We start from the raw sequence: 57,671 nt of genomic DNA, 5'->3' as shown, positions 1-57,671 counted from the left end.
CCGACATACGTATAGTCAACCTTAGTCTTTTAGGCACCGACTGGTATGTGCGCCAGATGAAAAAGAAAGTGAATGAAGCTGAGGCGCTTCCTATCACGATGAGCGACGATAAATTTGTTCAGGGTGTGCGAGATGTGATTTATTATTATGATTATAAAATTGAGGGTCCTGTAGAGCTAAAAAACGTTTTTGACGTAATTACATCAGACGACGAAAGTGATAAGGTAACGCTTCAGGATGGAAGCAGGGAAAATATTCTGCCGACTAAAAACCTTAAACTTACAATTAATCCGGCCGATGTTCTTGCTACTAAGACAGTAAGTCCTGCAATGAAAGACAGTATCGCTCCGGTAATGGAGTGGTCATATAACCAGAACTACGTTACCAAGGCTGAACTTGCCATGTTCGACATCCTTGCTCATAACAACTGGAAACGACCAATTTACTTTGCAGTTACTGTTCCATCGGAAAACTACATCGGCCTGCAGAAGTACCTATATAATGAAGGTTTTGCTTATCGCCTGGTTCCTTTGAAACCCGCTCAGGTAGATTCCACCCAACAAGCACCTGACCTGATCAATAGTACAGCAATGTATAATAACGTGGTTAATAAATTCAAGTGGGGTAATATGAAGCAGGCTTCTTACTTGGATCCTGAATCGACCCGTATGATAGCTACGGTGATTAAGACCTTCAACTCGTTGGCTGAAAAACTCTTAAAGGAAGGCAAAACTGAAGAGGCACGTAAAACTTTGAAAAAAGCTCTTGAAGTGATCCCTGAGAAGAACTACTTATTCTACTACGTTCTTCACAAATACTATACGGCAGACCTCTTGTATAAAGTAAATGAAACTGCAGAAGCAAACAAGCTTATCGAAAACACTGCGAACTTTATAGAGGCTGAACTTAATTACCTGGGTGATATTTCATCAAACAAACCAAACCTGGCATCCAACGATGTTCAGCTGGGAATCTCTGTGTTGAATGAAATGCTAAAGACAACAGAAGCTAATAAACAAACGGCACTTAATAATAAGCTTAAGAGTAAATTCACTGCATTAGAGTCTCGCTTTATGTCCTCAGGATTCTAGTCTCCAAATAGAGTATAAAAAAACCCGAAAGCGTTAAGCTTCCGGGTTTTTTTATACTCTACTTAGGTTATTCCACTACAACGCCCATCGCACAAAATTTATCTATCCGTTCAGTGATTCTAAGTTCAGCATCTTTGGTGTTTAATACAGCAAGGTCCTCAAGTATTTTAGACTTTATAGTATCGGCCATCTGCTGCGGATCTAAATGAGCTCCGCCCAAAGGTTCGGGGATGATACCGTCGACCAGGCCATTCTTGTACATATCTTCAGACGTAAGCTTAAGTACTTCCGCTGCTTTTTCCTTGTAATCCCAGCTACGCCATAAAATTGAAGAACAAGACTCCGGAGATATCACCGAATACCAGGTATGTTCAAGCATATATACCCTGTCTCCAATGCCAATTCCTAATGCTCCGCCCGAAGCCCCCTCTCCTACTACGAAACATAAGATAGGAACTTTAAGTACCGACATTTCAAGCAAGTTTCTTGCAATAGCTTCGCCCTGTCCGCGTTCTTCTGCCTCTAAACCGGGAAAAGCGCCAGGCGTATCAATAAAGGTAATTACCGGTTTATTAAATTTTTCGGCCAGTCGCATCAGGCGTAAAGCCTTCCGGTAACCTTCAGGATTAGCCATTCCGAAATTACGGTATTGGCGCATTTTGGTATTTGTGCCCTTCTGATGACCAATCACCATAACTGTCTCACCGTTAATTGACGCAAAACCACCAACAATAGCTTTATCATCTTTCACAGTACGGTCACCATGAAGTTCAATAAAATCTTCACAGATCATATCTATGTACTGTAGCGTATAAGGCCGTTCGGGATGCCTGGATATCTGTACTTGCTGCCAACCGGTAAGGTTAGTATAAATATGCTTTTTTGAAGCATCGAGCTTTTCTTCAAGTTCCGCAAGTGTAGCAGACATGTCCACTTTTGTTTTTTCAGCTACTTGCTTAACTTTTTCTATCTGTTGCTGTAAATCAGCAATTGGCTTCTCAAAATCAAAGGATGTGTTCATTCGCAAATTGATAACAAAAGACGGCTAAGGTAGCAATTATAATGCTTTTAATGAAACCAGCTATGTTTCTGCCGGGGTGTTTCGTTTAATAGATTTTAGCTGAAGCTGCAATACGATAGCTTATGCAGACCTTTTTTCCACTACTTCCTTGAAAATAGCAGGCGAAATTGGCTTAGAATAAAAGCCTTTAACAGCAGTATATTCTTTGGAACGTTGCATATCATTAGGGTCAATAGAAGAGGTGACAATAAAAACCGGGATATCCTTAGAAACCATGGCTCTCAGATTGTCAAACATATCAAGAAATTCCCAGCCATTTACTCCCGGCATATTCAGATCAAGTAGTATAAGATCAGGCAGAGCTTCTGAGGAGTAATAGGCATCCATCAGATCAATCAGTGCGGTTCTGGGATCTGTATAACACTTATAGTCATCAAAAAACTCGTAGTGCTGCATGAGCGCTTTAGCTAAGTGATGGTGCGTGGGATCGTCGTCTATTAAAATAACTCTTGCCATAGGCCAACTGGTTGTCCAAATATAAAAATATTCAAAGATGTTTAAACATTTAATATCAGATTTTCATAAATTAAGCCTGATACCCGCTGCTCTCGATTAAAAGCAATAACAGCTAATTTGAAATTTTGTTACAATAATCTATTTACACTTTTTAATTTATCACGTTGAAATTCTTATGAACTGTAGTAAATTGCAGCGCTATGTTCAGAAATAAGATCGAAAACCGGGAGTCAGGAATTTTGCTTTATGGTATCACCCCTCCAAAATCGCAGAATTCAGAGGAAAAAATCGATACAATAACGCAGAAAACAATTAGCCGGATCGAAAAACTTAATATAGATGGCCTTGTGGTGTATGACCTGCAGGATGAAAGTTCTCGAAATCCTAATGAGCGCCCATTCCCTTTTTACCAAACTATCGACGCCTTCACTTATTCCAATGTTAATTTAAAGAGCTTAACTGTTGAAAAAATTGTTTATTGCTCCGTAGGAAAACTTTCAGAACAGCAACTGTTATTGCTCTTGAAAAATAATCCGGGCGAAAACTCCACCGTTTTTGTTGGTGTCCCTTCTAAAGAGCATCCCATCCAATTACCATTATACAGGGCATACGAAATCTGGCGGCAGGCAAATTTAAATAACTACCTGGGAGCAGTAGCCATTCCGGAAAGGCATTGTCTTAAAAAGAATGAACATCTCAAATTAGTACATAAAATGGAAAGCGGCTGCAGGTTTTTCATTACTCAATGTGTTTACAACATTGAATACGTCAAAAATCTAATCTCTGATGTATACTTTCATAGCCAAAAACATAATACACCGGTCCCAACATTAATATTTACCATTACTCCTTGTGGTTCACTTAAAACCTTGAAGTTTCTGGATTGGCTTGGAATACATGTACCTGACTGGCTGACAAATGAACTAGCAAACTCCCAGGATATCCTTAAAAAATCTGTAGACCTGTGCATCAAGATTGCCAGAGAGATCATCGATTTTTGCCAGGAGAAAAACATTCCTTTTGGCTTGAACATCGAAAGTGTCTCTATCCGCAAGGAAGAGATCGAAGCATCGGAAGCCTTATTGAGAGCTGTAACAGAGATTTTAGAAACTAAAGGGATAAGAAACACCTTAACGGAAGCTTGAAAAAAATTCTATGAAGTCAGAACTAGAAAAGATGCTTGCAGGGGAATTATATAATGCAAACGACCCTGAACTAGTACAAATGCGCTTAAAAGCGCGCAGCCTGTTTGCGAAATACAATCAGACTTTAGCTGAAAATACGCTTGAACGAAAACTGATCCTTAAACAACTGTTTGCTGAAACAGGTGAACAAATAGATATTCAAACACCTTTCTATTGCGACTACGGAAGCAATATCTATGCTGGTGAAAATCTTTTTATAAACTTCAATTGTACGATACTTGATTGTGCAAAGGTTACTTTGGGTAAAAATGTATTTCTGGCGCCTAATGTTCAACTATATGCTGCACATCCTTCTTTGGGTAACCGAACCAGTAAGTTGCGGCTGAAGTTGATTTGCTGTCATCTCCCTCGCCCGATTCGGGGTGGACAAAAGAAAGAGTTCCGTCGATGTCAATGACGGCCTGAACACTGCATGAATAAGGGAGTTTACAATCCTTACCTTCAAACCTGGACATACAAGCTGTCACGCCAAGAAATGCAGCAAGCTCTCCTCCTGCCGAGAAACCAAGCACCGCGATTTTAGCAGTATCAACATTAAATTTTTGCGCATTGGCCCGTATCCACTTCAGTGCAGACTTAAGGTCATGAACCGCTGCAGGATAAAGAGCCTCGGTGGATAAACGATACTCAACCGTGTAGCTTGCATACCCAGCTGCAGCCAATCGTTGCGCCAGGGGAATATGCTGTCGGCGGTCACCAGAGCGCCATCCTCCCCCATGAACGATCAGTATTGCCGGGGTTTTTGACTTTCTTTTCTGAACAGGCAGAAAAGCATCAATCTGTAGTTCGCGGCCGGCAATTGTGCAATAAACCTGATTGCGAATTTCCTTTATAGATTTTGAGGCTTGTTCTTTCACCAAACTTATACTTGGGTACTGCTTAAGAGTTTTTAGATACGCCGAGGACGAGGTAAAAGAAGTGTCGCGTCTACCAGTTAGCCCCAGGGTACTCTGTGCATTGGTTTGTTGCAAGCAACACAGAAGCAGTGCTGGCAGAAAGAATGTTTTCATGGAGCTACGGTTAGTTGAACTATCTAAAAAACTTAATCGAATGTCTGGTCATGACAAACACAGGAACAAACAATGCTATCCAGGACAAATAATGCCATACTCCGGTTCCCATGATTGCCAGCAAAAGGCCAGCAATGGTTATCACGGCCAAAAATACCGGCATGCCCCATAGTTTAAGAAAATGGCTAGATTTGGTTTTCATTTTCAGTAACAGCTGAAAGGGTGAGTGATTCCGAGTTTTTTAAAAGTCTTGCCAGCTGTTCTGCTTTCGCCTTGCGGCGTGCGAACCAGAGGTATAGTCCTGAGATCAGCACTATAATGGTGGCAATATCAAATATGGCCCAGATGATCTTCATTGGGAGACCACCATAATCGCCGAAATGAAATGGCTGCGAGATGAAAATTGTGTTCAGGTACCAGGGCAAGTCTCTCATATCGGTAAATTCGCCGGTCTTAGCATCTATCAAAGCAGGTTTAATGATCCGTGAAGTCAAAGGTGTTGTCCCAATCATATAAACCGCATAATGGTGCTTGCTGGAATAAAGCGTTCCCGGATAAGCCACAAAAGACACATCCATACCCGGTGCTGCCTGCCGGGCTTTATCCAGAGCTGCATCGAGCGAGCTGAGTTTACCTTCCAGAGGCGGTTTTTCTTTATATGAGGCGACCATCTCAGCTAGTTGTCCGGCCCTCCAGGCGTCCAATGCGGGGTCGGCCAGTGTATTAATTACTCCTGTAATTCCTACAACAAAAGCCCATGCCAGGGTGACGATACCCAGCACGTTATGAAGGTCGAGCCATTTTAAACGCGCCGACTTTTCTGTCCGGATCATCCCGAAATCAAAGCGCTTCATGATGGGGCCATAAAGTGCTACCCCCGAAACAATGGCTATCAAAAATAAGAAGCCCATAAAACCGAGAAAAAGCTTCCCAGGAATACCAGCAAGCATCTCCACATGCAGATAGTACATGATCAGCATGAAGTCCATTTCGTTCGCTGGTGCGTCCAGGACCTTAGCCGTCCGCTCATCCATAGTGAGATAATGATCGGCTTCAATAGGAGCTTCAGATGAATCAGCCAAAGTGACAAACATCTGGCCCGGATGATCCTTTTGATCCCAGAATAAATACTTTGCTTCCTTGCCGGGAATATGCCTCATTGCGGCTTCCAGTACTTGGTCCTTCGAATATCTTGATTCGCCCTGAATGGCAGTGGCCTCCACTTCTTTCCCCAGCATGTGATCAATTTCCTCGTAGAAGATCAAAGGCAGCCCGGTTACGCAAAGCATTAGCAAGAATAACGTGCAAACCAAACTTGTCCATTTATGGACATTGAACCAGGTTCTTATCGCTGAGGCTTTCATAGTGGCAATATCAGAAATTAAAATTTAAGCTAACTTGTAAGATATGTTGTCTTTAAGCTGGCTATTATAAAACTTAGCCTCAAAAGTATTTAAAATAATTCTAAACAAGCAAAAATTAAAATCATCCAACTACCGCCTGACAGGACAGTCATAAATAACAGCAAGAACCGGGTTCTTTAAATAAGCTGGCTCCGCTACCTTTGTATATACATTAGCAAATGGACTCGCAAAAAGAAATAGATTATATCAGGATAGCCAAGGCAATCGAGTTTTTCAGGTTAAACTATAAAATGCAACCTTCATTGGAAGAAGCCGCAGCACACGTACACTTAAGTCCTTTTCACTTTCAACGCATGTTTAAAGAATGGGCAGGTGTAAGTCCTAAACAATTTCTGCAATACATCAGTGCGGACAGAGCTAAATCCATTTTGAAAGATAAACGAGCAACGCTGTTTGATACTTCCTATGAAATTGGGCTGTCAAGTACCAGCCGGCTGCATGACCTCTTTATAAAAGTGGAGGGCATGACTCCGGGCGAATATAAAAATGGCGGCCAGAACTTACAGATAAACTACAGCGTTGCTGAAAGTCCTTTTAACTCGATCCTGATTGCAAGTACTGGAATTGGAATATGCCATGCGGCATTTATAGACAAGGGTGTAGACGATGCCCTATTAAAATTGCAAGCGCGGTTTCCCAACGCCCGCTATCGTGAGGCTCCAGACAGTATGCAACAGGATGCGCTAAAGCTATTCGATCGGGATTGGTCAAACTTAAACGACATCAAACTTCACTTAAAAGCTACTCCATTTCAGATTAAGGTATGGGAAGCCCTGTTAAAGGTGCCCCAAGGCGATCTGACTACGTATTCAAAACTTGCTGGCTTCACCGATAGTCCCCTGGCTTGCAGGGCGGTCGGCACTGCTGTAGGAAGTAATCCGGTAGCTTACCTCATCCCCTGCCACCGGGTTATCAGATCTAACGGAGAATCAGGACAATACCATTGGGGTAGTGAGCGTAAAATTTTAATGATTGGTTGGGAAGCTTCGGTAATTGATAGTGATTTACATAACGATAATTAAGCGAGATGGATCTATTTAGCATTGAACAAGCCGTAAACTTTTTGCCTTACGACGGTGAAGCTGTTTACTATGGTAAGATATTTGAACCTACCCTGGCCCGGACTTATTTAGACCGCTTGCTCAGCGACATTGAATGGAAACACGATGAGGCTGTTATATTTGGCAAACGGATAGTAACTAAACGGAAAGTTGCCTGGTACGGTAATGCAGAGTATAGCTATACTTATTCGAACACCACGAAGCAGGCCTTAGGCTGGACTGATGAGCTTCTGCAACTTAAGGCTCGGGTGGAAAAAGTATCGGGTTTGACATTTAACTCGTGCCTGTTAAACTTATACCATAACGGTGAGGAAGGAATGTCATGGCACAGCGATGATGAAAAAACCTTAGGCCGAGATACTAATATTGCATCTCTAAGCTTAGGCGCCGAACGCAAGTTCTCATTTAAACACAAGGTTAGTAAGGAGAACCGGTCAATAGTTTTAGAACATGGTAGTCTGCTGCTTATGAAAGGAACAACCCAGACTCATTGGCTTCATTCGCTTCCAAAATCGAAAAAAGTGACCTCCCCAAGGGTTAATTTAACGTTCAGAACTATTATCGGTGATTAGCTATTGCCGGTCGAAGTGCTAAAAACAGGGCAACGTTTTAACACCTTGCGATCGTTTGCAGCCAGTGCAACGTTTGCAAAGAAGACTGAGCCTGCATTGCGGCACTAGTGCATCTCCATCAGATAAGTCGCCCCGGCATCGATCAATAAACTCTTACCCGCCGCGTCAGGTTTCTCAGGGTAAGCTGCCCAATTCTTAGCCAGTTTCCGTTAAGTTCAACAGAACTGCCGAAATTTGCACCACCCCTGGCCGGCACAATACTTTGGCTAATTGCTTGATGTTAAGTATATGCGCTCTCAAGATAAGAGTAGGTATAAAAAGAAGGGCAAGCGACCGTTCTACCGTGCTTGCCCATTTTGGCTCCTGAGGCTGGGCTCGAACCAGCGACCCTCTGATTAACAGTCAGATGCTCTAACCGGCTGAGCTACTCAGGACTGTCGACCAATTTAAGCTACCAATTTACTCAAAAGGCTGCTTTGTTTTGGGATTGCAATAGTCGGAAATATAATTTAAAATTCCAATACCTTTTTTCGTTTTACCTGCATCATCTTCAGTATCAGTATGTATCTTTAAACGTGGTCTGTTATCGATAAACCGTTAAACTTTTCGTTCCATCTACTTGCCTTTAGCTCCTGAGGCCGGGCTCGAACCAGCGACCATCTGATTACAGCCAGATGCTCTAACCAGCTGAGCTACTCAGGACTGTCGACCAATTCACTACCGCGAACTCCTAAAAAAATTAAAGCCCCTTGCCCTATAAAAGCAAGAGGCTTTCTTAAAATTTATTAATGAAGAATTACCTTACTCTGGTGAATTGTTTCATTCTTCTTAGTATCCACAAATTTGAGAACGAACACCCCTTGCCGGATAGGTTAATAGAAACCGGACTACTAGCAGTGATCTCGAACTTTCCAGGCATTACATTTCCGTTAAATCAAACATATATCTTAATGGTGTTATTTATTGTAAAAAATCTCCAATCTCTATATCATTTTGCGGATCAAGTGGAAAAGTTGGGGGCGGCTAAGCGTATTAGTGCCAAACTTTTTAAAACGGTCGTCATGCCGATCCTGAATCAAGTTCAGGATTCGGCAACACTTGGACTATAAAGGACATGCTTAAGCAAGAGGTCCTGAAACAAGTTCAGGATGACGAAGGAAAGAACATCCCTCAACTTTTCCGCTTGATCCCATTTTGCCATCAGCTTGATCAATCATTCTCCCCGGCTACGGAAATCCTGTAAAATAAAAACCCCCACGGGCTTGTGGGGGTTTGCTCCTGAGGCTGGGCTCGAACCAGCGACCCTCTGATTAACAGTCAGATGCTCTAACCGGCTGAGCTACTCAGGAATCTTTTTCCGGTCCCAATAGCTCTATTGCTTGTTTTTCGCTTAAGAATATTGCTATGTTTTGGGACTGCAATATTCGGGATTTAAATTTATTTCTGCAATATTTGTATAAACTTTTTTGAAAAATTATGAGCTTAGTGATTATAGGTACCGTGGCATTCGATGCCATCGAGACTCCGTTTGGAAAAACAGATAAAATAGTTGGCGGAGCAGCTACTTATGCTAGCCTTGCTGCATCTTACTTTTACCATAAAACAAAAATAGTCGGGGTGGTTGGCGACGATTTTCATACAGAAGATATAGAAGACTTTAAAACGCGCGGAATAGACGTTGAAGGACTTCAAATCAAACAGGGTGAAAAGTCTTTTTTCTGGGCAGGCAAATACCATAATGATATGAACAGCAGGGATACACTTGTAACAGAGCTAAATGTTCTTGCAGATTTCGATCCCGTTATCCCGGAATCATATCAGGATTGTGAGTATCTTCTGTTAGGAAACCTCACTCCCAAAATTCAACAAACTACAATTAACCGTCTAAGGAAGCGGCCAAAGCTCGTAGTACTTGACACCATGAACTTCTGGATGGACGTCGCGCTTGAAGATTTACTCGAGACTTTAAAGCTTGTTGATGTGCTTACAATCAATGATGCAGAAGCACGTCAACTATCCGGTGAGTTTTCACTGGTCAAAGCGGCTAAAAAGATCCTTGGAATGGGACCAAAATATCTGATTATTAAGAAAGGGGAACATGGAGCCCTGCTATTTAGCGAGGATAAGATATTTTCGGCACCTGCACTTCCTTTGGCAGAAGTATTCGACCCAACCGGAGCGGGCGACACCTTTGCGGGAGGCTTTATCGGCTTTCTGGCAAAAGTAGGCACTATAAACTTCAACAATATGAAGAACGCCGTGATCTATGGCTCGGCACTGGCATCGTTCTGCGTGGAAAAATTCGGCACAGAGAAGATAAAAGACTTAACCGATCAGGAAGTTGAAGCCCGGATTAGAGAGTTTGTAAGTCTAAGCAGCTTTGTTATCGAATAATCTAAAACAGGTTAGCAGTTTGACAAACAGCAGGCTGCTAACCTACCTAATCATCCCAGTATACCAATAACTTTGAACCGTTCAAATACGGAGCTGGAATGCGGAGCATCCTTTAATTCCAGGGTAAGATCCTGTCCTGCCCAATGTTCATAATGTTTGCCGTTCTTCCACAGACGACTGTCAGTAACATCGTAAATAACGCCCTTGAATGCTATCCATATCTGTGGCTTGTCCTGGCCATTACGTAACGCTAATTGAGACTTCGTATAAACCGGAACATCTTTCATTTAACACTAGCCTTTTTGAAGTATTCGAACAGTAGAACATTCAGTATTAACATAGACAAAGAATAAAAGTGATCTTCAAAAGGGATAGTACCTACCCGGAAACCACAGTTTTCAAGATCGTTATAAAGCACCACGGGAATAGATGTTAAGAGACCATTGACAATGTAAAAAGGCAATAACGACACCAGGAAGGCCAGGTAGAACCGTCCTAAAAATACTGGTCTTTTTAGGATCAGGTAAACGCAGATCACGAACAGCAGCATGAATGTTATCACAGTATAAACCCGCTGATAATAGATCAACAGCATCACCATTGATAGCTGCGCCAAAGCATAACTTATATGCAGGCTTATCCTTCCTAAATAGTCGATCTTGATGTAATAGTTAAGGCAGGCGTAAATAAACAAACATGCGAAAGGGACGGTAATGAAAAAAAGGATCTCTTCAAGAGGGAGTTCAAAGAAATAAACGCCGATGATATACCTTGGATTAAACGACCAGACATCATAAACGGTAAAGACATAATCCCATATTAAAAACATGGCTCCGCTTATCAACAACCCGGGAAAGATATACTTCCAGCTTTTGAAGAAGTTCACCTTTTTATCAAAGGAGAGAATAACAGGGAACAATACTGTTAAGAAATTGATCAGCAAATAGGTGTACCGGCTTTCCATATCAGGCTTTGCTTAATATTGCGATCTCGGCTGCTGTACACCTTTTCGATTCTATCATAAAAGAAACAATATTGGAAAGCAGCGTTTTATCAACCAAACTGGTTTGCTTTCTTTGTATCAATTCAACGATCTTTTTTCTGTCTTCTTCAAGGTGTTTACTAAAACCTAAAAAGCCGGGAATATAATGTTCCAGGCTAAATCTCAGGAAGCGAATCTCCAGATTGTCCCTGCTTTTGCTAACTGCAGTTTCCAGGTTTTTCATTCCTTTCTTTAAATAAGCTATTTTGTTATAAGGATTCCAGGCATGTTTGGCTTTTACGGCCTCAGTTGCGCCGTAATATGCTAAAAGCAAAGGTTCAGACAGGTCGCTTTTCTTCAGTTTTTCATAAAGCTCAACAGCTGCATTTTCACTATTTACGGCCTCATAGTAATCTAAACGAACTTGTTTGATGTCGTAATTGTTCGATAAGAATGGCACAAGTAAAAGCAATAAAAAATTAAAGCAGGACATGGCGTGAAATTAATGTTTCAAAACCAAAAAAACTGAATGTGTTCATTATTGTTTACTGCTGCAACAAAAACTTGGTTCTTTATGCGGCCTGTGGGGTACAAGAATTGACCTAAGCAAAAAAAGCTTGTACGGTTCTTATTTATTAATTCCCTTTGTACATTACAACTTATCACTTAGTAAATGATTAAACGAAAGATAGCTATAATAGGCGCTGGCTTTGGAGGAATGGCGGCGGCATCTATACTGGCTAAAGAAGGACATGAAGTGACGGTCTATGAAAAAAATGATCAGCCTGGAGGACGAGCACGTGTCTGGGAGAAAGACGGATTTCGCTTCGATATGGGCCCTAGCTGGTATTGGATGCCCGATGTGTTTGAAAATTTCTATAAATTATTTGGCAAAACTTCATCCGATTTTTATGAGCTGGTTCGTCTTGATCCTTCATACAGGGTTTACTGGGGAAAGGAGGAATATACAGACATCCCTGCTTCAATTTCTGGCCTGAAACTCTTATTTGAAGAACTTGAACCTGGCTCAGGGGGCAGATTAGATGAATTTCTGAAGCAGGCTAAGTACAAATATGATAAAGGTATGGGCAAATATGTGTTTAAGCCTTCCCTCTCTGTTTCTGAATATCTTGACCTGGGCTTACTGGCTGAGAGTTTTAAAATTCAAATGTTTAGCTCTATTGGTAAACACATCCGGAAATATTTTTCTCACCCTAAGCTGATCAAGATCCTGGAATTTCCGGTCTTGTTCCTCGGAGGTACAGCAAAAAACACTCCGGCGCTTTACAGCATGATGAATTATGCGGACCTGGTACTTGGAACCTGGTATCCAAAAGGCGGAATGAATCAGATCGTCCAGGCTATGAGCGCTATCGCAGAGCAGCAAGGAGTACGCTTTCACTTTGGGCACGAAGTGAAACGCATTGTAGTTAAGGACAAACTGGCCAAAGGCCTGGAAACCAATAAAGGGTATTTTGAGGCTGACCTGATCATATCCAATGCCGATTATGAACATACTGATCAAGTACTGACCGATAGAGACTCCCAGAATTACACACCAAAATATTGGAACAGCAGGACACTCTCGCCCTCATCCTTGTTATTTTATATTGGGATCAACAAAACTATCCCTGGAATAAAGCATCATAACTTATTCTTTGACGAAGATTTCGACCAACACGCTGAAGAGATTTATCAGAATCCCCAGTGGCCATCAAAGCCTTTGTTTTATGTTTCATGCACTTCGCAAACCGACAACACAGTAGCCCCTGAGGGGTCTGAAAATTTGTTCTTTCTTGTCCCGGTCGCTCCAGGCCTGGAAGACTCTGACGATGTTCGGGAAAAGTACTTTAATCTGTTAATGATACGATTTAATAGTATTATAGGCGTAGACATCCGCGACTCTGTGGTCGTTAAAAGGAGTTATGCCATTAAAGATTTCGTCAGCGACTATCATTCTTATAAAGGAAATGCCTATGGACTCGCTAATACCTTGCTCCAAACAGCTTTTTTGAAACCCAGAATTCGCTCTAAAAAAATACACAATCTTCTCTTTACGGGCCAGCTTACGGTTCCCGGCCCAGGAGTTCCTCCTGCTATTATATCGGGGCAGGTAACTGCTAATGAAGCACTTAAAATACTCAACAACTGAGTCACATCAGGCCCAGAGAACATCCAGCCGCAAATTCCGTTATATATTAATGGCAAACTTTAAAGACTTAATCAACGCAGACAAACCTGTTTTAGTAGATTTTTCAGCGGAATGGTGCGGCCCCTGTAAAATGATGGCGCCTATTTTAACGCAGTTAAAAAGCATGCTTGGAGACAAGGCAACTATTCTTAAAGTGGATGTCGATAAAAATCCCGCAGCAGCAAGTGCCTATAATGTGCAGGGCGTCCCTACCCTTATACTTTTTAAAAATGGCCAAACCAAATGGAGGCAGTCGGGCGTTATACAGGCAGCTCAATTGAAAGAATTAATCGAACAGCATCTTTAATTGCTCAATTTTTACCTTTTTAAAACAGACGTTATTCATAATCCTTATACGTTTGTACCAAGTCAATAACACCTAATTATTGATATTATGGAAACTGTTGCAATAAAAAATAAAGGTCAGGCGCGACTGTTTAAAAACTCGGTCCTCGAAAGCTTAAGTAAGACCAGACCCTGGATGATCTATTCGATCTACATCCCCCTAAGTGCATTCATGGTGTATTACAGTTACTCCCAGCTAGGCTTTTCGATATCAGCCATTTTTATCTTATTTGTTTCCGGCCTGATCAGTTGGTCTCTTTTTGAATACATTGCCCATCGCTACCTGTTTCATTACCATGCCAGCAGCGACCTGGGACAGCGCATTGTTTATATTTTTCACGGAAACCATCATGAATACCCGCGCGACAAAATGCGGCTATTTATGCCTCCTATACCGAGCATCATTTTCGCGGGTATGCTCTTATCTATTATATGGGTATTATTTTACCTGTTTAATGGTACAGGAAAGGATGCTCTAGTCTTTTTCCCAGGCTTTATCATTGGCTACCTTGCCTATGTGTCAATGCACTATGCTATCCATGCCTTTACACCTCCTAAATATTTAAAAGCTCTCTGGCGCAATCATCACCTGCATCATTACAAATACCCTGAAAAAGGATTCGGAGTAAGCTCTACTCTTTGGGATGTGATATTTGGTACCTTACCCGAAAGAAGGGCCTCGCCGGAGACAAATGGAACTAACAGGGAAACGTGATAACTAAGTTATCTATCTAGTTAAACAAATATCGAATATCCTCCAATGTGAGATTTTTAACAAAGTCTGTTTCGGCTCCGATCAGCTCCTCAGACAGTGCTTTTTTTCGTTCCTGTAAGTGAATGATCTTTTCTTCGATAGTATCTCTGCAGGCCATTTTGTAAGCAAAAACATTTTTAGTCTGTCCGATACGGTGCGTACGGTCAATAGCCTGCTGCTGAACAGCTGTGTTCCACCAGGGATCAAACAAGAATACATAATCAGCAGCTGTAAGTGTCAGTCCGGCATTGCCTGCCATAAGGCTGATCAGAAACACATTAGTGGTATCGTCTTCCTGCTGAAAGGCCTGCACCATCTCCATTCGTCTTTGTGCTGGCGTTTGTCCGTCGAAATGGTAAAAGGAGATGCCATTACGTTCCATTTCACCGGCCAGCAGATCGAGCATCTTAGTGAACTGGGAGAAAACAAGCACCTTATGATCTTTAAGATTGTTTGTCAGTTCATCGATCAGTACTTCCGTTTTTACAGAATCTTCGCAGATCCGTTCTTCAGCAGGAAGAAGCAACGGCGAATTACAAGCCTGCCTTAGCCTCGTTATACCCTGAATGATGGAAAGCTTACTATTACTTAAACCTTCGCGTTCAATCTCCAAAAAAATGGAGCTTTTGATACTCTCCCTTATAGAGTCATATTGTTCCATCTGGATGGCTCCCATATCACACCAGAGTGTCAGCTCAGTCTTTTCAGGCAGGTCGGAAGCCACCTGTTCTTTGGTTCGCCGCAGGATGAAAGGGGCGGTCAGCTTTTGAAGAGCCTTTGTTTTTACAGGATCCAGATCGCGGTCTATCGGGTCGGAATATTGATTTTTAAAGAAATCGTGACTACCGAACATACCGGGCAATAAGAAATTTAGCTGTGAATACAGATCGAACGTGTTATTCATAACCGGGGTACCACTCAGTGCCACACGTGTTTGTACACGCAGCCTGCATACAGCCTGTGTAACCTGTGCCTGGGGGTTCTTAATGTTATGACTCTCATCTAATACCACCACGCCAAAGCGAAGCTGGGCCAACCGGTCAATATCAGAGCGGATAGTTCCGTAAGTTGTGATAACTATATTTACATCATTTTGATCTATAAAGTTAGCTCTCCGGCCTGCGCCATGATAGATGTATACTTTTAACGTAGGAGCAAACTTTTGAAATTCCTGCTGCCAGTTATAGATCAAAGAAGAGGGGCAGATCACTAAATGCTTCTTTCCGGGTTTGGTTTCGACTCTGTTTGCCAGAAAGCAGATGGTTTGAAGTGTTTTACCCAAGCCCATATCGTCAGCAAGGCAGGCTCCCGCACCTGCATTCGCTAACAGAACCATCCATTCGTATCCTTTCTGCTGATACGGCCTCAGAGCGGGCACCTCAACTGCAGCCGGAAGCGGCAAAAAGCTCTCTGAACTTTGCCATTGCTCCCATTGTTGCCACCAATCTTTATTGAAAGCAGGTTTAAGCAGGCCTTCGCTGTTGCCTGTTTCATGCTGGCTGATAGCCATCCAACGCTCAAGATACACCTCATTGTCTTTGACCCGGCCATGTTTGATGATCGTAGCATATTTTTCCAACCATATTTCATCAAGGATAGCAATCTTATCATCGTTCAGCAGCAAATGGTGCTGTCCGCCCAGCAGGATTCTCTGAAGTTTATTAAGCGGAACCTCTTCATTACCAAAACGCACGCTTAGCTGTATCCTGATCTCGCTTTCCTGCTCTTCTTTTATCAGGAATTCTGTTTCCGGTTTAAATTCTGAATAGCGGAAATGCTGCAGTAAATCCATTCCCGCCACGCGCACATCCTGATTAATTAGTTGGTGATATGCTTTCAGGAACCATTGCTTCTTTCTCGCCTCGTCGAATGTCAGATAGAAATAACCGTTACGTTGCTTTTCAAAGGATGGGTGCAAATTTTTAAGAAGCTCGATAAATTTTTCTTCCTCTTCACGGTTTCGCTTAATGCTGTACGATTTCCCGGCACGAACCAGCTCCTGCACTTCTTTAAATGTCCCCTCAATCAAAATCCCTTCGTACACCCATTGTGGTGTAAGCATCAGGAACGATCCGCTTAACTCTGAAACCATCAACTGGCTTTGTGGAACTGAGTCGATAACATTTTTATTCAGAAGTCCGTTGCGGTTTACCTGGTAACTTTGCTCCAACGGCAAAAGGATATGTTTCTTAAATTCTTCTTCATCTGCTCCGAACCGGGTACTGTCTGCAGATTCCAGCCATTCCAGATTCCGGAAATCTTTATAGCCCAACAGATAGTATTCGTTGTTTTGCTCAAGAAAAAAATGATACCGGTTAAAATCATCCAGCCCGGATATTTTACCCTCAAGGCCAATCTTAACTCCGATCTGCAAGTTTGTACCTGATTTCAATACTTCAAAATATAGCCGGGGCTTTGAAGTATTTATTGCACAAGGGGCTGTCCTAAACCGGCCTGAGGTATCTTTGATCTTGTGATAACATTTAAGCGATGCCAGAAAAGGTAACAGGGAGGCACATGCTTCGTGTATCTTTCTCGGAAAAGCATTTTTCAGGTAGGTGTCGAATTCGACACCAGAGCGCTGCCTGGAATGAATGAAGTGTAACTGCTCAATAATACCCTGATTTCCAGCACCAGAAAATGATTTCAGCACATTCTTCGCTTCTTTAGGGGCATCGGCAAAATGCTTTTTTATCTCCTGAACGGTTAATTCGCTGGTGGTATAAGAAACCTGTTTCCCGGCTTTTTCAATTACTAAAGACTGCAGAAGAAGACCACTGTTTAAAAGTTGCTGAGGGCTAAGTAAGATCATAATAAAACCAGAGGGTAAAGTTAATTGAACACTAAATATGCAACCTAGGAGTGAATAGGTTCTTTCATAGATCTATACCGGTAGCTTTTCATTCCATGGAATTACCTGTATACCATTGCTTCTTTTTTGCATTTCTTTTCCCGCATAAATAACAATTCCCCCTTCAAAGCCAGTTATTTTCTTCCAAAATTTGAAATTTTTAAAATAGTCGGGTGTTATAGTTTTACCCGCCTTTATTTCTATGGGATAAAGTTCCGTGCCCTTGTCAATTACGATATCCATTTCGTTACCTGCATTATCCCGCCAAAAATAAAGGTTCAATGCTTCATTCCTGTTGTATCTTGATTTGATCAAATCGGTAATGACATAGTTTTCAAACAGGCTTCCTTTCAGTGGATGCGTTAACAGTTGCTCTGAATTGTTAATACCTAATAGAGAGCAAGCTAATCCTGTATCATTGAAGTACAGTTTGGGCATTTTTACAATTCGTTTGCTGAAATTATTGTAATGCGGCTTTAATAAATGAACGATAAAACTACTTTCCAGCACGCTCATCCATGATGAGATCGTTTTACTGTCTACCCCTGTTTCCACTGCCAGGCTGCTCAGATTGAGCAACTGCCCGATCCGTCCGGCACATAACTTTACAAACCTTTCGAAAGAATTTAAGTCGCTGATATTCTTGATCTGTCGTACATCGCGCTCCACATAGGTTCGAATATAATTGGGAAGCCATTTGTTTGGTGGTATATCATTGTCGTATATCGGAGGATAGCCCCCCTTAAATAAGACTTCTTCTACAGTTTGAGGCGATCTGGCAGCTTTCCCGATCTCTTCTGTGGCGAACGGAAGAAGAAATAAATATCCAATCCTGCCAGCCAGGCTTTGTGAGATATTTTCCTGCAACAAGAAATTATTTGATCCCGTTAATATAAACTTGCCTTTTTCTGTGCTTTCGTCGAGAATCTGTTGAAGATATGAGAATAGTTGAGGCACGCGCTGAGCTTCATCAAAAATGGCACCTTCTTGATACTGCTCCAGGAAGCCTCGCGGATCATCTGTAGCAAACAATCTCAAATCAGGATTCTCCAGAGATACATATTTTTTATCAGGAAAGACAGCTCTTGCTAAGGTGGTTTTTCCTGATTGGCGCGGCCCGATGATTGCAACAGTTTTGAATTGCCGCGCGAGAAGTTTTAATTCCGCTGTAGCGGTACGTTCTATCATATTCAAAGATACGTATTTCTTACAATTTAGGATTCAGATTCCGAAATTGTAAGAAATACAGAGGCCCAGGTCATTTAATATTGCAAGTATAAATTATTCTTCCTTACTTTGTAGTTCAAAGTCCTTTTACATGAAAGAAGACGATATCTATTCCGAGCTAAGTTCCATCAGAAATTTAATGGAGCGCTCTACCAAGTTTATATCATTAAGCGGGTTATCTGGGATAATGGCGGGTATTTATGCGCTGATAGGAGCCTTTATCGGTTATAAACTGGTTTATACAGAGAACAGCGGACTCTTATTCAGGGATTATTATGTGAACGATCCCACGATATGGTGGCCCTTGTTTCTGGTGGCGACAGTGGTACTTGTCTTGTCCCTGGCAACAGGCGTTTGGTTAACTGTACGACAGGCACGGAAAAAGGGTGAAAACTTTTGGAACCCTGTAAGCAGGCGTTTACTGATCAATCTGGCATTTCCCCTGATCACCGGAGGTTTGTATATTATTATCTTAATTTCCAGAGGTTATTTTGGAATGATAGCTTCCTCATGCCTTCTGTTTTACGGACTTGCATTGGTTGCAGGAAGCCATTATACGTTCTCCGACGTTAAGTGGCTTGGTTTCTGCGAAATCATCCTTGGTTTACTGGCAGCTTTAATTCCAGGCTATGGCCTTGTTTTTTGGATCATCGGTTTTGGTTTACTGCATATTTTGTACGGTTCCATCATGCATTTTAAATACAATCAGTGAAGATATCCTTAGAACAGTTTGATAAAGCTTTTGAAAACCGGATACGCCTGCAGATAATGAGCGTGCTGGTTGCAAACGACAGCTATGATTTCAATTCACTGAAAGACCTGCTGAATGTGACTGATGGAAATCTGGCTTCTCATCTTAAAGCTCTGGAAAAAGAGCAATACATTACCGTGAACAAAAGTTTTATCGGCCGCAAACCTAATACCCAATATATTGCCTCGAAGCTGGGGCGCGAAGCCTTTAAAAAACATCTTGAGGCACTGGAAAACTTAATTAAACAACAGAAACATTAATATTTTTTTATTCAAATACTTTGAAAAACAAAGTACTTTAATATCATTATCATGGAAATAAAATTTGAACACCACACAACAGAGAATGGGCCCGACAAACCAGGGACTGCAGTTTTAATTAAATTAGTATTAATTGGAATACTTACTTTACTCCTCCTTATCCCATCTAGCTGGCTTCAGGATCTGATCCTTGAACGGCAGGGCAGACAAGATGAAGTTATCGCAGAGATCTCAGACAAATGGGCCGGAAGCCAGCTAGTAGAAGGCCCGGTTATGGTGCTGCCTTATAAAACCCTGGTAAGCCAGAAGGACGCCACCGGAAAGATCTCCTACAAGGAAGGCCTCACCAATATTTACCTTCTACCCGAAAACCTGGACATCTCAAGTAAGGCAGATCCTCAATTATTGAAAAGAGGCATATTTGATGCCGTTGTCTATAATACCCGGATAAAAGTTGCCGGAAACTTCGGCCGTCTTGAACTAAAAAAATCAGGGATCAACCCTGAACTTATTCAGTGGGACAAAGTCAAGCTAGCCATCGGCCTAAGCGATTTGAAAGGCTTGAAGAACAATCCATCAATTAAGCTCGGCGATTCAGTGTACAATGTGGAACCTGATTTTAGCTCCCTTAATCTGTTCAGCAATAACTTAATTATTCTGCCGGACCTTAGCGCTTTAAAACATACAGCACTCCACTTTAGTTTTGATTTGGATTTGAGGGGAAGCAGTGAACTTAATTTTCTGCATTTGGGCAAGAGTACTACAGTAAAGATCGAGGGAGGATGGGGCAACCCTAGTTTTACCGGGCGTTACCTCCCAGAAAACCGGAAAATCACGCCTGACGGGTTTACAGCGCTGTGGAAAATGCCCTATTTCAACCGGCCATTCCCGCAGCAATGGACCGATCAAAATACCGTGTTAAGTAAGCCGGGGAAAGAGGGATCTTTTGGAGTTAAATTTATATTGCCTGTAGATCAGTATCAGAAGACTATGAGATCTGCAAAGTATTCCATACTGATCATTTTGCTGACATTTATATCACTCTTTTTTACTGAGCTGCTTCATAAGAAAAAAGTCCATTTACTGCAGTATGTACTTATCGGTGCAGCCATGATTATCTATTATGCCTTGCTCCTGTCCTTTTCAGAGCGGGTCGGATTTAGCCTGGCGTATCTGATCGCTTCCGTAGCAACAGTGCTTCTTATCGGCTCGTTTATAACTGCCCTGCTCAGAAGCAAAAAACCAGCAATCATCTTTTCAGGTATACTCAGTATTTTTTATGGGTTCATATTCGTCATCATCCAATTACAAGATCTGGCTTTACTTTTTGGAAGTGTGGGCCTGTTCATAACGGTAGCGGTAATGATGTATCTGTCGGCCAAAATTGACTGGGTCAAAAAATAGTTTTTCAACAAGCAGCATAAGCTGCCTGAAGATTAAATGGCAGCACTTAACCTATACGAAATCTTGCCAACTTGTGCCTCTTCTCTAATCAAGTCCGGGTTAGCTCCGGTAAAACACTGTATATATGATCACTTTTAAAATAACTTATTTTATTCTCTTCATCACACTATTCATTATCGAGATCATTATTACTGCCTTTGTTCACGATGATATTGTGAGGCCCTATATTGGAGATCTGCTGGTTGTAATCTTTTTGTATTGCGGCGTCAGAAGCTTCTTTAATTCGGCGATAACCAGAACAGCTCTGTCCGTCCTCGCTTTCTCCTACCTGGTAGAAACGCTGCAGTACCTCAATATTGTTCAGCATCTGGGACTGGCACATTCTACAATCGCCAATACTATCATAGGTAATTATTTCACCTGGATTGATATTCTGGCATATACATTGGGAATTCTGATTGTGCTGGTGGTCGAAAAGCAAAGGCCTGCGGCTCACAGGAGAAAAGCGATCATAAACAGTTAAGCTCTATGACTTTTTTTGTAGAAAAAGATTCGATTATACGCAGGATCTGGGGCAAAGGAGATACCATCCTTTTCATTTTCGCCGGTGCCTCGGCTGAGTTTGCCTTTAACAAAGCGGTCGACTGGCTTTATTTTACGGGTCGACTGCCCGGTGATCCGTTGGGAAGGCTCTTTTCTACAGTATCCTATGCGAGGCAAATTATATTTTCGGATTACAACGGTGCATTAGCCGCTATTGATAAAATCACGGCGATCCATAAATCGGTAGAAGCATCGAGGGCCGACCGGATCCCAGACTGGGCATACCGGGATGTATTGTTTATGCTAATCGACTACTCCATACGGTCGTTTGAGGTACTGGAAAGGGAACTCACAAAAAAGGAAAAAGCCGAGATCTTCGAGGTATTTAAGCGTGTTGGCCTTCGAATGAATATTCCCGGTTTGCCGGCAGATCATACCGCATGGCAAATTGCCCGGAGAAAACACCTTCAGCAAGACCTGGTCGCGGGCAAATTAACGACCGATTTGTACAAGCAATACCGTAAACATCTTGGCTTTTCAAGGTACGAGCTATTGAAACAAGCACAGGCCATGGTAATTCCTGAAACAGTACAGCAACTCTTAATGCTGAAAAAAGCGGGTTTACTGAGGCCCTTATTAAGAATATACAAAATATCGGGGAAGCTCAAACTTCAGGGATTTATCAGGAACATGATCCTCCCTCAGGAGTACAAGCAACAGATCAGCGATCTGGACATAGACTAAACTTTTCGCTAACAGAAAAAGCCACCCTTACTAGTGGCTTTTTCTGTTATAAACCCAGTCAATGCGACCGCTATATGTTATTTTAACCTGAAACCAATTGACTGGCGGATATCCGCTGAAGATGCACCAACCAAAGCCCTGAAATCTCCCGGCTCGGCAACCCAATCATGTTTAGCGGCATCAAAGAAACTTAGGGCAGTTTTATCGATAGTAAACTTAACCGTCTTCGTTTCGCCTGCTTTTAAGCTAACTTTCTCAAAAGCTTTCAGCTCCTTTACAGGACGAGGCACTGACGATTTCACATCATTGATATATAACTGCACAATCTCCTGCCCCTCGCGTTTTCCTGTATTTTTCACTTCAACAGAAAACGTGATCTTGCCATCTTCAGCCAGATCTTTTTTATTGGCGATTACTTTGCCGTATTCAAAGCTTGTATAGCTTAAGCCATGACCAAAACTGAATAAAGGTTTGGTGCCGTGCTTATCGGCCCAACGATACCCTACAAAGATACCCTCGTTGTAGGTCTGCTCGCCATTTCCAGGATAAACACCTAACTTATGCGCACCATTATCATCAAGCTTAGCCGGGAAGGTAAAGGGTAATTTTCCTGATGGGTTCACATCGCCGACTAAAACCGAGGCCAGGGCATTTCCAGCTTCTGTACCAAGGTACCAGCCTTGAACAATGGATGGCACTTCATTTACCCATGGCATGGCCACTGCATTTCCTGAGATCATCACAACAGCCAGGTTCTTATTTGCTTTAGCCAGGGCACTGATTAGTTTGTCCTGGCTGTAAGGCAATCCAAGAGACTTGCGGTCGTTTCCTTCGCTGTCCTGTCCATCATTTTTGTTTAAGCCACCAACAAACACAACGAAATCTGCAGTCTTTGCTAAATCAACTGCTTCTTTGATCAACTGATCAGCGGAACGATTGTCTGCAAGATTCTGGCCTGTGCTCAATCCGTCCTGCGCTTTTGACTTCTCCCCAACATAACCTCTTGCAAAAACGACCTCCGCCTCTTTGCCTATACGATTTTTAATACCGTCCAGTGGAGAGATCTCGTATTTTGCTTTTAAAGAAGAACTTCCACCGCCAACAGTCATCACCTTAATAGCGTTTTCACCGATTACAGCAATCTTCTTTGCTTTTGAAAAGTTAATTGGGAGTGTGTTGTTGTTGTTTTTTAATAACACTATCCCTTCCTCTGCAATCTTACGACCAGCCGAAGCATGTTCTGCCGTCCCAAACGACCCATAAGGCCGCTTAGTGTTCATGTTGGTACGGAAAACCAATCGAAGGATATTTCGCACTTTTTTATTTAGTTCTTCTTCTTTGACTTCGCCAGATCTTAACAATTTAAGGAAAGGATTAGCCAGATAATAATTGTCGTAAGCGTTAGAGGCACCCATAGTAAGACCATCTGTCCATGAACCAAATTCCATATCCAAACCATGATAAATAGCTTGTTTGGTATCATTTACACCACCCCAGTCGGATACAACCACCCCGTCGAATTTCCATTCCCCGCGAAGGATATCGTTTAACAAAAACTGGTTCTGGCAGGCCCATTGTCCTTTGTACCTATTGTACGCTCCCATAATTGCCCAGGCCTTACCTTCCTGAACTGCCGCTTTAAACGCAGGCAGGTAGATCTCGTAAAGAGTCCGGTCATCCACCGTAACATTAACTTTATGACGGTCTATTTCCTGGTTATTTAAAGCAAAATGCTTCACGCAGGCAGCAACTCCATTCGCCTGAACTCCTTGAATATAGGGAACAACCATTCTTGAAGCAAGAAAAGGATCTTCGCCCATGTATTCAAAATTACGCCCATTAAGAGGAGTGCGGTAAATGTTCACACCCGGCCCCAGAAGTACGTTTTTATTACGGTAGCGGGCTTCCTCGCCGATCACCTTTCCGTAAAGTGCTGACATGTCTTTGTTCCATGAAGCCGCCAGGCACGTTAAGGCAGGAAATGCAATACAGGAGTCGTTCGTCCAGCCAGCCTGGTCCCATTTATCCCAAAAAACTTCGGCACGGATTCCGTGAGGTCCGTCGGTCATCCAATTCTCGGGAATGCCTAAGCGGGGAACACCAGGCGAACTGAATTTTGACTGAGCATGAACCATCGCAACCTTTTCCTCGAGCGTCATTCGGGATAAAGCATCCTCAATACGTTGTTCTATGGGTTTTGCTTCGTTTAAATATATGGGCAGGTTCTCCTGTGCTGTCGATTTAGCACCTAGGCTCCCCATCAGCAACAGGATTAGAAATGATTTAACTGATCTAAACATAATATATCATTAACAGAGTGTGTGTTTGCGGCTTAATTTATTTTTTCGTGACAGTCAATACAGCCTTATCATTCCCGGCGCTTAAGTCCACCGTGAATACATAAGTTGCACCAGCTTCCAGGGTCTTTCCAGCAACTATTCCCAGATTTCCTGGATCCCTGCCACTGCTGCCTCCACTACCAACAAAAATGACATCACTTGTTGTACTCAGTTCGGTGTTCTTGTACTCACCCCCCCATCCTTTCTGATGGAAAAACTTAAAGTTAATATTATCCGTTCTAATTGATGTACCAGCCACGGTAGTAATCTGATATTTTTTATTGCCGACCGGTGCCATGCATAGCGCATTATCCGTATTCCAGCCTACCTGGTTTGTGGCGATGGATGGCTTACCAATACCTTCTCCGATAATCCAGAGGGCACCGGTTCCATCAGCTTGTAAAGTGGCCAGATTTGTTCCGTTCATTGCTTCTACAATGAAATATTTGAGGATAAAGTTGGCAGTTATACGGTACTTTCCGCTTATTGGCAGGAACGTAAGTTTACCACTTGCATCTTTGCTGAAGTAATCCGGATCAATATACCAGCTGCTAAGGTCTTCGATGCCATCAATGGTAACTTCCTGCCCTTGGGTTAGTGTTACATCTGCTTTAAACCGGTTATCATCGATCCGGTCCATCAGCATGCCGTTTACTTTATAAACGATAAAAGGTGATGCATGATAATTGAAAGTATTGAAAGTGATGGAATACGAACCTGCTGCCGGATTCGAAAAGGGAATATCGTTCATCGAGCCAAGAGCGATTGCATTGTCCTCCCAACCAAATGTCAACTCATTTCCGGAAGCCCCGACTTTGGGAGCCTTGATATAACCATTAACAGCTGAAGGAAATACTTCTGTAACCGCATATTCGTACATATTAACACGGTCCATTCGATGTTCCCCGGTTGAGGTAACTAGTGTCAGATATGGAAAATCAGGCCTGGTCAATGGCAGATCAATTTCCTTTTCAGTGATTGTCAGATTGGTGTTCTGAAGAATGAGCTTCAATGTAGCCGTACCATTAGGTACATTAACGTAAAATGGAACATAGATCTTACCGGTATATTCGCCGTTAGTCTTAGTACGGATTACTGTCTCCGAAACCATATCATCGCTATAATAAAGCCGCGCTTTCAAGGTAGAGAGCGGAACTTCCGCATCAGAAACATCAATCTTAAACTCCAGACTGTCACCAAAATGCGCAGCCGTAAATTCTGTTTTTTGTGTTATAACAGGATTTCCCGGATTAGTGGCTTCATCTTTTTTGCAGGAATTGAAAAGCATCATTCCCACTGCAATAAACAGGATACTTAAAAATATTCTCATAATACTATTCTTATTATTTCCAACGATATGAAACCACGGATTTTGATGGCACAGCATAACTGAAATACTTTGTTCCGTCGCTTAATGTTATTTTCTTAATTTCATTTGATTCGTTCAGCAAAACCAGGGCATAAGTGCCATCGGTATTTTTAAATCCGGAATAGGTAACACCTTCTGCAGAATATCCGCTTGCGCCGATACGGACAGCACCAGGTTTAACCACAGATGATAAATGGCCGATTATGTAATAGTGTGAGTTTTTCTTGATCGTCTTGTAATCGGATTTATTTATATCTACAGCACCATAACAAGTCTGACACCCCCCGGCCCTGTTAGGTCCGCGCTCGGTATCGAGCATCAGGTTCCACACGATCACTGCCCTGCTCCAGTTGTTCACTGTTCCCAATCCTACTTCTCTCATATCATCCATTAAACGGACAGCCAGATTTTGGCCATCATTCCATGTACCAATGGAGGTCTCTGTGAAGATCAGTTCCTTGTCGGGACGCTTAGACTGAATATCTAGAAGTTCAGCTCTATTTCCACCGTAATTATGAAAAGCAGCACCTGCTACATATCCTGCTGCAACGGCATCCTCATAGATCTTTGCAGGATAATCGTTTTGTGAAGCGATGTTATCATAGTCATAGTTATGGTCGAAGAGGTAGATCTTTGTATCGAGTCCCGCTCCTCTCAGTTTTGGCCCCAAGGCTGTTTTCACAAAAGCAAGCTGCTCTTCCCAGCTCATATAAAGCGATGCTGAATTCCCCCTGTTTAATGGCTCGTTTTGTGGCGTAATGGCTGAAACATTGATTCCGTTTGTAGCCATCGCCTGGATCCATTTCACAAAATATGTTCCATAATTCTGGTAATGAGCCGGATTAAGCTGACCGCTGGTCCATGAGTTAAACGGCTGCAGGTCGGTCAGGTTATTGACTTTCATCCAGCGGGGACAAGTCCATGGTGAACCTATAATTTTGAGGTTAGGATTGATAGCAAGTATTTCCTTTAAAACCGGAATAACATAATGAACCTCTTCGTTCTGCAGCCCGAAATTCTCAATACCCGGGGTATCCCAGCAAGTATATTCACTCAGCGAAAAGTCAGAACACCCAATGGCTATACGAACATAGCTTTGACCCATTCCTTCAGTTTCAGAAAAAGTTTCCTTAAGGAACTTCGTTCTGTCAGCCTGTGTCATTTTTAGCAAGTTATAACAGGCAGACCCTGTTATTGCCGATCCGAAACCGTCCATTGACTGATAGGTTTGGGCCGGGTTTAATGTTATGGTATTAGGCGACATGTTGGATTTATCGCTGAAATCAACAAAGGTTTTTGTGAAGTCCTGTGACCGCGTATTTGTGGTCACATATATAGTCACATCGCCGCTGGTAGGAACCTCTGGATCAACCGGTTGCGCTGTGTCACTATTTTTTTTATCAGTCCCACATGCGGTGACTATCGAACCCAAAAGGGTTAAGGCCAGCGCAATGCTTTTCAATTTGCTCATATATTTTTTCATGTTCATTTTATTAATAACCCGGATTCTGAATGATCTTAGGATTTTGGTCGATTACAGCTTGTGGGATTGGCAGGCGATAAGATGTTTGATTAAAACGGTAAGCCAGGGGTTTTCTGCCTGAATCTTTTGCATAAACCGCGTTCATTACTTCTTCCACTTTATTTAATCGAACCAGGTCGAACCAGCGCTGACCTTCAAAAGCCAACTCCAAACGGCGCTCCTTCAACAATGCATTTACCATAGCATCCTTGCTACTGCGTACGGAATTGGATAACTTTCCAAGACTGGCACGCTCACGAATCCTGTCAATAATGTCAGCAGCAGCGCCAAGATCCGGATTACTCCTCATAATGAGAGCTTCGGCTTTTAATAGTAGAACATCTGCATATCTGAACTTGATGATACTGTTAAATGCAGAGCGGGTTTTGTACATGAAGGGATAATTGTTAGCCGGATAATAATTGCTCCATGTAGTTTCGTAATATACAACCGATTCGGCAAAACGCTCCTGGTCTCCTTCGTCCTGGAAAGCTTTGATCAGGTTTCGCGAGGGAGTGACCCATTTCGCCCAGGTGAAACTATTGTTATAGTTTGTCAGATCGCGACCAAGCATCCAGGTTACCCAATTGCCGTTTCCGGAAAAGAATTGCGCTTCAAGGATCGATTCCTTTGTGTTTCTCATCTTAGCATCTGTTCCTCCTGCATTCATCCCAAACAGATCGCTGAAATCTTGGACAAGATCGAAACCATCAGCGGCAAGCTGATCTGCGTACTGAATAACTTTTGCATAGTCTCTTATCGGTTTTTCTGCATACACTTTAGCGAGTAAAGCACGGGCAACAGATTTGGTGAAAAGCGTTTTATTCGTCGCATCATTATCCGGTGCAGATACGAGGGCCTCTGTCAGGTCTTTCTCGATTTGCCTGTAAGCTTCCTCTTCAGTATTTTGAGCAGGGAAATAATCCCCGTAAACCTCGCCAATTGTTCCAGAAGTTATATTACGGCCTTCCCGTGTGATTACAGGAATTGATCCCCACAAACGAACCATATCAAAAAGAACCATAGCTCTGAAGATCTTTCCCTGCGATTTGATTTGTTCTCTTTCAGCAGTACTGAAGGTATTATCTACCACTGAATCCACATTATTGATCAGCCGGTTTGCTCGCGCTACATCCTCCATATACCTGTCCCAGTCCCTCGCAATAACAGAATTCGAACCTTCAATTGAATTTGTTTCAAAAGGAACAACCTCGGCGCCTGTCGTCCCGGCATAAGCATTGTCAGAATGTGACTCTGCAATTAGTAGCAAATCGAGATACCAATGCTCCTGGCGGTCCCTCATTTGATTGTAAAGTGTTGTCAAATGGCTTTGAGCCGCTGCCTTATCTTTGAAAACAATCTGTACACCATCCTCAGTCACTCCCTCTGTTACATCAGAATAGGTATCTAAAGGATCTTTGACTAAGGAGCATGAAGCACAGATCAGAAGTGAGCTGTATAATAAGCCTTGATATATATATTTAAGTGTCATTATGGTTGCTTTTAAAATTGAACATTTAGACCAAGTACAAATGATTTACTCTGTGGGTAAGTACCCCAATCTATCCCCTGTACAGCACCATTATTTCCCCACTGATTAACCTCCGGATCCATTCCTGAATAGTTAGTCCATGTTAATAAATTGCTTGCAGAGAAATATGGCTGCACACGGCTTATTTTTAATTTTCTTAAAAGGTCTCCAGTAACATTGTAAGACAACGATACATTCTTCACGCGCAAATAACTACCGTCTTCAATAAAGTACGTGGAGTTTCTTAATACAAAACCAGCCTTGGGCACTTCTTTTATTTGCCCCGGAACCCTCCATCTGTCCAGTACCCTTACCGATTGATTCTTACCGTCGTACATGCCTTCTGTCTCAATTCTTGAAGCATTGAAAATATCGTTGCCGTAAGACCCTTGCAGGAATACGCTTAAATTAAAATTCTTGTACGAGAAGGAGTTGGTTAGTCCAAAAATAAAATCAGCATTCGGATCTCCAATATAAGTTCTGTCAGTGGAAGAGATTTTTGAATCTCCATTCAGGTCCCTGTACATCAGTTCGCCTGTTTCAGGATCAACCCCATCACTGATATAACCGAAAAATCCTCCTAAAGAGCGGCCAGGTTGGTTACGGACAACCGCTTCGTCACTGAAGTTGCTGGTTACAGCATCAGTATAGATCTGTTGTAATTGAAGACTTTCAAGTTTATTTTTGTTAAAGGAAATATTGAAATCAGTGTTCCAGGCAAATGGGCCATCGAAATTTCGGGTATTCACCAAAACTTCAAAACCTCTATTAGACATTTCTCCCTCATTTCTTGCAATGGTGTTCGCTGCTGCAGCTCCTGATGGCAATGACACATTCATCAACATATCTTTAGTTTTCTTGTAATAATAATCGAGATTAACAGTCACTCGATCTTTGAACGCAGTAAAATCTAAGCCCAGGTTTGTTTGAGTTGTGGTCTCCCAGGTAAGATCGGGAGTACGTAAGTTTGCCTGACTAATTGTTGGAACGGCTTTTTCATTTCCAGTCTGAAACCACTCAACGCGGCGAACATTATAACGTTGCAGATACGCATAATCTCCGATTCCTGACTGATTTCCAGTTTGACCCCATCCCCCGCGAATCTTTAAATCATTCAGCCAGTCTATTCCGTCCATGAACTCCTCCGAGGACAACCTCCATGCTGCAGAAAACGATGGAAAATAACCCCAGCGGTGATCCGGATGAAGCTTAGAGGACCCATCAGAACGAATATTGGCGGTTAAAAGGTATTTGCTATCATAATTGTAGGCTACCCGGCCGAAGTAAGACATGATTGCCCATTGAGACCGGCCTGTGCCTGTGTTATCCCAGGCTATTCTGTTGGCTACATTAAGCGTCTGTATCAAATCGTTCCTAAAATGCGAAGCATTGATATAACTATTCGAATAATCTGAGTTGGTGTAGGATGTTCCCGCCATTGCTTCTATTCCATGTTTATTGAATGTCTTATTATAATTCAATACATTGTCGAATGTCAACACCGTGTTCATGTTCCGGTTGTCAGAAGCTTCACCAAACTGGTTCCGGCCCCAGCTAGTTGAAAGTGGATCAAGGAAAGTGGTATTCAGGGCATTCCTCCTGTCCATTGCTAACGAGGTTTTAAAGGTCAATTCAGGAATAAAAGTGAATAATGCATTTCCCGAAGCGATGAGCCGGTTTTCCCTGTCTTTATTATTTCTGCTTCGCGCCATGTTTTCAAGCGGGCTTACAATATTGGCTCCGTAGAAATTATTATAATACTGGTTATCCGCATTCCGTACAGGTGCGAAGGTCGGTGTGTTTATCACTGCCAAAACAACGCCACCTTGATCGGATCCCAGGCCTGTTGATACGCCATTACTTGAATTATCAGAATAATTGACATTGGCACCTATAGTTAGCCACTTCCGTACTTTATTATCGATGTTAGCTCGGAAACTATACCGTTTAAAGAATGAACTAGTTAATATACCCGTTTCGCCCAAATACCCTGCGGAAAGATAATACCTAAGTTTTTCTGTACCATCAGATATAGATAACTGGTAATTCTGTAATTCCCCCGTTTTATAAGTTTCATCAGCCCAGTTGGTTTGATCAGTCAATCCGGCAGGAAGATTGATAAGGCCAATCTCATTTTGCAAATCCCTGTATTGCGCCGTATTTAGCACATCAATTTCATTCGTGACTTTGTTTTGTGTGAACTGAGCATTGAATGAAATCTTCGGATCGCCATTTTTTCCTGTCTTGGTTGTGATCAAAACTACGCCGTTTGCGGCGCGCGAACCATAAATTGCCGCTGAAGAGGCATCCTTCAGAACCTGCATGCTCTCAATATCTGTCGGCGCCAGGAATCTGATATTATCAACCGGCACCCCATCTACCACATACAAAGGGTCATTGCTACCGTTAAACGAAGTTGTACCTCGCACACGGATAGACATTTCAGCACCAGGGGCTCCGTTAGGTTGTATCACTGAAACCCCCGCGGCCCGGCCTTGTATCGCCTGCGCAGCAGACACAATCGGACGCTGTTCCAGGTCTTTCGTAGAAACAGTGGAAATGGCAGTGGTAACGTCCTTCCGTTTTACGGAACCGTAACCAATAACCACAACGTCTTCCAATACGTTGTTGGAAGCCTTTAATTTGATGTCAACCTTGACGGAATTTGCCGGAACTTCAAGAGCATCGTAGCCGATGTAAGAAACAACCAGCACTGAACCCGGTGGTACGTCTGCAATGGTGTAACGACCATCAACACCTGTCGAAGTTCCGGTTCTCGTCCCTTTCACGACAACGGAAACTCCGATTAAAGTCTCGCCCGTGGCTGCATCAGTGACAGTACCCTGCACCCGGAAGTTCTGGGCAAAAGCAGGCGCAGAAATGCCACATGCAAAAAAAATAAAAAACTGTAAAAGTCTTTTTGTAAATAAAGGCCTCATAATCTTTGATCTTGTGGTTATTTAAATAATCGGTATTTGAAAGTGCAATGAATAGTTAGCATTGCATTTTATTGGCTGATCAAATGTAAACACATATAATCCCCTTTACTTTCGATGCATTAAAAAAAGTACTTAAATAAAAACATAACATATTCATTTACAATCTATTGCAAATAAATATAAGCTCAAAAAAGTACTGGTTTGGGAAGAAATTAATAGCTTAATCGTGCTTTAGGGTGCCGATCTCTTTCACCATTTCTTCAAAATCATCGCGGGATATTGCCTTATTCCTAACCTTGGTCCGGTAGTTATAAACTGTTCTTAGTGAATACCTCAGGAAGCTAGCTATTTTAACACTGTCTGTAATACCCAGACGAATGAGGGCGAAGATCCTTAACTCGGTATTCAGCAACTCTCCCTGCTTCGGATAGATATGTTCCTCCTGTACAAGGAGAACATTAAACTCCCGCACAAAAGTGGGATAAAGATTCAGGAAAATCGTATCGAAGTTTTTATACAATTCGCCCAACTCTGTTTCCACAATACCTGTTGATTTCAAAGTCTTAAATAAATCATCAAGCTGGTTATTCGCAGCTTTCTTATGTAAAGATTTACGGTAGTTTTCCAGCTTGTCAATATAGGTAGAGCACAGATCGAAAAAATGGGCGATATATTCTTCCTTAATATGATTTGATTCAAAGAGGTTATCATTCGCCTGTTGTAATTCGTTATTTAACTTGCTCAGCTTTTCGTTGGTCTGAAATAGCTCCTGGCGAATCTTTGAAACCCGTTTCATCTGCTTGTAAATGTAAATTATACCGGCAATCAGAAATACAGAAAGGATGCTTATCAGAATAAGATACATACGAAACTCCATCTTCTGGTTTCTTTCCTTTTCCTGAAATGAGGCATTGATAATAGGATAGAAAGTAGATCCCTCAACAGTCCGGTATCTGACGTTACAAAACAGCGCATCGTTTATGGCAGCTTCAATAAAACGGAAAGCCTGGTCGATATCCCCTTCTTTATAAAAGGTAAGCGCCAGGCTTTGAAGGGAGGCGTTATCCTTAATAGAATTTTCCACGTCGGTTATAGCCGAGATTGCGTAATACTTCTTCTGCAATTCTTTATTCCCTTCATCCATATACATCCGGCCCAATAAATAAGCAATCTCAGCTCGCTCCGTATTTTTATCTGTGGTTTTATTTAGCAATAAGAGCAGGGCAGTTTCGGCTTCCTTCCTTTTTCCTTTATACAGGATCTTCGTGGCATGTACAATCTGGTGCTTGAGAGAACCAGAATCGAGGACGGTCAATAAAGAATCACGGTATAATTCGCTTCTGGTATAGTAGAGGTTGTTATTATTACTCTGTCCATAGTGACTACAAAAAGCATTATAGCACTCGTAATAATCCGGAAGAAGACTTTTAGCCAGAGCTGATCTGTCAATATTTTCCAGTAAGTCTTTTGATTCAATATACAAACCTTCCGTAGAGTACAACCATGCCAACTGTATTTCGGCCTTATTAAGCAGATACTGGCTTTCCAGCTCGTTGGCTATTTTAATATTTTTGCGGATGTAAAATACCGCGGAATCAGCCTTATATTTTTTGTACTCATTGCAAAGCTTGAGGTTGATATCATAGATCTGGCCTGCCGACAAGTTTCCAAGATTCAGCAACTGCTTAATGGCAACAATCTTTGCTTCCTTATTGGCCATATACAGCTGCCTGTTATCCATAACTTTGTCAAGACGCATATAGATAGAATCCGCATAATCTACAGAAAAGGCGAAATAGGCGATAAGCAGCAAAAAGACAGTCAGTAAGAAGTTTTTCAAATTTTGCTAAAAATCAATCAATAATAAAGCTGCAGAATTATTTAACAAAAAGCGGTTTATAAAATGCTTTACTTTATTAAAATGGTTAAAGGCTAAAATTAAACATTTAAGCTCAAAGTACGAGTTTTTTGAGGCAGATTTGTCGACAGGCTGGAACCTCTCTAATCAGACTCTTTATGACAACAAATCTGTAGGTGCATAACCAAATTGTTTTTTAAATGCGAAAGAAAAATGAGACAGGTTTTCGAATCCAACTTCATAGCAAACTTCTGTCGGCTTTTTATTTTTCTGCTCTAACTGGTAATGGGCCAGGTCCAGGCGTTTTTTAGTCAGCCATCGTTGCGGTGTAGTAGCGAATGCCTTTTTAAAATCCCTTTTAAATGTTGTCAGGCTTCTGCCGGTTAAATAGCCAAATTTCTCAAGCGGCATGTTGAACATAAAATTCCTTTCCATGTAACCGGCTAGGTCAATTTTACCAGGTTCCTCGAAATTGGCCAGTATATTGTCAATGCTGGGATCAATGGAACGTAATATGATAACAGCTTCCGTAATTTTTAGGTTGGCAATGTCCTGTGGTAGATTCTGCATGTCAAAATAAGGAATCAACGATGAAAGACAACTTTCAAGCAAGGGGTGATGGTTATAACAACTTAGAGTTTGAACGTCTCCAACTAGCGGCTTAACATCCAGCTTAGCATAGAAACTCCGAAGCCATTCGGTGGTAAGATGCATTACCACCGTTTTATGCGGCTGTCCATCCTTGGGATAATTGATGATAGTGGCTAACTGGTTCCTGGGTATTAAGAAAATATCTCCCTTTTTAAAGAGGTAGGATCCTTCCGTACGAACTATTTTGGTTTCACCGGAGACAAACCAGATTAGCATGTGATGCTCGAACATGACGTCTGATTTAAAGAACTTGTCATGGAAAGAAGACAACTTAATATGTTCGGTAATGTATTTAGCCTGATATTCCATATCGACACTTCTTATAAGCAAATCTAAGCTATCTGGTTATTAAATTCGAATCTTACAATCCATTTCCCCAGATAAAAAAGATTGCTGAGTTTCAGGCTATTCGAAACCGAATATTGGTTATCTCTTCTGTATGTACCCACAAACGCTTTGCACTATTTCCATTAAGCGAATAGGGCTGCACACCTGATTCATGAAGCCTTGCCCCGTTCACCTCCCGATCAGAGAACAACAGTTCCGCAATATCACCATCTTCACAATACACACCACCCATATTTTTGAGCAGACCACTGGTAGCGGCCCAAACGGTTGTAGCGGCACCCTGGGGTATTGTTTTCAACGTTGCTAAAACCTCCGGGCGCATACTACCCTTTTCATCCAGGAATCCCATCTTCTGAAACAGCTCCGTTGAAGCTTCCCTGCCCAACTCGGTGCCTGCAATGGATCCCGGGTGTACTGAATACGCTCTTACGTTGTGCTCTCTTGCACGGTTGTCCAGTTCCAGGGTAAAAAGGTTGCTGGCTGTTTTGGACTGACCATATGCCTGCAGTGTCTCATATTCGCGGTGATCAAAATTGGGATCATCGAAATTAAACGCTGCCATATGATGACCAAGCGAAGAGACATTTACCACTCTTGCTCCATTTGCTTGCTTAAGCGCCGGCCACAGTTTAGCAGTTAAATGAAATTGTCCGATGTAATTTGTGGACAATTGTGATTCGATACCGCGGCTGTCTTTACGTAAAGGCACCCACATGATTCCTGCATTATTGATCAATAAATGTAAAGGACGGTTTGAAGATAAAAACTTTTCTGCAAAGCTATCGATAGAGGCGGGATCCATAATGTCCAGGGCATAGATTTCTATGTTGGTAAGATCTTCCAGATTTTTCTTTGCTTTTTCCACATCCCTCGCAGGTATTATTACCGTGGCTCCTGCGGCTGCAAGCGTTTTTGCTGTTTCGAGTCCTATACCCGTATTGCCCCCAGTCACGATAGTGATCTTGCCAGTAAGGTTTATTCCCTCGATAACCTCTGCTGCTGTTGATTGGGCGTTGAAACCGGTTCCTAGCGGATGCTGTAATGCTCCCTGATTGTTGTTCTGTATCATGTTGATTTTGTTTGTTGATACAAAAATAGAGCAGATATTCTTACGCATTTTTGTTCAGAAGGCCGAATATCCTTTGTTTAAAAGACCATAGGAAAAGCAAATCTACACCCTTCAACTGTGGAGGGATTCCAGCAGTGGCCGAGCGACAAGAATCCTTTTCTTGCCATAAATTTTCTCTCGGGACGCACGCGTGCTAGCTACGTCAACCTGCTGACGAACGTGTGCCGCGTGTGACATAACTGCTTCTCAACAATCAGTGGTGTATAAAATCAAAACTCTTTCGCGGGGCCTGAATTAAAAAAGCCTGCAAATAAATTGCAGGCTTTTCTGTGCTTTGACACATTTTATGCGGAGAGTGAGAGATTCGAACTCTCGATACCCTTTTGAGGTATACACACTTTCCAGGCGTGCTCCTTCAACCACTCGGACAACTCTCCGTTAAGGTGCGCAAAAATAGGAAATAGATTTGAAAAAAGACGGAGAATACGCCTAAAGTATAAATTAATTTAAAATACCGACTTTGCAGGAGCCGCAAGCAGTGTTTTACTCAACTCTCCACGTAGATTTGTTTCTAAAAGACGGGTTAATCTATCGTAAGTATAACCTCTGCCCAGTAAAAACATCAGTTTAGTAACAGCCGCTTCATAGGTCATATCGTAACCACTTACCACACCCATATTCTTTAAGGGTCTGCTGGTTTCATACCTCCCGAGTTCAACCGTTCCTACTTTACATTGCGATATATCAAGAAGTACTTTACCGCTTTTAATAGCGCTTTCAAGGCAGTCGAGAAACCACTTCTCCGTGGTAGTATTTCCGGCACCAAAAGTTTCCAGTATAATAGCATCAGTCTTCGAATTAACAATAGCAGCAACGGTTTCCTTACTAATCCCGGGATAAAGTTTAAGAACAGTAATCGAATTGTTAAGCCTTTTATGGGCTTTGAAAACGCAATCTTCACATTTTCGGATGCTCGCATCATTATATCGTAAATGCACTCCAGCTTCGGCTAACACCGGGTAATTCGGGGAGCGAAATGCCTCAAACTTCGCTGAGTTATACTTAAATGCGCGATTACCACGGAACAGTTGAAAGTCGAAGTAGATACAAACTTCGGGAACTCTAGCCGTACCGTTTAATTTGGCTGACGCAATTTCAAGAGCAGTGATCAGGTTTTCTTTCGCATCTGTCCGGATTTCGCCTATAGGAAGCTGCGAGCCCGTAAATATGACCGGCTTGTTTAAGCCTTCAAGTAAAAAGCTTAATGCAGAAGCCGTAAAAGCCATCGTATCCGAGCCATGAAGAATAACAAAGCCATCGTAGGCATCATAATTCCGCTCAACCAGCTCTGCCAGCTCTATCCATATTTCGGGACTCATATTTGATGAATCGATGATCTCTGCAAAAGAATGCACCGTGATCTCATATGGAAGCCGCTGCAATTCAGGAACATTATCGGTAATGTGAGCAAAATCCAGAGGCTTCAACACACCTGTCACCTTATCAAACACCATTCCTATGGTTCCACCGGTGTATATGATTAATACCTTTGTCATTTATACGTTACACATTAAATTTTCATAAATATAGAAAAGGAATACCTTTATTATATCTTAAAAATATTTTTTGAATTTTCCGTGGTAATTGCAGCAACTTCTTCAAGGGATATATTCTTCACCTCGGCCACTTTAGCTGCAACATACACCAGGTAACTACTTTCATTTGGCTTCCCTCTGAACGGCACGGGAGTGAGATAGGGCGCATCAGTTTCAAGCACCAAATGTTCAAGCCCGATTTCAGCGACCACTTTATCCAATCCTGAGTTTTTGTAAGTCACTACTCCCCCTATACCCAAATAAAAACCTAATTCAATGACTTTCTTTGCCTCATCTGTATTTCCTGAAAAACAATGAAATATACCTTTCAATTTTTCATCCTTTTCTTCAAGAAGAACCTTATAAAGTTCATCAAAAGCATCCCGGCAATGTATCACAATTGGCAGATCCAATTGCTTAGCCCAGGCTATTTGTTTCTTAAACGCTTCCTGCTGAATATTTAATGTGCTTTTATCCCAATACAAATCTATTCCGATCTCCCCAATAGCATAAATTTTATAATCAGCCAGAGATTCAAATATGGTGTCGAGTGCTGTGGCGTAACCCTCTTTCACATCACAAGGATGTAAACCGAGCATGGGAAAGCAGTTATCAGGATAAGCTTCCGCCAGATTCATGACTAAAGGAATAGACTTGGCGTCTACATTCGGAAGGAATAAGCGTTTTACCCCATTTTCAAAACAGCGATCAATCAACTCCCTCCGCTTAGCCTCATCTTTCTCATAATAAAGATGAGTATGTGTATCCGTTAACATCATTTTTTACAAAAATAAAAAAAATAGCAGGCTATATTCCCGCAAATCGCTTTTTTTCAACAACCGCCAACAAACTAATCAAAAATATTAGGTGCCAGATCAAAAAAAAGCCGTTCCAGACTCTGAAACGGCTTTTTAAAAAAGATATTTTAATGAATTTATTTTACTTCTTCAAAATCAACATCAGTTACAGCATCTCCTGCGTTATTAGCGCCATTACCTGCTTGCCCATTCGACTGTTCGGCGCCTGGTTGAGCACCGGCATCCTGAGTTGCTTTGTACATATCCTCAGAAGCTGCAGTCCATGCAGTTTGAAGTTCAGTTTGAGCTACCTCGATATCCGCGAAGTTATTAGCAGCATAAGCATCTTTCAGCTTGGTTAAGCCACTTTCAATCGGCGCTTTTTTCTCGGCAGGGATCTTATCGCCGTATTCTTTCAATTGTTTTTCAGTTGAGAATATAAGCGCATCCGCAGCATTTAATTTATCTACCTCTTCTTTTGCTTTTTTATCAGCTTCTGCATTCGCTTCAGCTTCTTGCTTCATCTTTTGGATTTCGTCATCAGACAAACCAGAAGAAGCTTCGATACGGATCTTCTGTTCTTTACCAGTTGCTTTATCTTTAGCTCCCACGTGTAAGATACCATTCGCATCAATATCAAAGGTAACTTCAATTTGAGGCACACCGCGAGGTGCAGGTGGAATTCCATCTAAATGGAAACGACCGATTGTACGGTTTTGGTTTGCCATTGGGCGCTCACCCTGCAGGATATGAATTTCCACTGAAGGCTGGTTATCTGACGCCGTTGAGAAAGTCTCTGATTTTTTTGATGGGATAGTAGTGTTAGCCTCGATAAGCTTGGTCATTACACCACCCATGGTTTCGATACCTAGTGAAAGCGGAGTAACGTCTAGTAACAATACATCCTTAACTTCACCAGTTAATACCCCCCCTTGAATTGCAGCACCAATAGCTACAACCTCATCGGGGTTAACACCCTTCGAAGGTTCTTTGCCAAAGAAAGATTTAACAGCATCCTGAATTGCAGGAATACGGGTTGATCCACCTACCAGGATGATCTCATCAATATCAGATGTAGACAAACCAGCATTTTTCAAGGCTGAACGGCATGGCTCAATAGTCCTTTTGATCAGACTATCTGCTAACTGCTCAAACTTTGCACGGCTTAAAGTACGCACAAGGTGTTTCGGACCACTTTGATCGGCTGTAATATATGGAAGGTTAACCTCGGTTTGAGTAGAACTTGACAACTCAATCTTGGCTTTTTCGGCAGCTTCTTTCAAACGTTGCAAAGCCATTGCATCTTTAGCAAGGTCCATTCCGTTTTCTTCTTTAAACTCTGCAGCCAGCCAGTCAATGATCACCTGATCGAAGTCGTCACCACCCAGGTGAGTATCACCATCCGTTGACTTAACTTCAAAAACGCCGTCACCTAATTCAAGCACTGAAACGTCGTGTGTACCACCACCGCAGTCGAACACAACGATCTTCATATCTTTATGTGCTTTATCCAAACCATACGCTAAAGCGGCAGCTGTCGGCTCATTTATAATACGCTTTACATTTAATCCGGCAATTTCACCAGCCTCTTTTGTAGCCTGACGTTGTGCATCATTAAAGTATGCAGGAACAGTGATCACCGCTTCAGAAACTTCGTGCCCTAAGAAGTCCTCAGCTGTCTTCTTCATTTTTTGAAGAACCATAGCTGAGATTTCCTGAGGAGTATATTTTCTGTCGTCTATCTCTACACGCGGAGTATTATTATCTCCCTTAATCACACTATAAGGAACCCGTCCTACTTCTTTACCTACTTCATTAAAGCTATTGCCCATGAAGCGTTTAATGGAATAAATAGTTTTTTTAGGGTTAGTAATGGCTTGGCGTTTTGCAGGATCACCAACTTTACGCTCACCGTTCTCAACAAACGCGACAATAGAAGGAGTTGTACGTTTACCTTCGCTGTTCGCTATAACGACAGGCTCATTACCTTCCATTACGGCTACGCAGGAGTTAGTTGTTCCTAAGTCGATACCAATAATTTTTGACATGATATATTTACTTTTTTGATTGTTCAACAAATATTCTGTTTGTTCCTTATCAAGCGTTATGCCAAGATATCTCTACCTCAACGCTGACAGTATTTTGACACGAAAACAGCTTAATTCCAGAGAATGCAAATGACAAGCTGTCATTTTTTCAGAATTGATCATTTGGGAAGCTGAAAACCACCCGGAACATTCGATAATGAAATCAGTCTTTCATAAAAAAACCTCCCGGAGGAGGTTCTTAGATTATTTCGAAGGCTTTGCCGTACTCGAAGTTGTCGGCTTCTTCACTGGAGCAACTGGTTTTTTAGCAGGTGCTACGGGTTTCTTAGCAGGGGTTGCCGGTTTTTTAACCGGCGTAGTTTTTTTGATTGTCGGAGAAGTTGTCGCCGGTGCTTTTTTAGCTTTTTTGACTTTTACAAGTTCCAGGTCGAACCTCAAACTGCTGAAAGGTTTAATATCATTACCAGCGCCCTGAGGGCCATATCCTAAATCTGAAGGGATTAAAAATGTAGCTTTAGCACCCTCATTTAACATGAGTAATCCTTCTTCCCATCCTTTGATCACCTGCCCTTGCCCTAAAACGAGACTGATCGGCTCATAGTTACGTCCAGGTTGCTCTAAGCCGGCTTTTTTAGCTTCTGCCTCAATGCTTGAATCAAATACTTTACCCTCGAGAGTACTTCCTATATAGTTTACAAGTACTGTATCTCCGTTCACCGGCTTAGGTTTAACCGAAGACTTTGTCACAAAATATTTTAAACCTGAACTTGTGGTTGTAGGTTTCAGGCTATTATCAGCAACATATCTATTAAGTACAACAAGTTCGTCCGACTTCATCTTGTCCATCTCCTTTTGATATTCGGCCATGGCTTCGTCCATCGTTTGCACTTTTTCTACCTTAATAATGAAAGTCAAATAACTTCCTTTAGGGAGGAACGGAGGCCGGCCAGCCTCTGCTTCTGGTCCTTTAAATATGGAGTCGGTTGGAACTTTTACTAATGCACTGTCCTTTACAGCCAGCAATTGAAAAAAATCCATCAGGTCGGCAATATTCCGGGCAGGTTGAACGGGCACAGTTGCCGGACGCCCCATCTGATAGCTGCTTGCCAATACAGAATCTTTATCCGTTTTTTGAATAAAGTGGAAGGTAATAACATCATTCAATTTAATTTTGGGAGCAGTACTGCTTGTATAAATTTTATAAAATGCCCCATTAGGTAAACGCTGCAAATCAGCGGTATTCTGACCAAACACCTGCACTGATGCTACCAGCAGCAATACGGCTAAAACATTCTTCAATTTCATTTTTTTTAAAATAAACAGCCCACCTGTTTATATTCAGGCGGGCTAATCTTACAGATCCTTTATTTTGAAAGGTTCATTATTTCGTTACAGGAGGCTGAGCAGGAATTTGAGGTAAACCTGCCGGAGCTGATCCAGGCGTTTGTTTAATAACATTTACAACTTCCAGTTCAAATAATAATGGAGTGTATGGGCCAATTACCTGGCTTCCCTGCGCTCCGTAACCAAGTTTCGAAGGAATGAGTACAGTAGCTTTTGCACCTTTATTAAGTAACAACAAAGCTTCATCGAATCCCGGAATAGTTCCGTTTGTGCCCGCAGCAACTTTAATTGGCTTATAAGGACGCATCGGATCAAACATTTTCTCTTTCTCTGCCACTTCTTTGACACTGGTATCAAATACTTTGTTTTTTCCGGTAATAAATTTACCGGTATAGTTTACTTCAACTGTATCCCCAACAGCAGGCTTAGCTCCGCTGCCTTGCTGGGTTACTACATAGTTTAAGCCCGATGCCGTTACAGTCGGTTTTAAGTCGTTTGATGAAATATAGTTACTGATTATACCAGCTTCTTTATTTTTAGCTTTTTCAGTCTCCCCCTTCATGTACGTCTCAACTTTGGCCTGCATTTGCTGATCGTTCATTTTTCCCTTTGGAATAACTTTGTCAACACGGATACTGAAAAGCAGATATTTGCCTTTGGTATTTGTAGGCTTAGGCATACCCATTTTGGTTTGCATTGAGTCAAGGTTAATCTTAAACGTAGCACTATCACCCTCACTTAACATACCAATCGCACTGTAAAGGTCTCCTTTAAACGCAGGCTTTTGCTGTACAAGCAATGCTGGTCTGTCAAAAGCAGCTGACTCATACATTACAGAATCTTCTTCCGTTTTCTGAGTTACCTTCAACGATAAAAAATCTCCCTCTTTGATTGTAGCGCCATCTTTGTCTTCATGAATGATGTACTGCAAATCTCCTTCGCCCTTTTTGAATTGCTTGCAACTTGTAAAAGCAAGAGCAGCTAATCCTAAAACAATTAAGTTTCTTTTCATTTGTTTAATTTAATTTTTGAGTGGTTATGAAGCCATCGTGTTGAGAACCTGCCCTTAATGTAGCCTGGTATCCGGCACCATGATAGTCCAATTTCTATTTTATATTTATATTAATAATAAGCTTTTGTATTCCGGCACCATGATAGGCAATTTCTATTGTATATTTATATTAATAGTAAACTTTTGTATTCCGGCAATATCGATTTAAACCTGTCAACTACCTGTTCTAAAGATCCCTCTGAGTGTCCGCCGGCTGCATTTCTGTGCCCTCCGCCATCGAAGTATTTTTTGCATATTTCATTAGCCGGAAAATCTCCTGTCGAACGCAATGACAGCTTTACGCGATCAGGCCTTTCAATAATAAGCGCAGCAAGCTTTATTCCGTTAATCGTCAAAGCATAATTCACCAGCCCTTCTGTATCGCCCGTGCTGATACTGTATTGCCTCAACAAATCCTGCGAAACTGATATCAACGCCGTATTGTATTCCGTTAGCACTTCGAGGTTATTTAACAAACAATGTCCAAGGAAACGTAAACGGTTTTCTGAGAAGTTATCGTATACCATTTGATGAATTTTTGCGTTTTCAGCTCCTCGAGAGATCAGATCTGCCACGATGTGATGAACTTCAGGAGTGGTGCTTGGAAATCGGAAAGATCCTGAATCAGTCATTATTCCGGTATAAAGACATGTAGCTACGTCTTTATTGATAAGTCCCTTTTCGCCCATTACATTCGCGATAAAATCGTATACCAACTGGGCTGTAGCACACGCATTTATGGTCCAATGACGGTAATCGTCAAAACCCTCCGGTTCCAGGTGATGATCGATCATCACCTTTACACCTCCAGCCTGACGGACCACATTACCTAATTCATTAATTCTTGAAAGAGCATTAAAATCAAGACAGAATATCAGTTCAGCTTCAAGAACAAGCTTTTCGCATTCTTCCTTTTTGTCTGTGTAAATAATTACTTCTGAGTTATTAGGCAGCCAATGCAGGAAAATAGGATAATCAGTAGGTGCTACAACCCGCACATGATGCCCCTTTTGTGCCAAATAATTGTATAAACCAAGCGATGAGCCCATCGCATCTCCATCAGGCTTGTGATGGGTGGTTATTACAATATGCTTTGGATAAGCTAATAAATCTTTAAGCGATGTTAAATCCTGCATCTTCAAAAAAAGAACTGCAAAGCTATCAAAAAGCTTGATGTTACAAAAGATTATTTATGGATGTCGGCCGGCTGATTTCGACCGCCCCGCCAGACGTAAACAATTAACATCCATTTTATTAAAAATTATCTACTTTTGCAGCGATTTTTAAAAAACAATGGCAACAAACAGAACATTTACAATGATTAAACCAGATGCTGTGAAGAACGGCTATACTGGTGCTATTTTAGATGATATCATTAAAGGCGGATTCAAAATAGTCGCTCTTAAATATATCCATTTATCTACTGAAGCGGCTGGTGCTTTTTACGCAGTACATAAGGAGCGTCCTTTTTACAATGACCTGGTTAGCTTCATGACCTCTGGGCCAATCGTTGCAGCGATCCTTGAAAAAGACAATGCTGTCGAAGATTTCAGAAAATTAATTGGTGCTACAGATCCTAAGAAAGCTGACGAAGGAACTATCCGTCAAAAATACGCTGAATCAATTGAAGCAAATGCTGTTCATGGTTCAGATTCTGACGAAAATGCAGATATCGAAGGAAACTTCTTTTTCTCTGCTTTCGAAAGATTTTAATTAATGAAATCCGGGCAGAATTACACCTCTGTCCGGCTTACATCTCCCCTTCCTATATAAAAACAATTTCGTCAAGTACATTCGCCCCGGCCCTTTCATTCAATTTATCCAGGATCTGAGAGCGGATCATCACAAGCTCATTTTTTACCACCGAAGAATCGAGGCGAATAAATAATTTGCGCTCCCTTATATAAAGCTGAACCGTTCTGTTCGCCACTGCTTTCCCCATCATCTCAGGCCAGGCCGCAATAAGCGAGGTCTCATCAAACTTCCTCTTAAGCTTATAAACCTTAAGCATTTGTTCTATCGCCTCTTTTAGGGTCTTATCATTATTCCGATTCATTCTGGGGCTATTTAACCGTTCCTTTTTCTACCTCAAAGATACGGATGCTGACATTAATCGATGTGAAAATTCTTTCTACACGACTTCGCGTAGTATCAGTTATAAAAATTTGTCCAAAGTCATCCTCAGATACCATTTGCATCAACTTCCTGATCCTTTTGTCATCGAGCTTATCAAAAATATCATCGAGCAAAAGCAAGGGTTTATATCCTTTTTTTTGCTGAAGGAAAGAATATTGCGCCAGCTTAAGGGCAATCAGGAAAGACTTCTGCTGTCCCTGGGATCCGAACTTTTTCATAGGCAGGCCGTGTATTGAGAACACAAGATCGTCTTTATGAATTCCCGATGTGGTTCGCTCCAACACTCTATCCCGCTCCGCAGAGCGCTTCAACAACTCTTCAAACTGATCTTTTAAAAGCTGGGATTCGTAAAGCAATTCTACTTTCTCTGCCTCCTCCGTTAAATACTCATAGTGCTTATTAAATACCGGCAAAAACTCCTCCATAAAAGCGCTTCGCTTTTCAAAGATCTTATTGCCAGATGCAATCAGCTGCTCATCATATACCTCAAGCAATAAAGGATCATATCTGCCTGTCTCCGCGATTTTCTTAAGCAAGACATTCCTGCTGGTTAAACTTTTATTATAAGCTATTAGTTCGTCCAGATAGTTATTATCGGTCTGTGAAATCACATTGTCTATGAAACGGCGACGTTCTTCGCTGCCTTCTATTATAATGCTGACATCATAGGGCGAAACCATAACCAGTGGAAACATGCCAATATGGTCCGCAAGGCGCTGATATTCTTTCTTGTTCCTTTTAAACTGTTTTTTTTGATTCTTTTTAAGGGAACAAGCGATCACTTCATTGATCCCTTCTTTATCGAAAACTCCCTGAAGCATGAAAAAGTCGGCGCCTTGTTGTATCTGCTGGGAGTCGATGGGATTAAAGTAGCTTTTACACAGCGATAAATAGTGAATGGCATCAAGAAGATTCGTTTTCCCAGCGCCGTTATCACCGGTAAACACATTAACCGTTTCTGAAAAAGCAAGCTCTGCTTCTTCGTAATTTTTAAAATTAAGGAGGGATAACTTCTGCAGCCACATAAACCTTCGCAAACTTAGATAAATTTTTGAATAGCTAAGCCAGGCCCCTTCTCTCAGAAATAATTGAAACGCGTTTTATTTGAGAAATGGGGGTTGACAGTAACCTGTAAAACTGTATTTTTGCAGACTTTAATTAAACGCAAATGGCGAAAGATCAAATCGATACCACTACTCAACCAAATAAATTGGGCAACACGGGTAATTTTGTACAGGAAAACAGTAAAAGCCTGGCAATAATTGGTGGAGCAATTGTAGCATTGGTATTATTATATATCGGCTACCAGAAATTTTATTTAGCTCCCAGAGCCGAGAAAGCGATAAACGAGATGTTTAAAGCTGAGGAGTACACTGCGGTAGACTCTTTAACAGACAAAGCCATTAAAGGAGAATCGGGTTCTTACCCTGGCTTCGAAACAATTGCTGAGGAATATTCAAGCACGAAATCTGCAAATTTGGCTAATGCCTATCTTGGCGGCTTATACTTGAAAAAGGGTGAGTATCAGAAAGCTATTGAAGCTTTAGAAAATTACAGCTCCACAGGAAGCCCGGTAATTGATCCTTTAGTTACAGGAATGTTAGGTGATGCGTATTGCGAATTAAAAAACTATGATGATGCCATCTCCTATTATAAAAAGGCAGCTGACAAAAATGCTAATTCATTTACCGCTCCTGTTTTTCTGAAAAAGCTGGGTTTGGTTTATGAAGAACAGAAAAATTATGATGACGCATTGGATGCATATAAGAAAATTAAAGAAACGTATCCGGAAAGTCAGGAGGCATCTTTAATCGATGCTTATATTGCCAGGGTAGAAGCACGTCTCTAGGCTTAGTAAACCTTCAAAAATTTATATCCTTGCTCGAAAATGGTTACCGGAATTCTTAGGTAACCATTTATTATTTTTAAGCTATGGCAACACAATTCAAAAACCTCTCTGATTTTTCACACACCACTATTCCATCTGCTGCAAACTTCCGTTTCGGCATTGTAACCGCACAATGGAACGCAGAAATAACGGGAGTACTTTACAAAGGGGCATATGACCTCCTAATTAAACAAGGCGCTGCCCCGGAAAACATCACATCGGTGCTGGTTCCCGGAAGCTTTGAGCTAGTCTCTGGCGCTGACATCCTGCTTAGCAAACACCCTTTTGATGCGGTTATTTGCCTCGGCTGCGTTATTCAGGGTGAAACGCCTCACTTCGATTATATCTGCAACGCTGTAGCGAATGGCATCGCAAATGTGAGTATAAAACATAACAAACCTGTAATTTTTGGGGTTCTTACCACACTTAACCAGGAACAGTCTCTGGACAGGGCTGGAGGGAAACACGGCAATAAAGGCGATGAGGCCGCAGCAACTGCTATTTTAATGGCAGATTTGGGTTACAATCTTGAAACAAAATAGTTTACAACACGTATTGTATTAAAAAAAATAATAATTTTAAACATTGTGAAGCGCCGGGTATTAATATCATTAGGATGCGTGCTGAGTTTTACAATCTAAAAAAATACAGATGAAAAGAGTTGCTATCGGATTACTCCTTCTATTTTCGGTTACCATAGTGTGTGAATCATGTTCTTCAAAGGTATGTCCTGCTTATAATTCGTACCCTAAAGCCCGAAGATCTTAAACTCATTTTTATTAATTAACAGGCATGTGTGGCGCTTTAAGCAAAGCTGACCACGCTTAATACATTTTCCAATGAACTGGATCACACTTGATAACATAGAGCAATTAAAACAAATACAATCTGCCCCGGGATACAGCCTAATTTTTAAGCATAGTACCCGCTGTTCTATCAGCCTGATGGCTAAAAAGAAGTTTGAATTTGAATGGGATGCATTGCCTGATAATACCCCGATCTATTTTCTGGACCTGATCCGTTTTCGGGAGATATCAAATTCTATCGCAGAGATCTTTAAAGTAGCTCATGAATCGCCGCAGTTGCTGCTTATAAAGGATAGCGACTGCATATACGAGACGTCGCACAGTGAAATTTCTGCAGAGGAAGCTGCGGAACAAATGACTATTAATTCGTAAAAAGATATTCAAGGTCCCGGGTCAAGCGTAAAAGTTGGGGGCTTTCTTTCTTGGTCATCCTGAACTTGTTTCAGGACCTCTTGTTTAAACAGGGCCTCATGCACACAATTCAAGAGGTGCCGGATCCTGAACTTGATTCAGGACGGCATGACGATCGGCCTTAACATGCTTAGCCCACAATCTTTCCGCTTGATCCAAGATCCCTCTTCAACTAGTTGTGCGTTAAATTTAGCACGAAGTTGAAGGACTTCTTTTATTACTAAATCCTTAGAAACCTCCGGAACTCTATACACAGATAATGCAGAAGAGATATCAAGCCGGGATCTGATATCTCCTCTGCGTCAAATTCTCACATCTCCTTTCTCAATTCTCGTATCTAAACTCTACATTTGTATTATGATTGAATTGCCGGTAATTCCTGCAAATGAGGTACAACCACAGCGCAGACCGAATTGGTTGCGTGTTAAATTACCTGTCGGGAAAGAATATGCTCATGTTCGGGGTTTAGTGGATGAACATAAACTTCATACGATCTGCGAAAGCGGAAATTGCCCTAATATGGGCGAATGCTGGGGAGCGGGTACAGCCACATTTATGATCTTGGGAAACATCTGTACGCGTTCCTGTTCTTTTTGCGCAGTAGCTACCGGAAGGCCGCTGGCAGTCGATCTGGATGAGCCTAACCGTGTTGCCAATTCAATTAAATTAATGAATGTAAAGCACGCAGTGATAACATCCGTAGACCGTGACGACCTTAAAGACGGAGGCTCTGTTATCTGGGCTGAAACAATAAAAGCCGTACGCCGCGAAAGTCCCGGAACAACAATGGAAACGCTTATACCCGACTTTAAAGGTATCTGGGATAATTTATACAGGGTTTGTGAAGAAAGGCCGGAAGTAGTTTCCCATAATATCGAAACTGTTAAACGCTTAACTAAAGAAGTTCGTATCCAGGCGAAGTACGACCGCAGCCTTGAGGCCTTGAAACGCATATCAGAATTCGGTCTCCGCACCAAATCAGGCATCATGCTAGGTTTGGGAGAAACCGAAGAAGACGTAGTAGAAACCATGCAGGACCTGGCGGATGCAGGAGTGCATATCCTTACTTTAGGTCAGTATTTACAGCCTACAAAAAATCACCACCCCGTTCTGGACTGGATCCATCCCGACCAGTTTGCCCGCTATAAAGAAATTGGAATGGATATGGGCTTTAAATATGTTGAAAGCGGCCCATTGGTCCGTTCGTCATATCATGCCGAAAAGCATCTGTTTGATTTACCCAGGTAAAGAACTCAAATAAGCGAAAGGGCTTTATTTTAATGAGTCCCTTTCGTTTTCAAAAACTTAGATATCGTTAGAGGTATTTCTTTGATTAATCTGGATGGAGGCACCACATAGCCTCCTATACTGTCCCCGGCAGTACCGTGCAGAAAAACGCCCAGCATCGCCGCTATTGAAGGCTTATACCCTTGAGCGATCAAAGAAGCAATCATTCCGGTCAATACATCTCCCATTCCTCCGGTCGACATTGCCGCAGTACCTGAAGTATTAAAGATGCACTTTCCTTCCGGAGTAAAAATCATGGTGTAACGGTTCTTAAGGACAATGGTAACACCCAGAGAGCTCGCTCTGTCAATCCCCGTCTCAACTCTATCCCACCAACTCTTGTGCTCACCAAATAAGCGGTCAAACTCTTTAACATGAGGAGTTAGAACAGAACCTTCTGGCACCAATGGCATCATTTCATAATGTTGAGAGATCAGGTTAAGAGCATCTGCATCAAGAACAACGGGTAAAGAAACACTTTTCAACAGATCGCTCAGCAGGTCTTTACTTCCCATCGAAGTCCCAAGGCCAGGACCAATAGCTATAGAATTATATTTTTTAAGTTCTAAGGACTTCGGGACTCCGACGCTCTCACGCACTACAGCCATTACTTCTGGGATCCGCACATTTAATGCCATTAAGCCCTGGGAAGGAATACAGGCAGTGGTTAATCCTGCTCCGGTGAATACAGAAGCTTCTGCTGTCAGTAATGCAGCACCCATGGTTTCTTTTTCTCCGGCAACAATCAATACATGCCCGAAAGTCCCTTTATGATCAAAGGGTTGCCGCTGTTTTAAAAAGCCGCTTACGTCGTCTTCAGTAAGTACCAGGCAGGGACTTCCATGTGAGTTAATAAAATCTTCGTCAAGGCCGATTTCGACGACCTTAAACTCTTTGATAAAATGGCCCGACTCAGGTAACAAAAAATTTATTTTAGGCCGTTGAAAAGTTATCGTCAGGTTTGAACGGATAACAGTATCATTCACAGACATGCTCCCCTCCGACTTGAAGCCTGTTGGTACATCTACGGATATTACAGTTTTCTGAAGGTCATTTATTTTAATCGCGAGGGCCTTCCAAAGTCCCTCAAGGGGCTTATTGAGCCCCGTTCCCAGCAATGCATCAATCAGGACATCACAATTCTCGTTTTCGGGCCCCACATCACCCTTTAAATCCCTGACCGTGATTCCAGCTTTTAAGGCCATTTCATAATTCCTGAGGAAATCAGCGGTTGACCGTTCAGAGAATCGGGCGATCTTAGCCGAGATGTTATTATATCCCTTTTGCTTCAGTAGTCTTGTGATTGCAAGCCCATCACCGCCGTTGTTTCCGGTTCCGCAATAAACGCTAATTTCTTCGCTTCTATCTGGGTATGCAGCTATAAATGCAGTCACAAATGCCGAGGATGCTCTTTCCATTAGGTCATAAGAGGTAACCGGCTGGTTCCGAATGGTATATTCATCAGCTGCCCTTATCTGGTCAGCAGTAAGTAGATTAAGCATATCGTCTTAATTAGCCTCCTGCGATAATTGTTTCTCAGATATAATTGGATACGGTTGCAAACAAAAAGCGACATCCTTCAGCTTGCAGCCTTATCTTCCCATCTCTATTTTCAAAAATTTACCGGTATGGCTTTCTTTAACATTGATTAGCTCATCCGGTGTACCGGAGAATAGGATCTTACCGCCCCCTGAACCACCTTCCGGTCCAAGGTCGATCACCCAGTCGGCAACCTTAACCACGTCAAGATTATGTTCAATCACCAGGATGGTATTTCCATGATCCACCAAACGGTTTAGAACGCCCAATAGTACATTGATATCCTCAAAATGAAGCCCTGTTGTTGGCTCGTCGAGGATGTAGAATGTTTTTCCGGTATCCTTTTTCGACAGCTCCGTAGCCAGTTTTACCCGCTGAGCCTCACCCCCGGATAAAGTAGTAGAGGATTGCCCTAACTTGATATATCCTAAACCAACGTCGAACAAGGTTTTGATTTTACGGTATATTGATGGAACAGGCTCAAAGAAGTCAACTGCTTCTTCAATGCTCATATCCAATACATCACTGATAGATTTTCCGCGGTACCTAACCTCGAGTGTTTCCCGGTTATAACGTCTGCCCTGGCATTCCTCACAAGGAACCTGAACATCCGGAAGGAAATTCATCTCAATCACCTTCATACCTGCACCCTGACAGGTTTCACACCTGCCGCCTTTGACATTAAATGAGAAACGGCCCGGCTTATAGCCCCTGATCTTGGCTTCCGGCAACTGCACAAACAGCGCCCGGATGTCAGAAAAAACTCCGGTATAGGTTGATGGATTAGATCTGGGTGTACGCCCTATTGGTGTCTGATCAATCTCAATCACCTTGTCAATATGCTCTAAACCCTCAATTTTTTTATAAGCAAGTGGAACTTTCTTAGCCCTGAAAAAATGATGATTAAGTATCGGATAGAGCGTCTCGGCAATTAAGCTTGATTTACCACTTCCCGAGACCCCCGTGATACAAATAAATTTGCCCAGGGGAAACTCCGCAGTAACATTTTTAAGATTATTGCCGGTAGCGTTTTTCAGGATCAGAGAATGACCGTTTCCTTTTCTCCTTTGTATCGGAATTGAGATTTCTTTCTCTCCGCTAAGATAAACAGTAGTTTGGGTAGAAGCTAGTTTTACCAGTTCAGGAGATCCCGCAGCTACCACTTCTCCCCCATGCACACCGGCAGCCGGCCCCATATCGATAACATAATCGGCTTCCAGGATCATGTCTTTGTCGTGTTCAACCACTAAAACAGAATTTCCGATATCACGAAGGTTCTTTAGCGCAGATATTAACCGTGCATTATCCCTTTGATGGAGGCCAATGCTTGGCTCGTCAAGGATGTAAAGTACATTTACCAGCTGTGAGCCGATCTGGGTAGCCAGACGAATACGTTGAGCCTCTCCCCCTGAAAGGGTCCTTGCTGTACGGTCCAGTGTGAGATAGTTTAGTCCCACATCCAGCAAGAAGCCAATCCGCGCCCGTATTTCTTTGAGTATTTCTTTGGCAATAACATTCTGTCTCTCAGACAACCGTTCTTCAAGGCCTTCAAACCAAGCAGCAAGTACAGAAATATCCATACAAGCAAGTTCAAAAATATTCTTCTGATCAACTTTAAAGTGCAACGATTCTTTTTTCAGCCGTGCTCCCTCACACACAGGACACTTTTTAAGCACCCTATAGTTCTCCATATCCTCAGAAGCACCCTCTCCTTTCCTTTCAGTTTGCTCTTCAAGCATTTTGATAATGCCGTCGAAGTTGATTTGATAATTCTGAACGTTCCACTTATTATACTCTACGGGCACCGTAATGATATCTTCCACACCATTTAAAACAATATTCAGGATATCCTTAGAAAGTTTTTCAATGGGAGTCGAAAGTGAGAACTCAAATTTTTTAGCCAAAGCCTTTAATATCTGAAACATCCAGGTTTCCCGGTATTCGCCAAGCGGAGCCAGCCCGCCCTGCATAATACTCAATTTGGGGTTAGGTATTACGGAATTCTCGTCTACCTCTAAAATATAGCCTAATCCATTACAGCGTTCACAGGCACCATAAGGTGAATTGAAAGAAAATGTATTTGGTTGTGGTTCATCGTAGGAAATACCTGAAACCGGATCCATCAAAAAGCGGCTGAAAAAGAATTCGTTATTCTCCTGATCAGCAATTTTTATAATTCCCCTGGCTACCTTTAAGGCCGTTTGAATGGAGCTGTACAGGCGCTTTTGATCTTTTCCTGAAACGATCAGGCGGTCAATTACCATCTCAATATCGTGGATCTTATACCTGTCTACCTGCATTTTAGGTTTAAGGTCCAGGATTTCACCGTCAACCCGCACTTTGAGGTATCCTTGTTTCCGTATTTGTTCAAACAACTCTCGATAGTGGCCTTTACGTCCTTTAATAACCGGAGCCAGAACATTAATAGCTTTGCCGTCAAACTGCTCGAGAATACTCCTGAGCATCTGATCTTCAGACATACGCTGCATCTTTTCGCCGGTGACGTACGAGAAGGCCTCGCCAATACGCGCAAAAAGCAAACGCATAAAGTCGTATATCTCGGTAATTGTACCTACGGTTGAGCGAGGATTCTTCGAGGTAGTTTTCTGTTCTATAGCAATAACAGGGCTCAACCCGGATATTTTGTCTACATCCGGCCGTTCCAGCCCCCCGAGAAACTGCCTCGAATAGGCGCTGAATGTCTCCATATAACGGCGCTGGCCTTCTGCATATATAGTATCGAATGCCAGTGAGGATTTTCCACTGCCACTTAGACCGGTGATGACCACCAGTTTGTTCCTTGGAAAAGAAACATCAATATTTTTTAAATTGTGTACCCTGGCGCCATATACTTCAACTTCACTTTGCTCGCCAAGATCTGGGGTAATACTATCCATATAAACGAAAGAAAGAATGCATAAAGATTAAAAATTGTTTCTATAAGTGCATCCAAATAAAGTAAAAAGGCTGGAATGAATCCAGCCTCCCTAGTTTAGTTATTAAAAATCGAGAACCCCTGCAATGAATCCGTTTCCCCGCTAGCACTTATGAAAGTATCCTGCATTGGGGCCGGGTCTGCTTTTTTTGCAAGTAAAGTACGCTTCCTGCTTACGTATCCATACTTTAGAGGATGTTCGATGATCTGCTTGACAGACACCAATTTATACAGATAAGTCGCTGTTTCCCTGTTCAGCTTCATTTTGTAATAATTGCGATTCTTTTGCCGCCTGATCTCGCGCCATAGTTTTGTCTCACCCGTATTATAAGCGGCGGCAACAAGGGTCCAGCTTTTAAATTCCCCGAATAAAGACCTTAGGTATTTACATGCAGCGACGGTTGATTTGCGAACATTTTTCCGCTCATCAATATTACTGTTTACCTCCAGACCATAAGTTCTGGCAGTTCCGGGCATAAACTGCCAGTAACCGGCAGCACCTTTGTGAGAAGTTCCTTCTGAAAAACCACTCTCTACCAAAGGAATGTATTTAAAATCTTCGGGTATTCCATGGCGCTTAAGAATGGGCTCAATTACCGGAAACCATCTGGCTGCCTTCTGATGGAGGCGGCTGGTTTGAAGATTTTTATAGTTATAAGCTTTAAGATGCTTATGGATGCGCCATGCCACTTTTTTATCATTTACAGGGACGCCCTCGTTGGCGAAATGATATTTAGCTTTTGGATGACTTGAAGAAGTTTCTACTACTTCTTCCTTTTTTTCAGAAGGGAAATCCACCTCTTGTGGAAACGAATTTATGCTGCTCCGGTGGCTTTTGGTTACACACAATTTAGTAATTATGAGTAGTAACAAAACTCCAGAACACGCAATTAAATGTTTCTTAATCATGCGTTCCTTTCTTTAAGTTAAATAAAAAAGATTTCAAAGGTAAACAATATATAGTTAATAATCAAACAGTTACATTTTAAAGACTCATTTGCAGACAGTTACGTCATCGTTTTTGCCCCTTTCCTCTGAAATAAACAAAAACACATTATCGATGTATCATGTTATTTCCATAACTTTGCACCCCTATTTTAAGAGAGGTTACCAACGTATCATGGCATACAAAAACAACAGGAACAGTCGCGAAGACAAGTCCTTAAAACACACACGTTTTGAAGGAAGTTCGAAAAACGAACAACCAGAAAAATCCAACACTGACAAAAAGAAATTGTTTGAACAACAAGCAGACAAGAGCTTTACAGGTCGTTCAAAATCCCAGGATAATCCGGGCAGAAGGACAGAAAAACCCTTTGGAAAAAAGCCTTTTGAAGAAAAAGGCAGAGCCGGCGACAAGCCATCTACCGGACGTTCTTTTGAAAAACGCACCTTTGAAGGAAAAGATGAAAATCGTCCTGAATCCCGCTCATTTACTAAAAAGCCGTTTGGAACCGACAGAGGACCTGGCGCAAAAGCCGCTTCCGGCGAAGGACGCGACAAGGATCGCCCATATTCAGCAAAAAAGTTTACCAGCAAAGAAAAATCTGAAGGTGGAAGGTCATTTGATAACAAACCTTTTAAATCAGCAGGCCGCAATACTGACAAAAATGACCGTCCCGGTTCTTACGAACGGAAACCATATAACAAGAAGCCTGGCGACGAGAAACGCTCATGGAGTTCTGAAGAAAATTTAGAGCATAAACCTCAGACCAGGCCCCGAAAAAACGCTCCGGCAGCTAAAGTTGGTAAAGATGACGGCTTAATTCGGCTAAACCGCTATATAGCAAATGCAGGTATCTGCTCAAGACGAAAAGCGGATGAATTGATTGAAGCTGGGGTAGTATCCGTCAACGGAGAAGTTGTTTCGGAACTAGGTTATAAAGTAGACCCCGCAAAGGATGTTATCCGCTATAACGGAGAGACTCTTAAGCGTGAGAAAATGACCTACGTTCTATTAAACAAACCTAAAGATTATATCACTACAACGGACGATCCGCAGGAACGTCGCACAGTTATGCAACTGGTAGAGAAAGCCTCCAGGGAACGAATTTATCCTGTTGGAAGGCTTGACAGAAATACTACCGGCCTGATTCTGATGACCAACGACGGCGACCTCGCCGAGAAGCTATCACATCCAAGAAATAACATCACAAAGATCTACCAGGTTGAGTTAAATAAAAATTTAACCCAGGGGGACTTCAACAAAATACAATACGGACTGGAACTTGAAGACGGGCTAATCAAACCGGATGTAGTAAGTTATGTCCAGGGCGGAAGTAAACGCGAAATTGGGATACAGATCCACAGCGGCAAAAACCGCATTGTAAGAAGGATCTTTGAACACCTGGGATATGAGGTCGTTAAACTGGATCGTGTAATCTACGCTAATCTTACTAAAAAGGATCTGCCTCGCGGACGATGGAGATATCTTGAAGAAAAAGAAATCATTCAACTGAAACATTTGATCCGTTAAATAACACAGGCTCCGAAAATCCACGGGCCTGCGTTATTTAACGGATAATGTACTATTTTGCAAAAAAATTAAGACTGATTATGAAATCCACTTCGAGATTTTCTTGTTTGTTGGTAATATCGACTATGATTTTATCAGCGACAGAAATACAAGCTCAGAAACTAAATTTACTTATTGGCACTTATACAAAGTCAGGAAAAAGCGAAGGTATCTACGTTTATGAATTTGATACCAAGACCGGTAAAACGACCTATAAAAATAAAGCCACCGGCCTGAATAACCCTTCCTACCTGGCGCTCAGCAAAGATGAGAAACATGTGTATGCGGTAAGTGAAGCCGGGCCCGGTAAAGGCGGGGCCAGTGCATTTGCATTCAACAAGAAGACCGGAGCACTTTCTTTTCTCAACAGCAAACCATCTATAGGTGATGGCCCCTGCTATATTGCTGTCGACGATCAAAACAAACACATCTTTCTTGCAAACTATGGAGGAGGAAGCCTTACTGCTATCCCCCTAAACTCAGATGGCTCACTCGGAGATACTAATCAGCACATTAAGTACGAAGGCAGCAGCGTCAATAAAGACAGGCAAAGTGCACCGCACGTACATTCTACCGTTTTGTCTCCGGATAATGAATATTTATTCGTAAGCGATCTCGGTACAGACAAGATCAATATTTATAAATATAATTCAGAAAACCAGGAAATGCCCCTGAAAAATGCACGAACACCTTTTGTATCTGTTATTCCGGGAAGCGGACCCAGGCATTTCGATTTTCATCCGAATCATAAATTTGCCTATTCTATACAGGAAATGTCGGGAAATGTAAGCGTTTTCAAATATGGCAACGGCTCCATCGAGTTGGTAGAGAATGTTTCGTCTATACCTGCTGACTACAAAGGCAACATCTGGTCGGCAGATATACATGTATCTCCCGACGGAAAATTCCTATATACTTCAACACGGGATCAACTGAACGAGATCGTTATTTTTAAAATAGATAAATCTTCAGGGAAGTTAACGCTTGCAGGAAGACATTCCAGTCTGGGCAAAGCCCCACGAAACTTTGTGATCGATCCAGGCGGGAATTTTTTACTGGTAGCCAACCAAAATAGCGACAACATTGTGGTGCTTAAGCGCGATAAAACAACGGGTTTATTAAAACATACCGGAGAAGAATTAAAGATCGGTTCTCCGGTATGTTTAAAGTTTGCCAGTAATTAAGAACTGCAAGAAATTTTAAAGCCAAGCTGGCCTTATTAAGCTAAAGTGGCATCTAATACCTCCTGGTAAAACTGCTCATATACCGGGAGGATATTACTTAGATCAAATTTCATAGCATGTTGCAGTGCTCTCTCTTTGAAAGCCGCTAACCTTTCGGGATCCT

At 42.0% G+C, this 57,671-nt stretch carries 51 protein-coding genes, 4 tRNA genes and 1 pseudogene (2 of these 56 cut by a window edge); 23 read left to right on the top strand and 33 right to left on the bottom strand.

What is annotated here, in order from left to right; all coding sequences use genetic code 11:
• On the top strand, positions 1-1,091 hold the 3' portion of the coding sequence (locus J3P37_RS20695; RefSeq protein WP_256013452.1) for a glycosyltransferase family 117 protein. 1,936 nt of this gene lie to the left of the window's left edge; the window shows 1,091 of its 3,027 coding nt (coding positions 1,937-3,027); its start codon lies beyond the left edge, outside the window; its stop codon occupies positions 1,089-1,091.
• Positions 1,092-1,158: 67 nt separating this feature from the next.
• On the opposite strand, the gene J3P37_RS20690 is transcribed toward J3P37_RS20695, so the two are convergent.
• Both J3P37_RS20690 and J3P37_RS20685 read right to left on the bottom strand, forming a co-directional pair.
• Positions 1,159-2,112 (bottom strand): acetyl-CoA carboxylase carboxyltransferase subunit alpha, encoded by a 954-nt coding sequence (locus J3P37_RS20690; protein WP_256013450.1) that lies wholly within the window; start codon positions 2,110-2,112, stop codon positions 1,159-1,161.
• 120 nt (positions 2,113-2,232) lie between these two features.
• Positions 2,233-2,628: a response regulator gene (locus J3P37_RS20685; protein WP_256013447.1), complete on the bottom strand. Its 396-nt coding sequence runs from the start codon at positions 2,626-2,628 to the stop codon at positions 2,233-2,235.
• Between the two features lie 200 nt (positions 2,629-2,828).
• Between J3P37_RS20685 and J3P37_RS20680 the strand changes: the two genes are divergently transcribed.
• Together J3P37_RS20680 and J3P37_RS23175 are read left to right on the top strand one after the other, a co-directional pair.
• The gene (locus tag J3P37_RS20680) at positions 2,829-3,773 is read left to right on the top strand and encodes a methylenetetrahydrofolate reductase (RefSeq protein ID WP_256013445.1); all 945 of its coding nucleotides are present in this window, start codon (positions 2,829-2,831) and stop codon (positions 3,771-3,773) included.
• 10 nt (positions 3,774-3,783) lie between these two features.
• A pseudogene (locus tag J3P37_RS23175) lies at positions 3,784-3,945 on the top strand (maltose acetyltransferase domain-containing protein); the annotation flags it as partial.
• A gap of 151 nt (positions 3,946-4,096) precedes the next feature.
• Here the strand turns inward: J3P37_RS23175 and J3P37_RS20675 are convergent.
• Entirely contained in the window at positions 4,097-4,843 is a 747-nt protein-coding gene (locus tag J3P37_RS20675; protein WP_256013442.1) for an alpha/beta hydrolase, read from the bottom strand.
• A gap of 185 nt (positions 4,844-5,028) precedes the next feature.
• Positions 5,029-6,207 carry a PepSY-associated TM helix domain-containing protein gene (locus J3P37_RS20670; protein WP_256013440.1) on the bottom strand — a complete coding sequence of 393 codons (1,179 nt, stop codon included), beginning with the start codon at positions 6,205-6,207 and terminating at the stop codon, positions 5,029-5,031.
• A 218-nt stretch (positions 6,208-6,425) separates the two neighbouring features.
• Between J3P37_RS20670 and J3P37_RS20665 the strand changes: the two genes are divergently transcribed.
• Together J3P37_RS20665 and J3P37_RS20660 are read left to right on the top strand one after the other, a co-directional pair.
• Positions 6,426-7,289, top strand: coding sequence for a methylated-DNA--[protein]-cysteine S-methyltransferase (locus J3P37_RS20665; protein ID WP_256013438.1), 864 nt, complete (start codon positions 6,426-6,428; stop codon positions 7,287-7,289).
• A gap of 5 nt (positions 7,290-7,294) precedes the next feature.
• Complete coding sequence (locus J3P37_RS20660; RefSeq protein ID WP_256013436.1) at positions 7,295-7,900, top strand: alpha-ketoglutarate-dependent dioxygenase AlkB family protein; 606 nt, start codon at positions 7,295-7,297, stop codon at positions 7,898-7,900.
• Between the two features lie 357 nt (positions 7,901-8,257).
• Here the strand turns inward: J3P37_RS20660 and J3P37_RS20655 are convergent.
• Positions 8,258-8,334: transfer RNA gene (locus J3P37_RS20655), tRNA-Asn, on the bottom strand.
• A gap of 195 nt (positions 8,335-8,529) precedes the next feature.
• Positions 8,530-8,602, bottom strand: a tRNA-OTHER gene (locus tag J3P37_RS20650).
• An 86-nt stretch (positions 8,603-8,688) separates the two neighbouring features.
• Here J3P37_RS20650 and J3P37_RS20645 point away from each other — a divergent pair.
• Both J3P37_RS20645 and J3P37_RS20640 read left to right on the top strand, forming a co-directional pair.
• Positions 8,689-9,009, top strand: coding sequence for a hypothetical protein (locus J3P37_RS20645; protein ID WP_256013433.1), 321 nt, complete (start codon positions 8,689-8,691; stop codon positions 9,007-9,009).
• A 5-nt stretch (positions 9,010-9,014) separates the two neighbouring features.
• Positions 9,015-9,143, top strand: a complete 129-nt coding sequence (locus tag J3P37_RS20640) for a hypothetical protein (RefSeq protein WP_256013431.1) — start codon at positions 9,015-9,017, stop codon at positions 9,141-9,143.
• 32 nt (positions 9,144-9,175) lie between these two features.
• Here J3P37_RS20640 and J3P37_RS20635 read toward each other — a convergent pair.
• Positions 9,176-9,249, bottom strand: a tRNA-Asn gene (locus J3P37_RS20635).
• Positions 9,250-9,376: 127 nt separating this feature from the next.
• Here J3P37_RS20635 and J3P37_RS20630 point away from each other — a divergent pair.
• On the top strand, positions 9,377-10,294 hold the full coding sequence (locus J3P37_RS20630) for a PfkB family carbohydrate kinase (RefSeq protein WP_256013429.1): 918 nt from the start codon (positions 9,377-9,379) through the stop codon (positions 10,292-10,294).
• A 50-nt stretch (positions 10,295-10,344) separates the two neighbouring features.
• Here the strand turns inward: J3P37_RS20630 and J3P37_RS20625 are convergent, their stop codons facing one another.
• The 3 genes from J3P37_RS20625 to J3P37_RS20615 are packed head-to-tail and all read right to left on the bottom strand — an operon-like array spanning position 10,345 to position 11,769.
• Positions 10,345-10,581, bottom strand: coding sequence for a cytochrome b5 domain-containing protein (locus tag J3P37_RS20625; protein WP_256013427.1), 237 nt, complete (start codon positions 10,579-10,581; stop codon positions 10,345-10,347).
• Positions 10,578-11,258 (bottom strand): lycopene cyclase domain-containing protein, encoded by a 681-nt coding sequence (locus J3P37_RS20620; RefSeq protein ID WP_256013424.1) that lies wholly within the window; start codon positions 11,256-11,258, stop codon positions 10,578-10,580. The genes J3P37_RS20625 and J3P37_RS20620 overlap by 4 nt, the downstream gene beginning before the upstream one ends.
• A gap of 1 nt (position 11,259) precedes the next feature.
• Positions 11,260-11,769, bottom strand: a complete 510-nt coding sequence (locus J3P37_RS20615; protein ID WP_256013422.1) for a hypothetical protein — start codon at positions 11,767-11,769, stop codon at positions 11,260-11,262.
• 180 nt (positions 11,770-11,949) lie between these two features.
• Between J3P37_RS20615 and crtID the strand changes: the two genes are divergently transcribed.
• The 3 genes from crtID (at position 11,950) to J3P37_RS20600 (ending at position 14,527) form a co-directional block, all read left to right on the top strand.
• Positions 11,950-13,428, top strand: coding sequence for a bifunctional phytoene desaturase/3,4-desaturase (gene crtID / locus J3P37_RS20610; RefSeq protein ID WP_256013420.1), 1,479 nt, complete (start codon positions 11,950-11,952; stop codon positions 13,426-13,428).
• A gap of 49 nt (positions 13,429-13,477) precedes the next feature.
• Positions 13,478-13,774 (top strand): thioredoxin, encoded by a 297-nt coding sequence (gene trxA, locus J3P37_RS20605; RefSeq protein ID WP_256013418.1) that lies wholly within the window; start codon positions 13,478-13,480, stop codon positions 13,772-13,774.
• Between the two features lie 87 nt (positions 13,775-13,861).
• On the top strand, positions 13,862-14,527 hold the full coding sequence (locus tag J3P37_RS20600; RefSeq protein WP_256013416.1) for a sterol desaturase family protein: 666 nt from the start codon (positions 13,862-13,864) through the stop codon (positions 14,525-14,527).
• Between the two features lie 16 nt (positions 14,528-14,543).
• Here J3P37_RS20600 and J3P37_RS20595 read toward each other — a convergent pair whose 3' ends face one another.
• Positions 14,544-17,378, bottom strand: a complete 2,835-nt coding sequence (locus J3P37_RS20595; protein ID WP_256013413.1) for a DEAD/DEAH box helicase — start codon at positions 17,376-17,378, stop codon at positions 14,544-14,546.
• Between the two features lie 72 nt (positions 17,379-17,450).
• Positions 17,451-18,605: an ATP-binding protein gene (locus tag J3P37_RS20590; protein ID WP_256013411.1), complete on the bottom strand. Its 1,155-nt coding sequence runs from the start codon at positions 18,603-18,605 to the stop codon at positions 17,451-17,453.
• A 130-nt stretch (positions 18,606-18,735) separates the two neighbouring features.
• Between J3P37_RS20590 and J3P37_RS20585 the strand changes: the two genes are divergently transcribed.
• The 5 genes from J3P37_RS20585 to J3P37_RS20565 all read left to right on the top strand — a co-directional run bounded on the left by J3P37_RS20585 (position 18,736) and on the right by J3P37_RS20565 (position 22,346).
• Positions 18,736-19,356, top strand: a complete 621-nt coding sequence (locus tag J3P37_RS20585; RefSeq protein WP_256013409.1) for a hypothetical protein — start codon at positions 18,736-18,738, stop codon at positions 19,354-19,356.
• On the top strand, positions 19,353-19,655 hold the full coding sequence (locus J3P37_RS20580; RefSeq protein ID WP_256013407.1) for a winged helix-turn-helix domain-containing protein: 303 nt from the start codon (positions 19,353-19,355) through the stop codon (positions 19,653-19,655). Before J3P37_RS20585 ends, J3P37_RS20580 begins: the two co-directional genes overlap by 4 nt.
• Positions 19,656-19,706: 51 nt before the next feature.
• The gene (creD, locus tag J3P37_RS20575) at positions 19,707-21,059 is read left to right on the top strand and encodes a cell envelope integrity protein CreD (RefSeq protein ID WP_256013404.1); all 1,353 of its coding nucleotides are present in this window, start codon (positions 19,707-19,709) and stop codon (positions 21,057-21,059) included.
• Positions 21,060-21,183: 124 nt separating this feature from the next.
• Positions 21,184-21,582 (top strand): ribosomal maturation YjgA family protein, encoded by a 399-nt coding sequence (locus J3P37_RS20570; RefSeq protein WP_256013402.1) that lies wholly within the window; start codon positions 21,184-21,186, stop codon positions 21,580-21,582.
• Between the two features lie 5 nt (positions 21,583-21,587).
• The gene (locus tag J3P37_RS20565) at positions 21,588-22,346 is read left to right on the top strand and encodes an oxygenase MpaB family protein (protein ID WP_256013400.1); all 759 of its coding nucleotides are present in this window, start codon (positions 21,588-21,590) and stop codon (positions 22,344-22,346) included.
• Positions 22,347-22,423: 77 nt separating this feature from the next.
• Here the strand turns inward: J3P37_RS20565 and J3P37_RS20560 are convergent, their stop codons facing one another.
• The 15 genes from J3P37_RS20560 to J3P37_RS20490 form a co-directional block, all read right to left on the bottom strand.
• Positions 22,424-24,646: a glycoside hydrolase family 3 C-terminal domain-containing protein gene (locus J3P37_RS20560; protein WP_256013397.1), complete on the bottom strand. Its 2,223-nt coding sequence runs from the start codon at positions 24,644-24,646 to the stop codon at positions 22,424-22,426.
• Positions 24,647-24,683: 37 nt separating this feature from the next.
• The gene (locus tag J3P37_RS20555) at positions 24,684-26,015 is read right to left on the bottom strand and encodes a DUF5125 domain-containing protein (RefSeq protein ID WP_256013395.1); all 1,332 of its coding nucleotides are present in this window, start codon (positions 26,013-26,015) and stop codon (positions 24,684-24,686) included.
• 13 nt (positions 26,016-26,028) lie between these two features.
• On the bottom strand, positions 26,029-27,537 hold the full coding sequence (locus tag J3P37_RS20550; RefSeq protein ID WP_256013392.1) for an endo-1,6-beta-glucanase: 1,509 nt from the start codon (positions 27,535-27,537) through the stop codon (positions 26,029-26,031).
• Positions 27,538-27,547: 10 nt separating this feature from the next.
• Positions 27,548-29,068, bottom strand: coding sequence for a RagB/SusD family nutrient uptake outer membrane protein (locus tag J3P37_RS20545; protein ID WP_256013389.1), 1,521 nt, complete (start codon positions 29,066-29,068; stop codon positions 27,548-27,550).
• Positions 29,069-29,079: 11 nt separating this feature from the next.
• The gene (locus J3P37_RS20540; RefSeq protein WP_256013386.1) at positions 29,080-32,046 is read right to left on the bottom strand and encodes a SusC/RagA family TonB-linked outer membrane protein; all 2,967 of its coding nucleotides are present in this window, start codon (positions 32,044-32,046) and stop codon (positions 29,080-29,082) included.
• A 220-nt stretch (positions 32,047-32,266) separates the two neighbouring features.
• Positions 32,267-33,886, bottom strand: a complete 1,620-nt coding sequence (gene susR, locus J3P37_RS20535) for a SusR family glycan utilization regulator (RefSeq protein WP_256013383.1) — start codon at positions 33,884-33,886, stop codon at positions 32,267-32,269.
• Between the two features lie 174 nt (positions 33,887-34,060).
• Positions 34,061-34,864: a helix-turn-helix domain-containing protein gene (locus J3P37_RS20530; protein ID WP_256013381.1), complete on the bottom strand. Its 804-nt coding sequence runs from the start codon at positions 34,862-34,864 to the stop codon at positions 34,061-34,063.
• A gap of 91 nt (positions 34,865-34,955) precedes the next feature.
• Positions 34,956-35,972 carry an SDR family NAD(P)-dependent oxidoreductase gene (locus J3P37_RS20525; RefSeq protein WP_256013378.1) on the bottom strand — a complete coding sequence of 339 codons (1,017 nt, stop codon included), beginning with the start codon at positions 35,970-35,972 and terminating at the stop codon, positions 34,956-34,958.
• Between the two features lie 349 nt (positions 35,973-36,321).
• A tRNA-Ser gene (locus tag J3P37_RS20520) sits at positions 36,322-36,409 on the bottom strand.
• 69 nt (positions 36,410-36,478) lie between these two features.
• The gene (locus J3P37_RS20515; RefSeq protein WP_256013375.1) at positions 36,479-37,528 is read right to left on the bottom strand and encodes an asparaginase; all 1,050 of its coding nucleotides are present in this window, start codon (positions 37,526-37,528) and stop codon (positions 36,479-36,481) included.
• A 50-nt stretch (positions 37,529-37,578) separates the two neighbouring features.
• Positions 37,579-38,346 carry a TatD family hydrolase gene (locus J3P37_RS20510; protein WP_256013372.1) on the bottom strand — a complete coding sequence of 256 codons (768 nt, stop codon included), beginning with the start codon at positions 38,344-38,346 and terminating at the stop codon, positions 37,579-37,581.
• Positions 38,347-38,501: 155 nt separating this feature from the next.
• Positions 38,502-40,412: a molecular chaperone DnaK gene (gene dnaK / locus J3P37_RS20505; protein WP_256013369.1), complete on the bottom strand. Its 1,911-nt coding sequence runs from the start codon at positions 40,410-40,412 to the stop codon at positions 38,502-38,504.
• 243 nt (positions 40,413-40,655) lie between these two features.
• Entirely contained in the window at positions 40,656-41,717 is a 1,062-nt protein-coding gene (locus J3P37_RS20500) for an FKBP-type peptidyl-prolyl cis-trans isomerase (protein ID WP_256013366.1), read from the bottom strand.
• A gap of 76 nt (positions 41,718-41,793) precedes the next feature.
• Positions 41,794-42,768 carry an FKBP-type peptidyl-prolyl cis-trans isomerase gene (locus tag J3P37_RS20495; RefSeq protein WP_256013363.1) on the bottom strand — a complete coding sequence of 325 codons (975 nt, stop codon included), beginning with the start codon at positions 42,766-42,768 and terminating at the stop codon, positions 41,794-41,796.
• A 164-nt stretch (positions 42,769-42,932) separates the two neighbouring features.
• Positions 42,933-43,943 carry a DHH family phosphoesterase gene (locus tag J3P37_RS20490; protein ID WP_256013360.1) on the bottom strand — a complete coding sequence of 337 codons (1,011 nt, stop codon included), beginning with the start codon at positions 43,941-43,943 and terminating at the stop codon, positions 42,933-42,935.
• A gap of 157 nt (positions 43,944-44,100) precedes the next feature.
• Between J3P37_RS20490 and J3P37_RS20485 the strand changes: the two genes are divergently transcribed.
• Positions 44,101-44,520, top strand: a complete 420-nt coding sequence (locus tag J3P37_RS20485) for a nucleoside-diphosphate kinase (protein ID WP_256013357.1) — start codon at positions 44,101-44,103, stop codon at positions 44,518-44,520.
• 52 nt (positions 44,521-44,572) lie between these two features.
• Here J3P37_RS20485 and J3P37_RS20480 read toward each other — a convergent pair whose 3' ends face one another.
• Positions 44,573-44,863, bottom strand: a complete 291-nt coding sequence (locus tag J3P37_RS20480) for a DciA family protein (RefSeq protein ID WP_256013354.1) — start codon at positions 44,861-44,863, stop codon at positions 44,573-44,575.
• Between the two features lie 7 nt (positions 44,864-44,870).
• Complete coding sequence (recF, locus tag J3P37_RS20475; RefSeq protein ID WP_256013352.1) at positions 44,871-45,968, bottom strand: DNA replication/repair protein RecF; 1,098 nt, start codon at positions 45,966-45,968, stop codon at positions 44,871-44,873.
• Between the two features lie 143 nt (positions 45,969-46,111).
• Between recF and J3P37_RS20470 the strand changes: the two genes are divergently transcribed.
• The 4 genes from J3P37_RS20470 (at position 46,112) to lipA (ending at position 49,296) form a co-directional block, all read left to right on the top strand.
• Positions 46,112-46,792: a tetratricopeptide repeat protein gene (locus J3P37_RS20470; RefSeq protein ID WP_256013349.1), complete on the top strand. Its 681-nt coding sequence runs from the start codon at positions 46,112-46,114 to the stop codon at positions 46,790-46,792.
• A gap of 83 nt (positions 46,793-46,875) precedes the next feature.
• Entirely contained in the window at positions 46,876-47,373 is a 498-nt protein-coding gene (gene ribH, locus J3P37_RS20465) for a 6,7-dimethyl-8-ribityllumazine synthase (protein WP_256013346.1), read from the top strand.
• A 297-nt stretch (positions 47,374-47,670) separates the two neighbouring features.
• Positions 47,671-48,009 (top strand): bacillithiol system redox-active protein YtxJ, encoded by a 339-nt coding sequence (gene ytxJ, locus J3P37_RS20460; protein WP_256013343.1) that lies wholly within the window; start codon positions 47,671-47,673, stop codon positions 48,007-48,009.
• Between the two features lie 396 nt (positions 48,010-48,405).
• Positions 48,406-49,296: a lipoyl synthase gene (gene lipA, locus J3P37_RS20455; RefSeq protein ID WP_256013340.1), complete on the top strand. Its 891-nt coding sequence runs from the start codon at positions 48,406-48,408 to the stop codon at positions 49,294-49,296.
• Between the two features lie 29 nt (positions 49,297-49,325).
• On the opposite strand, the gene J3P37_RS20450 is transcribed toward lipA, so the two are convergent.
• The 3 genes from J3P37_RS20450 to J3P37_RS20440 all read right to left on the bottom strand — a co-directional run bounded on the left by J3P37_RS20450 (position 49,326) and on the right by J3P37_RS20440 (position 54,718).
• Positions 49,326-50,837, bottom strand: a complete 1,512-nt coding sequence (locus tag J3P37_RS20450; RefSeq protein WP_256013337.1) for an NAD(P)H-hydrate dehydratase — start codon at positions 50,835-50,837, stop codon at positions 49,326-49,328.
• 90 nt (positions 50,838-50,927) lie between these two features.
• Positions 50,928-53,771: an excinuclease ABC subunit UvrA gene (gene uvrA, locus J3P37_RS20445; RefSeq protein ID WP_256013334.1), complete on the bottom strand. Its 2,844-nt coding sequence runs from the start codon at positions 53,769-53,771 to the stop codon at positions 50,928-50,930.
• Between the two features lie 95 nt (positions 53,772-53,866).
• Positions 53,867-54,718 (bottom strand): lytic transglycosylase domain-containing protein, encoded by an 852-nt coding sequence (locus tag J3P37_RS20440; protein ID WP_256013331.1) that lies wholly within the window; start codon positions 54,716-54,718, stop codon positions 53,867-53,869.
• Between the two features lie 211 nt (positions 54,719-54,929).
• Here J3P37_RS20440 and J3P37_RS20435 point away from each other — a divergent pair, with 211 nt between their 5' ends.
• Together J3P37_RS20435 and J3P37_RS20430 are read left to right on the top strand one after the other, a co-directional pair.
• Positions 54,930-56,285, top strand: a complete 1,356-nt coding sequence (locus J3P37_RS20435) for a pseudouridine synthase (protein WP_256013328.1) — start codon at positions 54,930-54,932, stop codon at positions 56,283-56,285.
• A gap of 125 nt (positions 56,286-56,410) precedes the next feature.
• The gene (locus J3P37_RS20430; protein WP_256013326.1) at positions 56,411-57,508 is read left to right on the top strand and encodes a lactonase family protein; all 1,098 of its coding nucleotides are present in this window, start codon (positions 56,411-56,413) and stop codon (positions 57,506-57,508) included.
• Between the two features lie 35 nt (positions 57,509-57,543).
• On the opposite strand, the gene bshA is transcribed toward J3P37_RS20430, so the two are convergent.
• Positions 57,544-57,671 carry the end of an N-acetyl-alpha-D-glucosaminyl L-malate synthase BshA gene (gene bshA / locus J3P37_RS20425; RefSeq protein ID WP_256013323.1) on the bottom strand. Its footprint extends 1,006 nt past the window's final position, so 128 of the gene's 1,134 nt are visible here — the last part of the coding sequence; its start codon lies off the right edge, out of view; the stop codon is at positions 57,544-57,546.

The organism is Desertivirga xinjiangensis, assembly GCF_024436435.1.
GTDB classification, from domain to species: domain Bacteria; phylum Bacteroidota; class Bacteroidia; order Sphingobacteriales; family Sphingobacteriaceae; genus Desertivirga; species Desertivirga xinjiangensis.
This window is presented reverse-complemented; position numbering and strand designations above follow the sequence as displayed.

Excerpts from the sequence above, each read along its gene's own strand:
- J3P37_RS20615 (WP_256013422.1), bottom strand. The coding sequence starts at position 11,769 with ATGTCCTGCTTTAATTTTTTATTGCTTTTACTTGTGCCATTCTTATCG.
- J3P37_RS20660 (WP_256013436.1), top strand. The coding sequence starts at position 7,295 with ATGGATCTATTTAGCATTGAACAAGCCGTAAACTTTTTGCCTTACGAC.
- dnaK (WP_256013369.1), bottom strand. The coding sequence starts at position 40,412 with ATGTCAAAAATTATTGGTATCGACTTAGGAACAACTAACTCCTGCGTA.
- J3P37_RS20550 (WP_256013392.1), bottom strand. The coding sequence starts at position 27,537 with ATGAAAAAATATATGAGCAAATTGAAAAGCATTGCGCTGGCCTTAACC.
- J3P37_RS20510 (WP_256013372.1), bottom strand. The coding sequence starts at position 38,346 with ATGATGTTAACGGATACACATACTCATCTTTATTATGAGAAAGATGAG.
- J3P37_RS20560 (WP_256013397.1), bottom strand. The coding sequence starts at position 24,646 with ATGTTTAGATCAGTTAAATCATTTCTAATCCTGTTGCTGATGGGGAGC.
- J3P37_RS20690 (WP_256013450.1), bottom strand. The coding sequence starts at position 2,112 with ATGAACACATCCTTTGATTTTGAGAAGCCAATTGCTGATTTACAGCAA.
- J3P37_RS20665 (WP_256013438.1), top strand. The coding sequence starts at position 6,426 with ATGGACTCGCAAAAAGAAATAGATTATATCAGGATAGCCAAGGCAATC.
- J3P37_RS20525 (WP_256013378.1), bottom strand. The coding sequence starts at position 35,972 with ATGATACAGAACAACAATCAGGGAGCATTACAGCATCCGCTAGGAACC.
- J3P37_RS20515 (WP_256013375.1), bottom strand. The coding sequence starts at position 37,528 with ATGACAAAGGTATTAATCATATACACCGGTGGAACCATAGGAATGGTG.
- lipA (WP_256013340.1), top strand. The coding sequence starts at position 48,406 with ATGATTGAATTGCCGGTAATTCCTGCAAATGAGGTACAACCACAGCGC.
- J3P37_RS20545 (WP_256013389.1), bottom strand. The coding sequence starts at position 29,068 with ATGACACTTAAATATATATATCAAGGCTTATTATACAGCTCACTTCTG.
- J3P37_RS20430 (WP_256013326.1), top strand. The coding sequence starts at position 56,411 with ATGATTTTATCAGCGACAGAAATACAAGCTCAGAAACTAAATTTACTT.
- trxA (WP_256013418.1), top strand. The coding sequence starts at position 13,478 with ATGGCAAACTTTAAAGACTTAATCAACGCAGACAAACCTGTTTTAGTA.
- J3P37_RS20565 (WP_256013400.1), top strand. The coding sequence starts at position 21,588 with ATGACTTTTTTTGTAGAAAAAGATTCGATTATACGCAGGATCTGGGGC.
- J3P37_RS20620 (WP_256013424.1), bottom strand. The coding sequence starts at position 11,258 with ATGGAAAGCCGGTACACCTATTTGCTGATCAATTTCTTAACAGTATTG.
- J3P37_RS20480 (WP_256013354.1), bottom strand. The coding sequence starts at position 44,863 with ATGAATCGGAATAATGATAAGACCCTAAAAGAGGCGATAGAACAAATG.
- J3P37_RS20675 (WP_256013442.1), bottom strand. The coding sequence starts at position 4,843 with ATGAAAACATTCTTTCTGCCAGCACTGCTTCTGTGTTGCTTGCAACAA.
- J3P37_RS20485 (WP_256013357.1), top strand. The coding sequence starts at position 44,101 with ATGGCAACAAACAGAACATTTACAATGATTAAACCAGATGCTGTGAAG.
- J3P37_RS20495 (WP_256013363.1), bottom strand. The coding sequence starts at position 42,768 with ATGAAAAGAAACTTAATTGTTTTAGGATTAGCTGCTCTTGCTTTTACA.
- J3P37_RS20555 (WP_256013395.1), bottom strand. The coding sequence starts at position 26,015 with ATGAGAATATTTTTAAGTATCCTGTTTATTGCAGTGGGAATGATGCTT.
- J3P37_RS20470 (WP_256013349.1), top strand. The coding sequence starts at position 46,112 with ATGGCGAAAGATCAAATCGATACCACTACTCAACCAAATAAATTGGGC.
- J3P37_RS20680 (WP_256013445.1), top strand. The coding sequence starts at position 2,829 with ATGTTCAGAAATAAGATCGAAAACCGGGAGTCAGGAATTTTGCTTTAT.
- J3P37_RS20435 (WP_256013328.1), top strand. The coding sequence starts at position 54,930 with ATGGCATACAAAAACAACAGGAACAGTCGCGAAGACAAGTCCTTAAAA.
- recF (WP_256013352.1), bottom strand. The coding sequence starts at position 45,968 with ATGTGGCTGCAGAAGTTATCCCTCCTTAATTTTAAAAATTACGAAGAA.
- J3P37_RS20625 (WP_256013427.1), bottom strand. The coding sequence starts at position 10,581 with ATGAAAGATGTTCCGGTTTATACGAAGTCTCAATTAGCGTTACGTAAT.
- creD (WP_256013404.1), top strand. The coding sequence starts at position 19,707 with ATGGAAATAAAATTTGAACACCACACAACAGAGAATGGGCCCGACAAA.
- J3P37_RS20670 (WP_256013440.1), bottom strand. The coding sequence starts at position 6,207 with ATGAAAGCCTCAGCGATAAGAACCTGGTTCAATGTCCATAAATGGACA.
- ribH (WP_256013346.1), top strand. The coding sequence starts at position 46,876 with ATGGCAACACAATTCAAAAACCTCTCTGATTTTTCACACACCACTATT.
- J3P37_RS20640 (WP_256013431.1), top strand. The coding sequence starts at position 9,015 with ATGCTTAAGCAAGAGGTCCTGAAACAAGTTCAGGATGACGAAGGAAAG.
- J3P37_RS20645 (WP_256013433.1), top strand. The coding sequence starts at position 8,689 with ATGAAGAATTACCTTACTCTGGTGAATTGTTTCATTCTTCTTAGTATC.
- J3P37_RS20450 (WP_256013337.1), bottom strand. The coding sequence starts at position 50,837 with ATGCTTAATCTACTTACTGCTGACCAGATAAGGGCAGCTGATGAATAT.
- ytxJ (WP_256013343.1), top strand. The coding sequence starts at position 47,671 with ATGAACTGGATCACACTTGATAACATAGAGCAATTAAAACAAATACAA.
- J3P37_RS20590 (WP_256013411.1), bottom strand. The coding sequence starts at position 18,605 with ATGATAGAACGTACCGCTACAGCGGAATTAAAACTTCTCGCGCGGCAA.
- J3P37_RS20490 (WP_256013360.1), bottom strand. The coding sequence starts at position 43,943 with ATGCAGGATTTAACATCGCTTAAAGATTTATTAGCTTATCCAAAGCAT.
- J3P37_RS20570 (WP_256013402.1), top strand. The coding sequence starts at position 21,184 with ATGATCACTTTTAAAATAACTTATTTTATTCTCTTCATCACACTATTC.
- J3P37_RS20585 (WP_256013409.1), top strand. The coding sequence starts at position 18,736 with ATGAAAGAAGACGATATCTATTCCGAGCTAAGTTCCATCAGAAATTTA.
- J3P37_RS20630 (WP_256013429.1), top strand. The coding sequence starts at position 9,377 with ATGAGCTTAGTGATTATAGGTACCGTGGCATTCGATGCCATCGAGACT.
- J3P37_RS20530 (WP_256013381.1), bottom strand. The coding sequence starts at position 34,864 with ATGGAATATCAGGCTAAATACATTACCGAACATATTAAGTTGTCTTCT.
- J3P37_RS20600 (WP_256013416.1), top strand. The coding sequence starts at position 13,862 with ATGGAAACTGTTGCAATAAAAAATAAAGGTCAGGCGCGACTGTTTAAA.
- J3P37_RS20440 (WP_256013331.1), bottom strand. The coding sequence starts at position 54,718 with ATGATTAAGAAACATTTAATTGCGTGTTCTGGAGTTTTGTTACTACTC.
- J3P37_RS20685 (WP_256013447.1), bottom strand. The coding sequence starts at position 2,628 with ATGGCAAGAGTTATTTTAATAGACGACGATCCCACGCACCATCACTTA.
- crtID (WP_256013420.1), top strand. The coding sequence starts at position 11,950 with ATGATTAAACGAAAGATAGCTATAATAGGCGCTGGCTTTGGAGGAATG.
- J3P37_RS20540 (WP_256013386.1), bottom strand. The coding sequence starts at position 32,046 with ATGAGGCCTTTATTTACAAAAAGACTTTTACAGTTTTTTATTTTTTTT.
- J3P37_RS20500 (WP_256013366.1), bottom strand. The coding sequence starts at position 41,717 with ATGAAATTGAAGAATGTTTTAGCCGTATTGCTGCTGGTAGCATCAGTG.
- uvrA (WP_256013334.1), bottom strand. The coding sequence starts at position 53,771 with ATGGATAGTATTACCCCAGATCTTGGCGAGCAAAGTGAAGTTGAAGTA.
- J3P37_RS20595 (WP_256013413.1), bottom strand. The coding sequence starts at position 17,378 with ATGATCTTACTTAGCCCTCAGCAACTTTTAAACAGTGGTCTTCTTCTG.